At 67.3% G+C, this 52,734-nt stretch carries 45 protein-coding genes, 1 tRNA gene and 2 riboswitches; of the genes, 26 read left to right on the top strand and 20 right to left on the bottom strand.

Annotated elements, in window-relative coordinates:
• Nucleotides 1–201: 201 nt before the first annotated feature.
• Nucleotides 202–1,245: a 3-isopropylmalate dehydrogenase gene (gene leuB, locus SM191_RS12405; RefSeq protein ID WP_341506460.1), complete on the top strand. Its 1,044-nt coding sequence runs from the start codon at nucleotides 202–204 to the stop codon at nucleotides 1,243–1,245.
• Between the two features lie 5 nt (nucleotides 1,246–1,250).
• Nucleotides 1,251–2,351, top strand: coding sequence for a glycosyltransferase family 2 protein (locus tag SM191_RS12400; protein WP_341506459.1), 1,101 nt, complete (start codon nucleotides 1,251–1,253; stop codon nucleotides 2,349–2,351).
• A 95-nt stretch (nucleotides 2,352–2,446) separates the two neighbouring features.
• On the opposite strand, the gene SM191_RS12395 is transcribed toward SM191_RS12400, so the two are convergent.
• Nucleotides 2,447–3,691 carry a phospholipid carrier-dependent glycosyltransferase gene (locus SM191_RS12395; RefSeq protein WP_341506458.1) on the bottom strand — a complete coding sequence of 415 codons (1,245 nt, stop codon included), beginning with the start codon at nucleotides 3,689–3,691 and terminating at the stop codon, nucleotides 2,447–2,449.
• A 189-nt stretch (nucleotides 3,692–3,880) separates the two neighbouring features.
• Between SM191_RS12395 and SM191_RS12390 the strand changes: the two genes are divergently transcribed.
• The 4 genes from SM191_RS12390 to SM191_RS12375 all read left to right on the top strand — a co-directional run bounded on the left by SM191_RS12390 (nucleotide 3,881) and on the right by SM191_RS12375 (nucleotide 8,369).
• Nucleotides 3,881–5,743, top strand: coding sequence for a glycoside hydrolase family 35 protein (locus SM191_RS12390; protein WP_341506457.1), 1,863 nt, complete (start codon nucleotides 3,881–3,883; stop codon nucleotides 5,741–5,743).
• A gap of 246 nt (nucleotides 5,744–5,989) precedes the next feature.
• Nucleotides 5,990–7,198, top strand: coding sequence for a trans-sulfuration enzyme family protein (locus tag SM191_RS12385; protein WP_341506456.1), 1,209 nt, complete (start codon nucleotides 5,990–5,992; stop codon nucleotides 7,196–7,198).
• The gene (apaG, locus tag SM191_RS12380; protein ID WP_341506455.1) at nucleotides 7,195–7,593 is read left to right on the top strand and encodes a Co2+/Mg2+ efflux protein ApaG; all 399 of its coding nucleotides are present in this window, start codon (nucleotides 7,195–7,197) and stop codon (nucleotides 7,591–7,593) included. Before SM191_RS12385 ends, apaG begins: the two co-directional genes overlap by 4 nt.
• Nucleotides 7,590–8,369 carry a LysR family transcriptional regulator gene (locus SM191_RS12375; RefSeq protein ID WP_307002357.1) on the top strand — a complete coding sequence of 260 codons (780 nt, stop codon included), beginning with the start codon at nucleotides 7,590–7,592 and terminating at the stop codon, nucleotides 8,367–8,369. The genes apaG and SM191_RS12375 overlap by 4 nt, the downstream gene beginning before the upstream one ends.
• Before the next feature lie 307 nt (nucleotides 8,370–8,676).
• Here the strand turns inward: SM191_RS12375 and hslO are convergent, their stop codons facing one another.
• From hslO to parE, 4 genes are all read right to left on the bottom strand, one after another.
• Nucleotides 8,677–9,591 (bottom strand): Hsp33 family molecular chaperone HslO, encoded by a 915-nt coding sequence (gene hslO, locus SM191_RS12370; protein ID WP_341506454.1) that lies wholly within the window; start codon nucleotides 9,589–9,591, stop codon nucleotides 8,677–8,679.
• A 117-nt stretch (nucleotides 9,592–9,708) separates the two neighbouring features.
• Nucleotides 9,709–10,632, bottom strand: a complete 924-nt coding sequence (argF, locus tag SM191_RS12365; RefSeq protein WP_341506453.1) for an ornithine carbamoyltransferase — start codon at nucleotides 10,630–10,632, stop codon at nucleotides 9,709–9,711.
• Between the two features lie 52 nt (nucleotides 10,633–10,684).
• Entirely contained in the window at nucleotides 10,685–11,875 is a 1,191-nt protein-coding gene (locus tag SM191_RS12360) for an aspartate aminotransferase family protein (RefSeq protein ID WP_307002348.1), read from the bottom strand.
• Nucleotides 11,876–11,966: 91 nt separating this feature from the next.
• Nucleotides 11,967–13,946 (bottom strand): DNA topoisomerase IV subunit B, encoded by a 1,980-nt coding sequence (parE, locus tag SM191_RS12355; RefSeq protein ID WP_341506452.1) that lies wholly within the window; start codon nucleotides 13,944–13,946, stop codon nucleotides 11,967–11,969.
• A gap of 151 nt (nucleotides 13,947–14,097) precedes the next feature.
• On the opposite strand from parE, the gene SM191_RS12350 reads away from it, so the two are divergent.
• On the top strand, nucleotides 14,098–14,955 hold the full coding sequence (locus SM191_RS12350) for an outer membrane protein (protein WP_341506451.1): 858 nt from the start codon (nucleotides 14,098–14,100) through the stop codon (nucleotides 14,953–14,955).
• Nucleotides 14,956–15,134: 179 nt separating this feature from the next.
• On the opposite strand, the gene SM191_RS12345 is transcribed toward SM191_RS12350, so the two are convergent.
• Nucleotides 15,135–15,779 (bottom strand): GcrA family cell cycle regulator, encoded by a 645-nt coding sequence (locus SM191_RS12345; RefSeq protein ID WP_341506450.1) that lies wholly within the window; start codon nucleotides 15,777–15,779, stop codon nucleotides 15,135–15,137.
• A gap of 87 nt (nucleotides 15,780–15,866) precedes the next feature.
• Here SM191_RS12345 and SM191_RS12340 point away from each other — a divergent pair, with 87 nt between their 5' ends.
• The 3 genes from SM191_RS12340 (at nucleotide 15,867) to queE (ending at nucleotide 18,280) form a co-directional block, all read left to right on the top strand.
• Nucleotides 15,867–16,718: an ABC transporter permease gene (locus SM191_RS12340; protein ID WP_341506449.1), complete on the top strand. Its 852-nt coding sequence runs from the start codon at nucleotides 15,867–15,869 to the stop codon at nucleotides 16,716–16,718.
• 229 nt (nucleotides 16,719–16,947) lie between these two features.
• Entirely contained in the window at nucleotides 16,948–17,643 is a 696-nt protein-coding gene (gene queC, locus SM191_RS12335; protein ID WP_341506448.1) for a 7-cyano-7-deazaguanine synthase QueC, read from the top strand.
• A gap of 4 nt (nucleotides 17,644–17,647) precedes the next feature.
• Nucleotides 17,648–18,280 (top strand): 7-carboxy-7-deazaguanine synthase, encoded by a 633-nt coding sequence (gene queE, locus SM191_RS12330; protein ID WP_341506447.1) that lies wholly within the window; start codon nucleotides 17,648–17,650, stop codon nucleotides 18,278–18,280.
• Nucleotides 18,281–18,529: 249 nt separating this feature from the next.
• Here queE and SM191_RS12325 read toward each other — a convergent pair whose 3' ends face one another.
• From SM191_RS12325 to SM191_RS12295, 7 genes are all read right to left on the bottom strand, one after another.
• A complete protein-coding gene (locus tag SM191_RS12325) occupies nucleotides 18,530–19,327 on the bottom strand; it encodes a LytR/AlgR family response regulator transcription factor (RefSeq protein ID WP_341506446.1) in 798 nt (265 codons plus the stop codon).
• The gene (locus tag SM191_RS12320; protein WP_267435250.1) at nucleotides 19,324–20,463 is read right to left on the bottom strand and encodes a sensor histidine kinase; all 1,140 of its coding nucleotides are present in this window, start codon (nucleotides 20,461–20,463) and stop codon (nucleotides 19,324–19,326) included. Before SM191_RS12320 ends, SM191_RS12325 begins: the two co-directional genes overlap by 4 nt.
• 100 nt (nucleotides 20,464–20,563) lie before the next feature.
• Nucleotides 20,564–23,116 (bottom strand): TonB-dependent receptor, encoded by a 2,553-nt coding sequence (locus SM191_RS12315; RefSeq protein WP_307002337.1) that lies wholly within the window; start codon nucleotides 23,114–23,116, stop codon nucleotides 20,564–20,566.
• A 274-nt stretch (nucleotides 23,117–23,390) separates the two neighbouring features.
• On the bottom strand, nucleotides 23,391–25,529 hold the full coding sequence (gene ligA / locus SM191_RS12310) for an NAD-dependent DNA ligase LigA (protein ID WP_341506445.1): 2,139 nt from the start codon (nucleotides 25,527–25,529) through the stop codon (nucleotides 23,391–23,393).
• A gap of 90 nt (nucleotides 25,530–25,619) precedes the next feature.
• On the bottom strand, nucleotides 25,620–25,841 hold the full coding sequence (locus tag SM191_RS12305) for a hypothetical protein (protein ID WP_307002335.1): 222 nt from the start codon (nucleotides 25,839–25,841) through the stop codon (nucleotides 25,620–25,622).
• Nucleotides 25,842–25,931: 90 nt separating this feature from the next.
• A complete protein-coding gene (gene recN, locus SM191_RS12300) occupies nucleotides 25,932–27,596 on the bottom strand; it encodes a DNA repair protein RecN (RefSeq protein ID WP_341506444.1) in 1,665 nt (554 codons plus the stop codon).
• A gap of 133 nt (nucleotides 27,597–27,729) precedes the next feature.
• Nucleotides 27,730–28,662, bottom strand: coding sequence for an outer membrane protein assembly factor BamD (locus SM191_RS12295; RefSeq protein WP_341506443.1), 933 nt, complete (start codon nucleotides 28,660–28,662; stop codon nucleotides 27,730–27,732).
• A 210-nt stretch (nucleotides 28,663–28,872) separates the two neighbouring features.
• On the opposite strand from SM191_RS12295, the gene SM191_RS12290 reads away from it, so the two are divergent.
• Nucleotides 28,873–29,697, top strand: a complete 825-nt coding sequence (locus SM191_RS12290; RefSeq protein ID WP_341506463.1) for a phosphoheptose isomerase — start codon at nucleotides 28,873–28,875, stop codon at nucleotides 29,695–29,697.
• A 139-nt stretch (nucleotides 29,698–29,836) separates the two neighbouring features.
• Here SM191_RS12290 and SM191_RS12285 read toward each other — a convergent pair whose 3' ends face one another.
• Complete coding sequence (locus SM191_RS12285; RefSeq protein WP_445949852.1) at nucleotides 29,837–31,279, bottom strand: S41 family peptidase; 1,443 nt, start codon at nucleotides 31,277–31,279, stop codon at nucleotides 29,837–29,839.
• Nucleotides 31,280–31,500: 221 nt separating this feature from the next.
• On the opposite strand from SM191_RS12285, the gene SM191_RS12280 reads away from it, so the two are divergent.
• Entirely contained in the window at nucleotides 31,501–32,688 is a 1,188-nt protein-coding gene (locus tag SM191_RS12280) for a glycosyltransferase (RefSeq protein WP_341506442.1), read from the top strand.
• A 195-nt stretch (nucleotides 32,689–32,883) separates the two neighbouring features.
• On the opposite strand, the gene SM191_RS12275 is transcribed toward SM191_RS12280, so the two are convergent.
• Genes SM191_RS12275 through yajC form a run of 4 tightly spaced genes read right to left on the bottom strand, consistent with a single transcriptional unit; the run spans nucleotide 32,884 to nucleotide 36,208 of the window.
• Complete coding sequence (locus SM191_RS12275) at nucleotides 32,884–33,267, bottom strand: Mth938-like domain-containing protein (RefSeq protein WP_307002330.1); 384 nt, start codon at nucleotides 33,265–33,267, stop codon at nucleotides 32,884–32,886.
• Nucleotides 33,264–34,244 carry a protein translocase subunit SecF gene (gene secF / locus SM191_RS12270; protein WP_341506441.1) on the bottom strand — a complete coding sequence of 327 codons (981 nt, stop codon included), beginning with the start codon at nucleotides 34,242–34,244 and terminating at the stop codon, nucleotides 33,264–33,266. Before secF ends, SM191_RS12275 begins: the two co-directional genes overlap by 4 nt.
• A 16-nt stretch (nucleotides 34,245–34,260) precedes the next feature.
• A complete protein-coding gene (secD, locus tag SM191_RS12265; RefSeq protein WP_307002328.1) occupies nucleotides 34,261–35,865 on the bottom strand; it encodes a protein translocase subunit SecD in 1,605 nt (534 codons plus the stop codon).
• Between the two features lie 7 nt (nucleotides 35,866–35,872).
• Nucleotides 35,873–36,208, bottom strand: coding sequence for a preprotein translocase subunit YajC (gene yajC / locus SM191_RS12260; RefSeq protein ID WP_307002327.1), 336 nt, complete (start codon nucleotides 36,206–36,208; stop codon nucleotides 35,873–35,875).
• A gap of 192 nt (nucleotides 36,209–36,400) precedes the next feature.
• Here yajC and SM191_RS12255 point away from each other — a divergent pair.
• Nucleotides 36,401–36,477: transfer RNA gene (locus tag SM191_RS12255), tRNA-Pro, on the top strand.
• Nucleotides 36,478–36,674: 197 nt separating this feature from the next.
• Here the strand turns inward: SM191_RS12255 and SM191_RS12250 are convergent.
• On the bottom strand, nucleotides 36,675–37,232 hold the full coding sequence (locus tag SM191_RS12250; RefSeq protein WP_341506440.1) for a septal ring lytic transglycosylase RlpA family protein: 558 nt from the start codon (nucleotides 37,230–37,232) through the stop codon (nucleotides 36,675–36,677).
• Between the two features lie 112 nt (nucleotides 37,233–37,344).
• A riboswitch (cobalamin riboswitch) is annotated at nucleotides 37,345–37,547 on the top strand.
• 165 nt (nucleotides 37,548–37,712) lie between these two features.
• Between SM191_RS12250 and SM191_RS12245 the strand changes: the two genes are divergently transcribed.
• From SM191_RS12245 to cobJ, 7 genes are all read left to right on the top strand, one after another.
• Nucleotides 37,713–38,783 carry a HoxN/HupN/NixA family nickel/cobalt transporter gene (locus SM191_RS12245; RefSeq protein WP_341506439.1) on the top strand — a complete coding sequence of 357 codons (1,071 nt, stop codon included), beginning with the start codon at nucleotides 37,713–37,715 and terminating at the stop codon, nucleotides 38,781–38,783.
• Between the two features lie 22 nt (nucleotides 38,784–38,805).
• Nucleotides 38,806–39,003: riboswitch (cobalamin riboswitch) on the top strand.
• A gap of 178 nt (nucleotides 39,004–39,181) precedes the next feature.
• A complete protein-coding gene (gene cobW, locus SM191_RS12240; protein WP_341506438.1) occupies nucleotides 39,182–40,219 on the top strand; it encodes a cobalamin biosynthesis protein CobW in 1,038 nt (345 codons plus the stop codon).
• Nucleotides 40,220–40,224: 5 nt separating this feature from the next.
• Complete coding sequence (cobN, locus tag SM191_RS12235) at nucleotides 40,225–43,608, top strand: cobaltochelatase subunit CobN (protein WP_341506437.1); 3,384 nt, start codon at nucleotides 40,225–40,227, stop codon at nucleotides 43,606–43,608.
• A complete protein-coding gene (locus SM191_RS12230) occupies nucleotides 43,605–44,717 on the top strand; it encodes a cobalamin biosynthesis protein CobG (RefSeq protein WP_341506436.1) in 1,113 nt (370 codons plus the stop codon). Before cobN ends, SM191_RS12230 begins: the two co-directional genes overlap by 4 nt.
• Nucleotides 44,717–45,346, top strand: coding sequence for a precorrin-8X methylmutase (locus SM191_RS12225; RefSeq protein WP_341506435.1), 630 nt, complete (start codon nucleotides 44,717–44,719; stop codon nucleotides 45,344–45,346). The genes SM191_RS12230 and SM191_RS12225 overlap by 1 nt, the downstream gene beginning before the upstream one ends.
• Nucleotides 45,343–46,068 (top strand): precorrin-2 C(20)-methyltransferase, encoded by a 726-nt coding sequence (gene cobI / locus SM191_RS12220; protein ID WP_341506434.1) that lies wholly within the window; start codon nucleotides 45,343–45,345, stop codon nucleotides 46,066–46,068. Before SM191_RS12225 ends, cobI begins: the two co-directional genes overlap by 4 nt.
• Entirely contained in the window at nucleotides 46,065–46,814 is a 750-nt protein-coding gene (gene cobJ, locus SM191_RS12215) for a precorrin-3B C(17)-methyltransferase (RefSeq protein WP_341506433.1), read from the top strand. The genes cobI and cobJ overlap by 4 nt, the downstream gene beginning before the upstream one ends.
• Here the strand turns inward: cobJ and SM191_RS12210 are convergent.
• Complete coding sequence (locus SM191_RS12210) at nucleotides 46,790–47,533, bottom strand: cobalt-precorrin-6A reductase (protein ID WP_341506432.1); 744 nt, start codon at nucleotides 47,531–47,533, stop codon at nucleotides 46,790–46,792. The genes cobJ and SM191_RS12210 overlap by 25 nt on opposite strands.
• Between SM191_RS12210 and cbiE the strand changes: the two genes are divergently transcribed.
• From cbiE to cobF, 6 genes are read left to right on the top strand one after another with little or no spacing between them, the layout of a single operon-like run.
• Nucleotides 47,532–48,731 (top strand): precorrin-6y C5,15-methyltransferase (decarboxylating) subunit CbiE, encoded by a 1,200-nt coding sequence (cbiE, locus tag SM191_RS12205; protein WP_341506431.1) that lies wholly within the window; start codon nucleotides 47,532–47,534, stop codon nucleotides 48,729–48,731. The two genes, SM191_RS12210 and cbiE, sit on opposite strands and share 2 nt — an antisense overlap.
• Nucleotides 48,725–49,081, top strand: coding sequence for a cobalamin biosynthesis protein (locus SM191_RS12200; protein WP_341506461.1), 357 nt, complete (start codon nucleotides 48,725–48,727; stop codon nucleotides 49,079–49,081). The genes cbiE and SM191_RS12200 overlap by 7 nt, the downstream gene beginning before the upstream one ends.
• Complete coding sequence (gene cobM, locus SM191_RS12195) at nucleotides 49,078–49,842, top strand: precorrin-4 C(11)-methyltransferase (RefSeq protein WP_341506430.1); 765 nt, start codon at nucleotides 49,078–49,080, stop codon at nucleotides 49,840–49,842. The genes SM191_RS12200 and cobM overlap by 4 nt, the downstream gene beginning before the upstream one ends.
• Nucleotides 49,839–51,146, top strand: coding sequence for a cobyrinate a,c-diamide synthase (locus tag SM191_RS12190; RefSeq protein ID WP_341506429.1), 1,308 nt, complete (start codon nucleotides 49,839–49,841; stop codon nucleotides 51,144–51,146). Before cobM ends, SM191_RS12190 begins: the two co-directional genes overlap by 4 nt.
• Nucleotides 51,143–51,865, top strand: a complete 723-nt coding sequence (gene cobA / locus SM191_RS12185; RefSeq protein ID WP_341506428.1) for a uroporphyrinogen-III C-methyltransferase — start codon at nucleotides 51,143–51,145, stop codon at nucleotides 51,863–51,865. The genes SM191_RS12190 and cobA overlap by 4 nt, the downstream gene beginning before the upstream one ends.
• Nucleotides 51,862–52,626 carry a precorrin-6A synthase (deacetylating) gene (gene cobF, locus SM191_RS12180; protein ID WP_341506427.1) on the top strand — a complete coding sequence of 255 codons (765 nt, stop codon included), beginning with the start codon at nucleotides 51,862–51,864 and terminating at the stop codon, nucleotides 52,624–52,626. Before cobA ends, cobF begins: the two co-directional genes overlap by 4 nt.
• Nucleotides 52,627–52,734: the final 108 nt, after the last annotated feature.

The following is a 52,734-nucleotide window of genomic DNA, read 5'->3' as shown; positions in this document are numbered from 1 at the left end:
GGGCGGGGTGGGGGACTGGCCCGATATCTTCGCCGCCGGGCGGATCACCGCGCATTTCCTGGCGCGCGATATCCTGGTCGGGCTGCGCCACGATCCCATGCCCGCCCGTGCGCGACTGTTCGACCGGTTCAAAAGGGCGGTTGCGTGATCTGACCCCTCAAGGCAAAGGGCGCTCCGAACATAGGCAAGAAGGGGCCACCCATGGCATTGATCGCGATCCTCGCCGGTGACGGCATCGGCCCGGAAGTCACGGCGGAAGCGCGGCGCGTGCTGGAGGCGCTGGATCTGGGCCTGACCTTCGAGGAGGCCAGGGTCGGCGGCGCGGCCTATGAGGCGGCGGGCCATCCGTTGCCGCCCGAGACGCTCGAGGTGGCGGGGCGCGCCGATGCGCTGCTGTTCGGCGCTGTCGGCGATCCGCGCTTCGACAATCTGGAGCGCGCGCATCGGCCCGAACAGGCGATCCTGGGGCTGCGCAAGGCGTTCGGGCTGTTCGCGAACCTGCGGCCTGCGCGCCTGTTCGAGGGACTGGAGGATGCCAGTTCGCTCCGTCCCGAGATCGCGCGGCGTATCGACATGGTGATCGTGCGCGAACTGACCGGCGACGTCTATTTCGGGGCCAAGGGGCGTGGCACCACCGATGCGGGCCTGCGCGAAGGCCATGACCTGATGCGTTATGACGAGGAAGAAGTCGCCCGCATTGCGCGCGTCGGCTTCGAGACCGCGATGCGTCGCCGTCGCCGCCTGCTGTCGGTGGACAAGGCCAATGTGCTGGAGACGTCGCAGCTTTGGCGCGACGTGGTGATCGAGGTTGCCAAGGATTATCCCGAGGTGGCGCTCGACCATATGTATGTCGACAATTGCGCGATGCAGTTGGTGCGCGATCCGGGCCAGTTCGACGTGATCCTGACCGGCAATCTGTTCGGCGATATCCTGTCGGATCAGGCGTCGATGTGCGCGGGGTCGATCGGAATGCTGCCCTCCGCCGCTTTGGGCGCGACCGGCAAGGGGCTGTACGAGCCGATCCATGGTTCGGCCCCCGATATCGCGGGGCAGGGCAAGGCCAATCCGTGCGCCGCGATCCTGTCGGCGGCGATGATGTTGCGCCACTCGCTGGGCATGAGCGAGGCTGCCGACCGGATCGATGCGGCGGTCGCGGGTGCGATCCGCGATGGTGCGCGGACCGGTGACCTGGGCGGCAGCCTGTCGACCCGCGCCATGGCCGACGCGATCCTCGAACGGCTCTGACGCCCGTGAGCGCGCTCCTCGAACTCGCGGTCGTCATCCCGACCTTCAACGAGCGCGCCAATGTGCCCGTGCTCATCGCCAAGCTCGACCAGGCACTGGCCGGGCGGCGGTGGGAAGCGATCTTCGTCGACGACAACAGCCCGGACGGCACGGCGGATGCTGCGCGCGAACTGGGGAAGGTCGATCACCGCGTCCGGGTGATCCAGCGGATCGGGCGGCGCGGCCTGTCCTCCGCCTGTATCGAGGGGATGTGTGCCACCGCCGCAGCCGTCGTCGCGGTGATCGATGGCGATTTGCAGCATGACGAGACGCTGCTGCCGAAAATGCTCGACCGGTTGCAGGCGGAGCCCGATCTCGACCTGGTGGTGGGCTCCCGCTTCGTCGAGGGCGGCGGGACCGGGGACTGGGACCGCGACCGGGTGGCCAAGTCGGCCTTCGCCACGAAGCTGTCGCAACGGGTGCTGAACGTCGATCTGTCCGATCCGATGAGCGGCTTCTTCATGGTCCGCACGCAAGTGGCGCGCGAGACGGTGCCGCATCTGTCGGGAATCGGCTTCAAGATCCTGCTCGACATCATGAGCGCCTCGCCACGTCCGCTTCGCGCCGCCGAGATGCCTTATGTATTCCGCCTGCGGACCGAGGGCGAGTCGAAGCTCGATCATGTCGTGGCGATGGAATATCTCATTGCGCTCTATGACCGCCGCTTCGGCAAGGTGGTGCCGGTGCGCTTCGCCATGTTCTCGGCGATCGGGGTGCTGGGCGTGGGCGTGCATATGGCGGTGCTCAGCCTGTTCTTCGTCGCTCTGGGCGCGAGTTTCCTCGCCAGCCAGATCGTCGCGGTGGCGGCGGCGATGACGTTCAACTTCTTCCTCAACAACGCGCTGACCTATCGCGACCGGCGGTTGCGCGGGTTCAAGCCGTTGCTCGACGGATGGGTGTCCTTCTGCCTGGTCTGCTCGGTGGGGGCGATCGCCAATGTCGGCGTCGCGGCCTTCCTGCACGATGCGCGCGCGAACGAGTGGGCGGTGTCGGCGCTGATCGGGGTGCTGATCGGGGCGGTGTGGAATTACGCGCTGTCGTCGCGGTTCGTCTGGGGGCGGTATTGAGTTTGGGGTGTGCACTTCGACTTCGTTCAGTGCGAACGGACGTTTGTCCCTGAACCTCGTTCAGCCCGAGCGAAATCGAAGGCCAAGGAAAAACCTCACCGCCAATCCGCAAACCACGTCCAGCGCGAAAACGAGGCTGGTCCCGCCAGCGCGCCCGCCGTCAGGATCGGATGGAAATAGACGAACAGGCACACCGCCCCGACCAGATAGGCCTCGTCCCAATCCCGCATCCACGCTCGCCAACGGTCGATCGCCACCGCCAGCGCGACCGACAGCCAGATTGCGGGCAGGAAGTAATAATAATAGAATCCCAGTGACTTGGGGATGATCGCCCAGACCGCGAACCCGCCGATCCACAAGCCCGCCGCGACGCCCAGCCGGACCTCCCGCGTCCGCAACCAGCCCAGCGCGCACATCGCCACCGCGATCAGCCCACCCCACATCACCGCCGGATTGCCGAGCAGGAAGATGCCGCGCTGGGCACCGTCCGCGACCTGATAGAAATACCAGATCGGCCGCCCGATGACGGGCCAGCTCCACCAGGTCGATTGATAGGCATGGGGCGGCAGCACCTGGGTCTGGCGCGCATACATCTCCAGTTGGAAGGGCAAGAGGTTCGCCCATGTCATCGGCTCGCGCGCATAGAAGAAAGCGGGCGCGAAGGTTGCGGCATAGGCGATGGCCGCTCCCAGCCCGAGCAGCCCCCAGGCCGACCACCAGCGCAATCCCGGCCAGCGGCTGGCATCGCCCCGCTTCATCACCACGAACCCGATCGCCGCATAGCCGAGATAGGGCACCGCCGCCCACTTCACACCGACCGCCAGCCCCAGCAACACTGCGCCCAGCCCCCAGCGCCATCGGCTCTGTGTGGGGGTTCCCCGCATTGCCCAGCCCATCGCGGCGACCGCCAGCACGACGAAGGCCGCCATGAACCCGTCGAGCATCGCGATCCGCGCCTGGACCAGCACCATGAAGTCGACCAGCGTCAGCACCGCACCGATCGCGGCGGCCCGCGTCCGCCCGGTCATCAGCCAGACGATCGCGAACACGCCCCCGACGATCGCCGTCCCCGCCAGCGTCGACAATGCCCGCCACCCGAGCGGATTGTCGCCGAAGATCATCATGCCGAGCGCGATCAGGGCCTTACCCAGCAACGGATGCTCGACATTTACCGGCCCCTCCAGCGCCAGCAAGGTGCGCGCGGCGGGGACATAATGGATTTCGTCGAACACCAGCATGTGCGGTGTCGTCAGCCGCCAGCAGAACAGCGCCTGCGCGGCGACCAGAATCGCGAGCAGCGCCGGGACCGGACGACGAAAGGGGACGAGCAGACGGCGCATGCCATGGTCATGGCGGGCGAGCGGGGGCGGGGCAATGGGGTTCCATCGCGGTGGGGGAACGCCGCTGTCCAATGGTCTGACAATTTGACGAAGCCGCTCGCCCATGGCACCCATGGGGAAAGCGGCGGGGCAGGCGGGGAAATGACGCCGACCCCATCCGCCACGATCAAGGCGTTTCGGGAGAGTGATGTGAGGCAGGCGGTTCGATCCACGGTCATTGGCGGGATTCTGGCGGCGACGGCCCTATCCCCGCTCCGCGCACAGACGCCCACCGCCAATGACGGCCCCGCCCGCAGCTTTTCGGTGCATGGCAAGGGCTTCCTGCGCAACGGCCAGCCGCATCAGGTGATCTCGGGCGAGATGCACTATGTCCGCATTCCGCGCGCTTACTGGCGCGACCGGTTGCGCAAGGCGAAGGCGATGGGGCTGAACACCATCACCACCTATGCTTTCTGGAACGCGCATGAGCCGCGTCCCGGTGTTTATGATTTCAGTGGCCAGAACGACATCGTCGCCTTCATCCGCGATGCCCAGGCCGAGGGGCTGGACGTGATCCTGCGCCCCGGTCCCTATGTCTGCGCGGAATGGGAGTTGGGCGGCTATCCGGCCTGGTTGCTCAAGGACCGCAACCTCGTGCTGCGCTCGATCGATCCGAAATATACCGCCGCGGTCGATCGCTGGCTGATGCGGCTGGGGCAGGAGGTGAAGCCGCTGCTGCTCAAGAATGGCGGGCCGATCGTCGCGGTGCAGCTCGAAAACGAATATGGCGCGTTCGGCGACGATCAGGCCTATCTGCGCGGGCTGGAGGCGACCTATAAGCGCGCCGGGTTCGCGGACGGCGTGCTGTTCACCTCGAACCAGGGCGGCGATCTGGCCAAGGGCTCGCTGCCGGGCCTGCCCTCGGTCGTCAATTTCGGCTCGGGCGGGGCGCAAAGCTCGGTCGCCAAGCTGGAGGCCTATCGCCCCGATGGCCTGCGCATGGTCGGCGAATATTGGGCGGGCTGGTTCGACAAATGGGGCGAAGAGCACCATGAAACCGACGGCAGGAAAGAGGCCGAGGAAATGGCCTATATGCTCAAGCGCGGCTATTCGATCTCGCTCTACATGGTGCATGGCGGCACCACCTTCGGCTGGATGAACGGGGCGGATTCGCACACCGGCAAGGACTATCACCCCGATACGACCAGCTATGACTATGACGCGCCGATCGATGAAGCGGGTAATCCGCGCTACAAGTACGGCCTGATCGCCGCCGCCATCGCCGAGGTGACCGGCAAGCCCGCTGCGCCCACGCCCGCGCCGACCGCGGCGACGACCTTCCCGGTGTCGGCGGTACGCCGCAGCGCGTCGCTGTGGGACAATCTCCCGACCCCGGTGCGCTCGGCCCAGCCGATGACGTTCGAGGAACTCGACCAGAATTACGGCTATGTCCTCTACCGTGTGACCGTGCCTGCGGGCGGGGCGGGGCCGCTGACGCTGAAGGGCATGCACAGCTATGCCCAGGTGTACCTCGACAAGACGCTGGTCGGGACGCTCGACCGGCGGCTGGACCAGGAGACGGTCGAACTGCCCGCGCGGACCCGGCCGACCGTGCTGAACATCCTGGTCGAGAATACCGGCCGGGTGAATTACTCCCACGCGATCCGCACCGAGCAGACCGGGCTGACCGGCGCGGTCATGCTGGCGGGCTCACCCTTGCGTGACTGGCAGATGTTCCGCCTGCCGATGGACGATCTGGCCAGGCTGAAGCTGTCGGCCAAGCCCTGTGCCGGACCCTGTTTCTATGAGGCGGAGATGACGGTGGCGAAGCCGGGCGACACCTATCTCGACATGCGGGGGGCGCATAAGGGGCAGCTATGGTTGAACGACCATAATCTGGGCCGCTTCTGGAGGATCGGGCCGGTCCACACGCTCTACACGCCCGCGCCGTGGATGAAGGCGGGCGCGAACCGCATCCTGTTCTTCGACCTGACCGGGGATGCCAGCGATCGAGTGACGACGGTGGACAAGCCGATCTGGGGTAAGGTCACCAATCACCGCGAGGCGCAGTAAGGGCGAGGGGATTGCCCCTCCACCACCCGGCTGACGCCGGGCGGTCCCCCTCCCCATCGGAGATGGGGAGGATTGAGGTGGCCCTATTCCTCCCCAAGCTGTGCTTGGGGAGGGGGACCGCCGGGCGAAGCCCGGTGGTGGAGGGGCAAATCCCCGCATTCCCTCCGCCCGGGTAACGGCGACACAACCGGTCACGCCGACCGAATATCCTTGAACCCCGCTTCCCGGACCGGCAAATGGGCGGATATGAAGCGCAAGACTGGCCAGGACCGTTCGATCACCACCAAGTGGCGCCCCGCGACGCAGGCCGTGCGCGGCGGCACCGCGCGGTCGGAATATGGCGAGACGTCCGAGGCGCTCTTCCTGACCTCGGGCTATTGCTATGATCGGGCAGGGGACGCGGCGGCACGGTTCGCGGGCGAGCAGGAGGGGATGACCTATTCCCGCCTCCAGAACCCAACCGTCGAGATGCTGGAACAGCGCATCGCCCTGCTCGAGGGCGCCGAGGCGTGCCGGACCATGGCGTCGGGCATGGCGGCGATGACCGCGGTGCTGCTCTGCCAGTTGCAGGCGGGCGACCATCTGGTTGGCGGGCGCGCGGCCTTCGGATCGTGCCGCTGGCTGACCGACACGCTGCTGCCCAAGTTCGGCATCGCGACCACCGTGGTCGATGCGCGCGATCCGCAGGCGTTCCTGGATGCGGTGCGGCCGGAGACGAAGGTCTTCTTCTTCGAGACGCCCGCCAACCCGACCATGGACGTGGCGGATCTGGAGGCGATCTGCGCCATCGCGCGCGAGCGCGGCATCACCACGGTCGTCGACAATGCCTTCGCGACGCCCGCGCTCCAGCGGCCGATGGAGTTTGGCGCGGACGTCACCGCCTATTCCGCCACCAAGATGATGGATGGGCAGGGCCGCGTGCTGGCGGGCGCGGTGTGCGGTACGGAAGATTTCATCACCAACACGCTGCTGCCCTTCACCCGCAACACCGGGCCGACGCTGTCGGCGTTCAACGCCTGGGTGGTGCTGAAGGGGTTGGAAACGCTGGACCTGCGCATCCATCGCCAGTCGGAATCGGCGATCAAGGTCGCGAAGTTCCTGGAAACCCGCGTACCGCGCGTCCTGTGTCCCGGCCTGCCCAGCCATCCGCAGCATGACCTCGCCATGCGCCAGATGAAGGCGGCGGGCAGCATCTTCGCGATCGAACTCGATGGTGGCCGGACTCAGGCGCATGGCCTGCTCGACGCGCTGGAGCTGATCGACATCTCGAACAATATCGGCGACTCGCGTTCGCTGATGACTCATCCCGCCTCGACCACCCATGCCGGTGTCACAGAGGAAAAGCGGCTCGAGATGGGCATCGGCGAGGGGATGCTGCGCCTCAACGTCGGGCTGGAGGATGCGGACGACCTGATCGACGATCTCGACCAGGCTCTCCGCGTCGTGGGTCTGTGAAAGCGCTCTTCCCCCATGCGCTGACCACCGGGCCGGTGACGGTCCGGGTGTCGGTCAGCTATCTGCCTGAACAGTCCGAGCCGCAGCGCGGGCGCTGGTTCTGGGCCTATCATGTCCGCATCGAGAATGATGGCGCACAGCCGGTGCAGTTGCTCACCCGCCGCTGGATCATCACCGACGGGCGCGGCGCGCGCCATTCGGTCGAGGGCGAGGGCGTGGTCGGCGAGCAGCCGGTGATCCAGCCGGGCGCGTCCTATGACTATGTGTCGGGCTGTCCGCTGGCGACGACCAGCGGCGCGATGCAGGGGAGTTACCGTATGGTCGGCGCGGACGGCGTGACCTTCGACGCGGCCATCCCCCAGTTCGCGCTGGTCGCCCCGGCGGTAGAATCATGAAGCGGACGCATCTTCCACTCAATGGCCTGCGCGTGCTGGACGCCGCCGCCCGTCACCTGAGCTTCACCCGCGCCGCCGACGAACTGGCGGTGACCCCGGCGGCGGTCGGCCAGCAGATTCGCGCGCTGGAGGATACGCTGGGCGTCGTCCTGTTCCGGAGGACCACGCGCGGGTTGGAACTGACCCCGGAGGCCGAGGCGGGCCTGGCGCCGCTTCGCGCCGGTTTCCTGCAATTCGAGGATGCGGTCCGCGCGATGCAGGCGGGCCAGTCGTCCAAGTCGCTGACCATCGCCGCCCCGCGCGACGTGACCGAGAAGTGGCTGATGCCGCGCCTCGCCGCGATCGCCGCGAGCGATCCCGATTTGCGCTTCTCGCTGATCGCATCGGACGAAGGGCTGGACTTCACCGAGGCCAATCTGGACCTCGCCATCCGCTGGGGCGACGGACCCGGCGGGCTGGAGGGCGAGGCGATCGAGTCCGACGGGATGATCCCCATCGGCCCCGCCGATGCGCCGCTGATCGCCTGGCCAGGCGCCCCGGAAGAGGGCACGCCGTTGGTCCGCGTCACCGATGCGGGTCTGGCGATCGATGCGGTCGCGGCGGGGCTGGGCCGCGCGGTTGTGCCGCAACTGCTCGCCGAGCGCGATCTGGCCGAGGGGCGGGTGGTCGCGACCGGCGAGGCCGTACCGTCCCGTATGGGCTATTGGCTGGTCGCACCGCTGCCGCAATGGCGGCAGCAGAAGGTCAAGGCGCTGGTCGAGGCCTTGGGGGGCTAACCTCAATCCACCCCGGCGAAGGCCGGGGCCCAGTCGCCACGTCGTCCATGGTGCGCAGTGACGTTGCATGGGAGGCAAAGGCGAGAGCGTCGTCGGGCCTCCCCCGCGTCGTAGCAGATCATCCCGTAGACACCGCAACTGGGCCCCGGCCTTCGCCGGGGTCGAGCATGTGGTTGTCGATACTACTCCCATTCCTCCCCAAGCTCGCTTGGGGAGGGGGACCGCCAGCCGCAGACTGGTGGTGGAGGGGCCGCCCCCTACGTCGGCCCTCGGGCGCCACCTCCCCTTCCGGGGGAGGAAAGGTCGATCAGGCCGTCGTTTCGGCGTCGTAGCGAACCGGGAACTTCTTGGCGCAGAATGCGCAATCCACCTGGATCAGGCCATCGGCGTCCGCCATGTCGCGGCGTTCCTCGACCGAGAATTTGGTGATGACGCTCGCGATATAGTCCGCCGAACAGCGGCAGCCGCGCACGATCGCCGGAGCCTGGGTCACGCGGACATCCTGTTCCTCGTTGAACAGCCGCCATACCAACGTCTCCAGCGGCAGTGCGGCGTCGGCCAGCTCCTCGACCTCCATCGTCTGGCCAAGCGCCTGGACATGCTCCCATTCGGGATGGTCGAGCTTGACGTGCAGCCGCTCGCGCCCTTCCTCGCCCTCGGGGAGATGCTGGAGGAACAGGCCGCCCGCGACGGTGCGCCCGTCGGGCCCCTTGCTGATCCCGACGCGCAACAGGCTGGGGATCTGCTCCGACTGGGTAAAGTAACTTTCCGCCGCCGCCGACAGCGTCTCGCCGTCGATCGGCACGATGCCCTGATAACGCTCGCCGGTCACCGCAAGGTCGAAGGTGATCGCCAGATACCCCTGGCCGAACAACGCAAAGAGCGTAGGGTCGGCGGGAAGCTCGGCCAGCTTGTCGGCATCGAACTGGACATAACCGCGAAGCTCGCCGCCGCGATAGTCGCACACCAGCAACTGGATCACGCCCGTATCGCTGCGCGTCTGGATGGTAAGTTGGCCGTCCGCGTCCTTCAGCGTCGTGCCGATCAGCGCGGTCAGGGTCAGCGCCTCCGCCAGCAACCGCTCGATTGCCGGGGGATAGGCGTGCGCCGTCAGAATCTCGTCCAGCACCGGGCCCAGCCGCACCAGACGCCCGCGCGCATTCTGCTGGGGAATGGTGAAACCGATCGCACGGTCGAGTTCGGGCAGGGTGATGTCGGTCATGCTCGTGCCTTTACGCTCCGGTTGGCGGCCGGGCGATATGGTGCCGGTCTGGCGGGGAAAGAGAAAAGGCCGACGAACCCGCCGGCCTTTCCCTAGATAGGAAATGTCCGATCGGGATCAACCGATCTGGCCGAAGCACCAACGCAGGACGGACTTCTGTGCATGCAGCCGGTTTTCCGCCTCCGGCCAGATCAAAGACTGAGGGCCGTCGATCACCTCCGACGTCACTTCCTCCTCGCGGTGGGCAGGCAGGCAGTGGAGGAACTTCGCATCGGGCCTGGCCAGCGCCATCAACTCGGCATTGACCTGGAACGGCATCATCGCGGCCAGCTTTTCCTCGGCATGGGCCTGGCCCATCGAGATCCAGGTGTCGGTGACGACGATGTCCGCGCCCTCGACCGCCGCACGCGGATCGGTGGTGCAGGTCGCACGCCCCCGGCCCAGCTCCAGCGTACCCGGTGCCGGGTGATAGCCGTTGGGGCAGGCGGCGACCACGTCGAAACCGAGCAGCCCGCCCGCCTCGACGATCGAGTGCAGCACGTTGTTGCCGTCGCCCAGCCAGGCGACCTTCAGGCCCGACAGGGTCTTGCCCGCCTCGATCACGGTCAGCAGGTCGGCCATGATCTGGCACGGATGCGACAGGTCGGTCAGGCCGTTGATGACCGGCACGGATGCATAATGCGCCATTTCCTCGACCTTGGCATGGTCGTCGGTGCGGATCATGATCGCGTCGGTATAGCCCGACAGGATGCGCGCGGTGTCGGCGATCGTTTCACCGCGCCCCAACTGCATCGTGCCCGCATCGAGCACGATCGAGGTGCCCCCAAGCTGGCGGATCGCCATGTCGAAGCTGACACGGGTGCGGGTCGAGTTCTTCTCGAACACCATGGCCAGCGTGTGACCGGCGAGCGGGGCGTCGGCATCGGCGCGGCCCTTGGTGAAACCGGCGCGGGCGGCCTTGCGGGCCTGGGCATCGGCAAGAATGGCGGTCACACCCTCGGGACCGGCGTCGGCGAGGTTCAGGAAGTGGCGGATCGTCATGGGGCAATACTCCGTCCCCCGGCGATTGGCGTCGCCGGGGTGGCAGGGATCATCAATCGTCGGCGGCGGGGACATAGACGCGCGCGGCGTCCGACAGCTTCGTCGCGAACTCGGTGATGTGGCTTTCTTCGATGGTCAGCGGCGGCAGGATGCGGATCACATTCTCGCCCGCCGCGACCAGCAGCAGCCCGTGATTGTCGCGGCAATGCGCGACGAAACGGCGGCTGTCGCTCTTCATCTTCAGGCCCTGCATCAGCCCGTGGCCGCGCACTTCCTCGAACAGATGGTCGAAGTTCGGGATCATCTGCTCCAGCGTCGAGCGCAGGCGCTGGCCCATCGCCTCGACATGCTCGAGGAAGCCCGGCTCCTGCATCACGTCGAGCACCGCCTCACCGGCGGCCATGGCAAGCGGGTTGCCGCCATAGGTCGAACCGTGGGTGCCGATCACCATGCCCTTGGCCGCTTCCTCGGTGGCCAGGCACGCGCCCAGCGGGAAACCGCCGCCGATCCCCTTGGCGACCGCCATGATGTCGGGCGTCACGCCGTACAGTTCATGCGCGAAGAACTTGCCCGTCCGGCCATAGCCGCACTGCACCTCGTCCAGAACCAGCAACAGGCCATGCTCGTCGCACGCTTTCCGCAGCCCTTGCAGGAATTCCATGCTGGCGGGACGCAGGCCGCCTTCGCCCTGGATCGGCTCGACCAGGAAACCGGCGGTGTTCTCGTCGATCAGCGCGAGCGCCGCCTCCAGATCGTCGAACGGCGCATAGGCGAAGCCCGGCAGCAGCGGCTCGAACCCGTCACGCATCTTAGGCTGGTTGGTCGCCGAGATCGCACCCAGCGTCCGCCCGTGAAAGGCGTTGTTGAACGTGATCAGCGTATGCTTCTGCGGATTGCCATTGGCGAAGTGATAGCGGCGCGCGGTCTTGATCGCGCACTCGACCGCTTCCGCGCCCGAATTGGTGAAGAACACCGTGTCGGCAAAGGTCGAATCGACCAGCCTTTGCGCGAAATGCTCACCCTGCGGGCTGCCGTACAGGTTCGACACGTGCATCAGGGTGGCGGCCTGTTTGGCGATCGCCTCGACCAGCTTCGGGTGGCCATGGCCCAGCGCGTTCACCGCGATCCCGGCGGCAAAATCCAGATATTGCTCGCCATTTTCGCCATAGAGGTAGACGCCCTCGCCTCGGACCGGACGCACCCCGCACCGTGGGTAAACGGGCATCAGGGCGGTGATGGTCACGGAACGTCTCCTTCAAACAGCAAAGGGCGGCTCAAAGGGCCGCCCGATGGCACGTTAGCCGATCGCAAAAAGCGAAACAACACCCGCCCGGTCAGGCGTCGATCACCTCTTCGTCCAGGCGCGCCGCATTTTCCTGGATGAAGGCGAAGCGGTGGGCCGGGTTGTTGCCCATCAGCCGATCGACCAGATCCTTCACGCCCGCGCGTTCCTCATATTCCTGGGGCAGGGTGATGCGGATCAGGCTGCGGGTCGCGGGGTCCATGGTGGTTTCGCGCAACTGGCCGGGATTCATCTCGCCCAGCCCCTTGAAGCGCGCGACATCGACCTTCTTGCCCTTGAAGGCGGTGCGCTCCAGTTCGGCGCGGTGGGCGTCGTCGCGGGCGTAGAGCGACTTGGCCCCGACCGTCAGCCGATAGAGCGGCGGCTGGGCGAGATAGAGATGTCCGCGCCGCACGAGGTCGGGCATTTCCTGGAAGAAGAAGGTCATCAGCAGCGTGGCGATATGCGCGCCGTCCACGTCCGCGTCGGTCATGATGACGATCTTTTCGTAGCGCAACTGGGTCGGGTCGCAATCCTTGCGGGTGCCGCAACCCATCGCCAGCGTCAGATCGGCGATCTCCTGATTTTGCAGGATCTTGGCCGAGGTGGCGCTGGCGACGTTCAGGATCTTGCCGCGGATCGGCAGAATCGCCTGCGTCTTGCGGTCACGCGCCTGCTTCGCCGAGCCGCCCGCCGAGTCGCCCTCGACTATGAACAACTCGGTCCCCTCGGGACTGTCGGCCGAACAGTCGGTCAGCTTGCCGGGCAGGCGCAGCTTGCGTGCGGAAGTCGCGGTCTTGCGCTTGACCTCGCGCTCGGCCTTGCGGCGCAGGCGCTCGTCCATCCGGTCGAGGACATAGCCGAGCAGCGCCTTGCCGCGATCCATATTGGCCGAGAGATAATGGTCGAAATGGTCGCGCACCGCCTTTTCCACGAGGCTGGCGGCTTCGGGGCTGGTGAGGCGGTCCTTGGTCTGGCTCTGGAATTGCGGTTCGCGGATAAAGACCGAGAGCATCAGTTCGGACCCGACCATCACGTCGTCGGCGGTGATGTCCTTGGCCTTTTTCTGGTTCATCAACTCGCCGAACGCGCGCAAGCCCCGGACCAAAGCCTGGCGCAGGCCCTGCTCGTGCGTGCCGCCATCGGGGGTCGGGATGGTGTTGCAATACCAGCTATAGCTGCCGTCGCTCCATAGCGGCCAGGCGACCGCCCATTCGACGCGGCCCTGCTCGGCGGGAAAGTCCTGATTGCCCGAGAAGAAATCGGCCGTGGCGCATTCGCGGCCGGCAATCTGTTCCTTCAGATGATCGGCGAGACCGCCGGGGAACTGGAACACCGCCTCGGCGGGCGTGTCGTCCGAGATCAATTCGGGCGCGCAGTGCCAGCGGATCTCGACGCCCGCGAACAGATAGGCCTTGGAGCGGACCAGCTTGTGCAACCGCGCGGGCTTGAAGATCAGTTCGGGCCCGAAAATCTCGGTATCGGGGGTGAAGGCGACACTGGTACCGCGCCGGTTGGGGGCGGCGCCCACCGTCTCCAGCGCGCCCAGCGTTTGCCCGCGCGCGAAACGCTGGCGATAGAGCACCCGCTCGCGCGCCACTTCGACCACCGTGTCCGACGACAGCGCATTGACCACCGAGATGCCGACGCCGTGCAGACCGCCCGAGGTGGCATAGGCCTTGCCCGTGAACTTGCCGCCAGAGTGCAACGTCGAGAGGATCACCTCCAGCGCCGACTTGTCGGGGAATTTGGGGTGCGGATCGACCGGGATGCCGCGGCCATTGTCGACGATGGTCAGGCGGTTGCCCGGCTCCAGCCTGACCTCGATCCGGTTGGCATGGCCCGCCACCGCCTCGTCCATCGCATTGTCCAGGACTTCGGCGGCCAGATGGTGCAGCGCGCGCTCGTCGGTGCCGCCGATATACATGCCCGGACGACGGCGGACCGGCTCCAGCCCCTCCAGCACCTCGATCGAGGAGGCGTCATAGGCGGGCTGGGGGCGGGCACCGCCCGCGAACAGATCATTGGACATAACGGGAACTATAGGCGTTGTGAGGCCCGCGCGCCAGCGTTGTGGCGCCCCCGCCAATTGCGACAAAACTTTGCCCATGTTGGTTTTCGGGATATTTCTTTCCCGCCCGCCCGTTGCGCCGAAACCTAAAGCCAAGGGTACGGGAGTTTTTATGGTCAAGTTTTGGATGGCGGGGGTCGCCGCCTCGGCGCTGTTCGCCGCGCCCGCGATGGCGCAGGACAGCTATGCCGATACGGACGAAGCGCCCTTTTCGGGCGTCTATGTCGGCGGAAGCTTCGGTTATGACGTGCAGGGCAATGATATCGGCTCGCGCATGCTGTTCGACCGCAATCTGGACGGTAGTTTCGGCGATGTCGTGACGACCCCGACGGGGGCCAATGCCTTCTCACCGGGCTTCTGCAACGGCCGTGCGCGCAGCGTCCTGTCGCCCCAGAACGCCGCGACCGGTTGCGACAACGACAAGGACGGAATCGCCTATTATGGCCGGGTCGGCATCGACCATCAGGTCGGCAACATCGTCTATGGCGCGGTCGGCGAGTTCGGCAAGTCCGAGATCAACGACAGCGTGTCGGGCTTTTCGACCACGCCCGCCTGGTACACCTTCACTCGCAGCATCGACTGGGAAGCCTCGGTGCGTGGGCGCCTGGGCTATGCGGCGAACAAGACGCTGTTCTACGGCACGTTCGGCGGCGGCTATGCGCGGATCAACCGCAGCTTCACCACGTCGAACGCGGCCAATGCCTTCGCCCTTAGCGGCGACCGCAACCAGTTCGGCTTTCTCGGCGGTGGTGGCATCGAGCAGAAGATCGGGCGCAACTTCTCGATCGGCATGGAATATATGTACCACCAGTATCGCGACGACGACACGCGGGTGCGCGTGACCCAGGGTTCCGCGCCCGCGACCAATCCGTTCGTGCTGGCGCCGAATACGGCGGGGACGGACATTCGCCGGTCGGACGACAAGTTCCGCTGGCATTCGCTGCGCGCAACGGCGGCGTTCCGGTTCTGACGTTGGGGGCGGTTCCTGTCGGGGCCGCCCTTTTTTGGGGCGAGCGTGGGGCGTGGGCGTGATACCCACCTCCGTTCAGGCTGAGCGAAGTCGAAGCCCAAGGGAAAGCCATCGCCCCCCCCCACGAAAAAGCCCACCGGTCGCGAAACCGGTGGGCCTTTCCCGTCATCGAACCCCGATCAGCGGACGCGCGGGCCGCCAAAGGGCAGGGGCGGCGGCGGGCGGCGGTCGCGACGCGGCATCTGCGCCTGATAGGCATGGCCGCAATGCACGACGCAATAGGGGAAGCCGGGGTTCACCTTCTCGCCGCAGAAGTGGAAGTCCGGCTCGCCCGGATGGCCAATCGGCCATTTGCAGATGCGGTCGTTCAGGTCGAGCAGCGAGGTCTTGCCCGCGATCTCGGCACTCGGCTTGGCGGGGACCAGGCGGCGCGGCGGCGCGGGCGAGGGGGGGGGCTGCTGTTCGCCGGGCGACTGGCGCACGAATCCGCCGGGGCCGACCGAGCGCAGGATCGGCTGCGGTTCGCGCACAGGCACGGCATCCGGCTCGTCCTCGACGACTGGCGCGGCACGTACGGGCTCGGGCTGCGGTTCCGGCGCGGGAGGTGGCGGTGGCGGGGCGGCCACGATCGGCTCGGCGGCGGGAGCGGCGGCGGGCTCGTTGGCCTTCACCGGCGACGGACGCGCCTGAAGCCCCAGGCGATGTGCCTTGCCGATCACCGCGTTGCGGCTGACTTCGCCCAGTGCTTCGGCGATCTGGCTGGCGGTCTGTCCCGCCTCCCACATCGTCCTGAGCGTATCGATCCGCTCATCGGTCCACGACATTCGAAACCTTTCCTCACTTCATCATCGCACCGGCCAGTGATTGTACCGGCTTGCGGGCGGCCACGGCAACGGTTACGCGCTATGCCGATGAGCAGCCAGCCCCCAATCGGAGAAATTCCCCCGGCGGTGCGCGCCGCCCCCGGTGAGCCCGTAATCCGGAACATCAACTGGGGCGGCCTTCGAACCCTCTATATCAAGGAGGTGCGCCGGTTCTTCAAGGTGCAGCTCCAGACGATCTGGGCACCATCGGTCACGACGCTTCTCTATCTGATCATCTTTACCACCGCTTTGGGCGGACGTCACGCGGTGCCGGTGGCGGGGATGCAGGTGCCCTTTGCCGATTTCATCGCGCCGGGCCTGATCGTCATGGGCATGATGAACAACGCCTTCGCCAATGCCAGCTTCTCGCTGCTGGTCGGCAAGATCCAGGGTACGATCGTCGATTATCTGATGCCGCCGCTCTCGACCGCCGAACTGCTCGCCGCGCTGGTCGGTGGGGCGGTGACGCGCGCGGTGCTGGTCGGCCTGACCGTCTGGGTCGCGATGGCGATCTGGCCCGGCGTGCATGTCACGCCGCACGTCTTTTTCGCGGTCGTCTGGTTCGGCCTGTTGGGATCGGTGTTCCTGGCGTTGCTGGGCGTGCTGACCTCGATCTGGGCAGAGAAGTTCGACCATGCCGCCGCCGTCACCAATTTCGTGGTCGTGCCGCTGTCGCTGCTGTCGGGCACCTTCTATTCGGTCGATGGCCTCGCGCCCGCCTTTCGCGCGATCAGCCATGCCAACCCCTTCTTCTATGTCATTTCGGGTTTCCGCTACGGGTTTCTGGGACTGGCCGACTCGCCGGTGACGCTGGGCGGGGCGATCGTGCTGGGCATCGACGTCGTGATGGCGGTGCTCTGCTACGTCCTGCTTCGCAAGGGTTGGAAGCTGAAGAACTGAGACAGGTCGATTTAACCCGATCTTCACCTGCCCAAGTCTATGAACGGGTCTCTGCAGTAGCGGAGACTCCCTCGTGCCGGGTTTCAGCATGCCCGGTCAGGTCCTTTTCGGGACCGCGATCCAGCGCCGCCTGTCGGCAGGCCGGTCGCGGTCCCGACCTTTACCCGACGCCGTCGCCTGAGCGTCGGGTTGCAACACCGCGACAATCGGCGTAGCGGTCCCACCCATCATGACATCTTCTGCTCCCATGGCGGTCGTGCTCGTTTCGGGCGGGCTGGACTCGATGATTTCCGCCGCCTCGGCCAAGGCCGCAGGCTATCGCATCCTCGCGCTGTCGGTGGATTATAACCAGCGCCACCAGATCGAACTCGCCGCCGCCCGGCGAGTCGCCGAGTCGCTGGGGGCTGAGCGGCATATCGTCCTGCCGCTCGATCTGTCTGCGTTCGGCGGATCGGCGCTGACCGCCGATATCGACGTGCCCAAGGACGGGGTGCAGCCGGGTATTCCGGTCACCTATGTCCCCGCCCGCAACACCATCTTCCTCAGCCTTGCGCTGGGCTGGGCCGAAGCGGCGGGCGCGCGCGACCTGTTCATCGGGGTCAATGCGCTCGACTATTCGGGCTATCCCGATTGCCGCCCCGAATTCATCGCGGCGTTCGAGGGGCTGGCCGAGATCGCGACCAAGGCGGGCGTCGAGGGCCAGCCTTTCAAGATCCACGCCCCGCTCCAGCACATGACCAAGGCCGACATCGTGCGCGAGGGCACGCGGCTGGGCGTCGATATGGGGCTGAGCTGGTCCTGCTACGACCCGACGCCCGAGGGGCTGCACTGCGGCGAATGCGACAGCTGCCGCCTGCGCTCCAAGGGGTTCGAGGAAGCGGGCATTCCCGATCCCACCGCCTATGCGGTCAAGCCGCAGGGCTGAGCCGATGAGCTACGCCGTCAAGGAAATGTTCCTGACGCTCCAGGGTGAGGGCGTGCAGGCCGGGCGGCGCGCGGTGTTCGTACGCTTCGCCGGGTGCAACCTGTGGTCGGGCCGCGAGCAGGACCGGGCGAGCGCCATCTGCCGCTTCTGCGACACCGATTTCGTCGGGGTCGACGGTCTGGGCGGTGGGCGTTTTGCCGATGCCGCCTTGCTGGTCGCGGCGGTCGAGGGCTTCTGGGGCGAGTCGCGGGATGAGCGCTTCGTCGTGCTGACCGGGGGCGAGCCGATGCTCCAGGTCGACGATGCGCTGGTCGATGCGCTTCATGCCGCCGGTTTCTTCATCGCGATCGAGAGCAACGGCACGATCGCGGCGCATCCGGGCATCGACTGGGTGTGCATCAGCCCCAAGGCGGGGTCGGAGGTCATCCAGCGTTCGGGGCAGGAGTTGAAGCTGGTCTGGCCTCAGGCGGGGATCGATCCGGCGGAAGTCGAGGGCTGGGCGTTCGCGAACCATCTGCTCCAGCCGCTGGACGATCCTCGCGCGGAGGCGAATCGCGAGGCGTGTATCGCGATGGTGATGGAGCGCCCGCGCTGGCGGTTGACGCTCCAGACGCACAAGATGCTGGGATTGCGGTAGGGCGTTCGTCATCCCAGCAAAGGCGGGGATCTCTGGTGGCCCTGTCCGATCGGTCGCGAAAGGCCCCAGCCTGCGCTGGGGCGACGGATGTGCGGCGGGACGTGCGCTCAGCGTAAACGGGGTTCGGAATGAGTCCTGCCCTCCGTTCAGCCTGAGCAAAGTCGAAGGCCACGGGCGTCCCTTGCCACTCTGCCCTATTTCCCCGCCCCCCTTTCGCTCAGCCTGAACGGAGGGCGGGATAGCCCTTCCTCAGTGAACGAACCGCGCCACCACGTCGCGATAGCTGCGCGAAACCTTCACCTGCGCGCCCGATTCGAGCAGCAGGAAGCATTCGCCATTGGTATGCGGCTTGACCTGCTTGACCAGGTCCAGATTGACGATGGTCGAGCGATGCACTCGCTGGAACCGGCGGGGATCGAGCCGCTTTTCCAGGTCCTTCATCGTCTCGCGCAACACCAGCGAGTTGTCGCCGGTGTTGATGACCATGTAATCGCCCGCCGCCTCGATCATCTCGATCGTATCGACATCGACGCGGAAAATCTGGCCTCGATCCTTGATGTTGATGAGCTTCTCGAAGCGGCTGGAGGCCACTTCGCCGGCCTCGTTCAGATCGGCCACCGCCTCGGGCGCATGTTCGGCGAGCACTTCCTTCAGCTTCTCGACCTCGCCCGCGCCACGCTTCTCGCTGAGGCGCTGGCGCACCCGGTCGAGCGTGTCGGCGAGTCGCGCCTCCTCGACCGGCTTCATCAGATAATCCACCGCCTGCGCCTCGAACGCGCGCAGGGCGTGGTCGGAATAGGCGGTGACGAAGACGAACAGCGGCGGCTCGACCTCCATCAGCCCCTGGATCACCGAGAAACCGTCGAAACCGGGCATCTGGATGTCGAGGAAGACGAGATCGGGCTTGTGCGTCTTGATCGCGCGGATCGCCTCGCGCCCGTTCGAGCAGCGCTCGATGATCTCGACGTCTTCGTGCGCCTGGAGACGGATCTCCAGTCCCTGGATCGCCAGGGGCTCGTCGTCGACGAGGATGGTGCGGATGGTCATGCGGCCTCTCTGTTCACATTCTCAAGCTGAAAGGGGATCTCGATCTCGACCGAAAACCCTCCAGCCGGCGCGGAGCGGGATTCGAAACGATGGTCCGGGCCGTAAGCCTGGGCCAGCCTTTCGCGGATATTGGACAGTCCAACGCCGGTCGAAACGCTTGAGGAATGACGGATTTCGTGCAAGCCGGGGCCGGTGTCGGATACGGCGATCCGCACCCGTTGCCCGACCAGTCGCACATCGACGCGGATTTCCGCGCCTTCCTCCTGCGGCGTGACGGCGTATTTGATGGCATTCTCGACCAGCGGCTGGAGCAGCAGCGAGGGCAGGCGCGCGCGTTCGGCCCGGGGGTCGATCTCGAAACTCGGGCGCAGGCGATCCTCAAAGCGCATCTTCTCAATTTCGAGATAGAGTTTCAGCGTTTCAACCTCTTGCGCCACGGTGACATGCGCCGTGGGCTCATTCGCCAGGGTATAGCGGAGGAAGGCTGACAGCCGGCTTAACATCGCGTTCGCCCGCTCGGTCTGTTTGAGCAGCACCAGGGTCGAGATGGAATTGAGCGTGTTGAACAGGAAATGCGGGTTCAACTGATAGCGCAACATCGCGAGTTGCGCGGTCGAGGCCTGCAACTCCAGCGCGCGCATCTCGTCGATCTGGCTTTCGACGATCAGATAATAGTTGATCGCGAAATACAGCGCCGACCATCCCGCCAACACGTTGAAGGTAATGAACAAATTGCCGATCAGCAGGCTGACCGTCACCCCCGGCTGGGTCGTGGTGATGAACGAGAAGGAGAAGGCGTTGAGCGCGGCATAGAGAAACGTCGCCGCCGCCAGCGTCGCCAGCGTCAGGAACACGCCCATGATCCGTGGCAGGCGGCGATAATAGCCATAGAGCGTCGAGAGCAGCAGGGTGATGCAATAGCCCAGGATCGCCTCGATGATCACCGGGATGATCTTCTCCAGCGAAAAGCCGTTCGAGATGCCGACGACGGAGCGCTGGACCAGATAGCCGGACCAGCCGACCGCCTGGAGGATCCAGAAGGCGCGCGCCTTGTTCTCGAAAAACGGCCGCACCGAAAGCTGATCGGATGCGGAAGGTGAAGCGACGAACGACGCGACGGGCGAATGGGTGGCCATGGCCGGGCGACATCTACACGGCTGGGCCCGGAAGGGCAAAAAAAGGGGCCGCCCTTCCCGAAGGAGGGGCGGCCCCGACTATGCGTTTGCTTGGCTTCGATCAGAAGCCGAAGTGTATCGACCCGATGATGGTGCGCGGCGCACCAAAGGTATAGCGCGTCGTGCTGGTGTTGGTGGTGCCGGTGCTGAGGTTGCCGAAATAACGCTCCTTGAGCAGATTCGACACGTTCAACTGGAAAAAGCTGTCCTTCAGGCCCAGCGATGCCATGCTGAACCGCGCGTCCAGATCGACCAAGGTGTAGCCCTTGCTGATCAGGTCATTGACGTCCGTTACGAAACGGTCGCCGGTGTGCTTAGCCTGAACGCCGACTGAGAGCGGTTCGAAGTTGAACTGCGCACGGCCACCATATTGCCACTTCGGCGTCTCGACCACGAACTTGCCCTTGGTCGCGGCGAGGACTTGTCCATTGGACGGATTGACCGCGTCCGAAAGCAGTTCGGAATCGAGATAGGACACGAAGCCATAGATCGAGAAGTGGCGGCTCGGGTTGATGCCCAGGCTGGCGTCGATGCCCTTGGTCTTGGTCGCGCCCACGTTGCGGTCGATGTTCAGCGTGCCGCCGCCATCGAGCTGCACCAGCGAAGAGATGATCCGGTTGTCATATTTGATGTACCAACCGGCCACCTGTGCCTGGATCAAACGCGAGGTGTAGCGCAGCCCGAGATCGAACGAGTCGGTCTTTTCCGGCTTCACCGCCGCGACCGGCGAGACTTCGACGTCATCGAAGCCATAAAGGTTGTCGGTGCGCGGCACCGAGTAACCCTTGGAATAGCTGCCGAACATGCTGACCTTATCGGTGAAGTTATAAGTATAGCCGACATTGGGCAGTACTGCGCTATAGGTCTCGATGCGGTTGTTGTACGGCGCGGCCAGTTGCACGCTGGCAAGAGAGGTGTCCAGCGCGCGAACCTGTGCCACCGTTTGCGACGTGCAATAGGCGTCGTTCGAGCTGCCGGCAATCGTCCAGCAATAGTTGCTGAGATTGCGGCGGAAGAAGGGCGCGCGCAGACCCAGCGCAATCTTGAAGCGGTCTTCGAAGAAGGAACCGCGATACTCACCGGAAATCTGGTGCAGGATTGCGTAGGACAGGCGGTTGCGCTTGTTCAGCACATTGCCTGCGGCGTCCTTGACGGCATAGGGGCCTTCGCCGTCAAGCGCGCTGAACGGCTCGCGTGGATCGCCCCATGGGGTTAGGAGGCTGGCTTCGCCGGTCTGACGATGACGCGCGCGGTCCCAGGTATAGGCGATGCGGATCAGGTTATTGTCGTCGATCTGGTAACGCAGGCCCGCGATCGCGGTAAAGCGCTGGGTGCGGGTGTTCGACGGAAAGTAGACGCGGACATAGTCCAGCGTATCGCCGTCGCCGTTCAGGTCGGCACCTGCCGCGACGCCCGCGCCGACACGGGTATATTGGTTGGTATAGACGTTCGACAGGAACGCATCGCGTTCCGAGAACACGGCCGTGCCGCCGCCGTTCGCCCGGGTGAAAGAATAGGCGCCATCGAAGGTGAACAGCAGCTTGTCGCTGAGCGTCCAGCGCGAGTTCAGGCGGACATTGCCGGTGTTCGACGGATTGGCGTTATAGCCATAATAGTTGCCGCAAGCGTTGCGATCGTCCTGCGAGCTGTTGTTGCCCGCTGCCGCATTGCCCGAGGGCAAGGTGCAGTTGGCGTCGTACCGATAGAGCGACGAGGTGTTGTTGAACACCGTGTCATACTGATCGCGGTTCAGATCCAGCGTATAGGGGGTAGCGGGCGAAATGCCGGTGGACGGCACCACGCCTGTTCCCAGCACCGTGCGAATGTTGCCGAGGCTGGGGTTGCTGTAGAAATTATTGCGATTCTGGTTGTAGTGGGCCGCCAGCGAGATGAAGTCGCCATTGCTGCCGATCGGCTGATAGATCTTGCCGTTGAACTGGGTCTTGTGGATCTCGCCGGGACCGCGGAACTGATTGTAACGCTGGTTGCTGGCCGACACCCAGGCCTTGGTGCCGAACGAGGTCAGCTCACCGAGGTTCACCAAGCCAAATACGCGATTCATGTTGTTGGTGCCGTGCGAATAGACGGCGGCGGCATGGCGATCGTCGGTCGGGGTCAGCGAGCGGTAGTTGACCGTGCCGCCCGAAGCCGCGGCCGTCGGCGAGTCGACGTCGGTCGCGCCGAAATTGACGTTTACCTGCTCGATCAGCTCGGGATCGAGCTGCTGGTTCGAGTAGATGGCGTAATTCCCCGAGTCGTTCAGGGGAATGCCGTCAAAGGTCAACGCGATGCGATTGCCGTCGAAGCCGCGGATACGAATCTGGCCACCTGAGGAACCGTAAGCGTCGGAGTTGGTGAAGCTCACGCCCGGAATCTGGTTGAGCGTGTCCAGGATGGTCTGACCGGGCGCCCTGCGTTCGATAAGCTCCTGGGTGATGACGGCCTTCGCCTTGGGCGAATCGGGAATCTGGATCCCGTTGACGCTTGAGGGCCCGCGCTCGCCCGTGACGACGACTTCTTCTTCGACGTCGACCGTGCCAGTAGACTGAGCAAAGGCAGCGGTCGGAAACACGAGCGCAGCAACAGCCGTGCTCAAGAACAGAGTAGTACGCATCAATGGTCCCCTTTTCGCACCGGGCGGCGCGTTCCGACCGCTCGTGCGGCTCGGTTAGGCGTGCCCCTGCGCTCCGAACATTGCCGTTATGTTACAAAGGGCGGGGCGCCGACAGGGGGTGTTTCACTCGGTTGGCGGGCGTTGCAGTTTGGCAACGCTTTCAAACACGGTAACGGCTCTATCGCATTCAATAGGCGTCGGAAATTCTGGGGTCTAGTGACGTCCGGGCCTGCGGGCGGGATGGAGAAGACGTTCAGGATGCATCCGCCATGGCTCAGCCGCCCGCGACCAGCGCGTTCCAGTCGGTTTCGTCAATCACGGGAATCCCCAGATCCTGGGCCTTTTTCAGCTTCGACCCCGCGCCCGGCCCGGCGATGACCAGGTCGGTCTTGGCCGACACCGAACCCGAGACGCGCGCGCCCAGCGCCTCCGCCTGGGCTTTGGCCTCGTCGCGCGACAGGGTTTCGAGCGTGCCGGTGAAGACCAGGGTCTTGCCGCTCACCTCCGATTCGCGCGTCCGGTGCACCACGTCCTGCGGCGTGACTTCGCGCAGAAGGTCGTCGACCACCTCGCGGTTATGCTCCTCGGCGAAGAAGTCGAGCAGCGCGTCGGCGACCTCGGGGCCGATCTGGGGCGTGTCGATCGCGGCGACGATGGCGCGCTGGCGCCGCAGCTCGAACTTGCGGTCCGGCTCGCCCAGGGCGGGGACGGTTTCGGCTCGCACGGTCAACGCGGCGTCGATCATCGCGCGAAAGCCCGCCATCGAGACGAAGCGGCGGGCCAGATCGCGCGCGGTGATCTCGCCGACATGGCGGATGCCGAGCGCGAAGAGGAAGCGGTCGAGCGAAATCTCCCGCCGTGCGTCGATCGCCGCCAGCAGCTTGTCGACCACCAGCTCCGACATGCGCTCCCGCTGGATCAGCGCGTCGCGGTGGTGGTGCAGCCGGAAGATATCGGCGGGCGAGGCGATCAGGCCATCGCGGAAGAACTCCTCGATCCGCACCAGCCCCAGCCCGGTGATGTCGAAGGCATGGCGCGAGACGAAATGGATCAGCCGCTCGACCCGCTGGGCCGGGCAGATCAGGCCGCCGGTGCAGCGGATGACGACCTCGCCCTCCTCGCGGGTGGCGAGGCTGCCACATTCGGGACAGTGATCGGGGAAGACGAAGGGTTCGCGGGGCGTCTCGCGGGTCAGGTTCTCGACGATCTGCGGGATGACGTCGCCCGCGCGTTGCAGCACGACCCGGTCGCCGGGGCGGACGCCCAGCCGCTCGATCTCGTCGGCATTGTGGAGCGTCGCATTGGTCACGACGACACCGCCGACCGTCACCGGCTCCAGCCGCGCGACGGGGGTCAGCGCACCGGTGCGACCGACCTGGATGTCGATCTTCTCCAGCGTGGTCTGCGCCCGCTCGGCGGGGAATTTGTGCGCGATCGCCCAGCGCGGGGTCCGCCCGACGATCCCCAGCCGCGCCTGCCAGTCGAGCCGATCGACCTTGTAGACGACGCCGTCGATATCGAAGGGCAGGTCGGCGCGTTGCGCCTCGATCGTGCGATAGATGTCCAAAGCGGCGGCAGCATCGGGCACGCGGGCGAAGGCGTCGGCGATGGGAAAGCCCCAGCGGCGCCATGTCTCGACCATGTTGAACTGGGTTTCGGCAGGTACCTCGCTCGCTTCGCCCCAGCCATGCGCCAGGAAGCGCAAGGGACGGCCCGCCGTGATCGCGGGGTTCTTCTGGCGGAGCGAACCGGCGGCGGCGTTGCGCGGATTGGCGAACTGGCGCGCCTCCTTGTTCGTCTCCGCCGCTTCCTGCGCCAGCCGGGCGTTGAGCGCGGCGAAGTCGACCTTGCTCATATAAACCTCGCCGCGCACCTCGAAGACGGCGGGGGCGGGATGGGGCAGGGTCTTGGGCACGTCGGCGATGGTGCGGACATTCTCCGTCACATCCTCGCCGATCGTGCCGTCCCCCCGGGTCAGCGCCTGGACCAGATGGCCATCGACATAGCGGAGCGAGCAGGACAGGCCGTCGATCTTGGGCTCGGCGGTCAGGGTGACCGGCTCGTCCTCCGGCAGCTTCAGGTAACGGCGGACGCGACCGACGAACTCCTCGACCTCTTCGTCCGAAAAGGCATTGTCCAGGCTGGTCATCGGCCGGGCATGGGCGACCTTGGCCAGATGCGCGGCGGGGGCGGCACCGACCTGGGTGCTGGGCGAGTCGGTGCGGATCAGATGCGGAAAGGCGGCCTCGATCGCCCGGTTACGACGGACCAGCGCGTCATAATCGGCGTCCGAAATCTCGGGCGCATCCTCGCTGTGATAGAGGCGGTTGTGATGGGCGATCTCGCGGGCGAGCGTGTTGAGCTCGGCGGCGGCTTCGAGATCGGTTTGCGGCAAGGGGGTCTGGGGCGTCACGCCGACCGTGCTAGTCCACCCTCCGCTCGGGGATCAAGATGGTGGACCGATAACTGGATCAAGCCGCAGGGCGGCATGTATGCCGATCGCTCAGGGCACGGGGTCGGCATGAGGATCGGAAAACGGCTCAGGCCCAACCGGGCCGTCAAGACCGTGCTCGATGAGCCATGATCGGGCCTGTTCGATATGGATGGCGACCATCGCCAGATCGAGCTTGTCCGTCAGGGCAAGACAGGACTGAAGTCCGGCGACGAGTTGCGTCATATCGTTTGTATTGTCTTGCAACACGGTCGAGGTGAATTTTGCAAGCATGCGGCGCATCCGAAGTTCAGGCTATGGGATACATAATGTCCTGAAAGGGTATCAGGTCCGTATTGGATATAAAATTGATTTCTATCAATGTCACTGGGACTCCAACAGACGGTCCGCCTGGGCGCGCGCCTCGTCGGTGATGGTCGCGCCGGACAGCATCCGGGCGATCTCTTCGCGCCGCTCCGCATCGCATAGCGCGCGAACCCCGGTGCGCGTGACGGTGCCGTCATGGCTCTTGGCGATCAGCAGATGCGCCGCACCCCGTGCCGCCACCTGGGGACTGTGGGTGACGACCAGCAATTGCGTCCGCCCCGCCAGCCGGTGCAGCCGGTCGCCGATCGCCGAGGCCACCGCGCCGCCGACGCCGCGATCGATCTCGTCGAAGATCATGGTGGTCGCGCCGCCCTCCTCGGCCAGCGCGACCTTCAGCGCCAGGATGAAGCGCGACAATTCGCCGCCGCTGGCGATCTTCATCAGGGGGGCGAAGGGCGCGCCGGGGTTGGTCGAGATTTCGAACTCCACCCGGTCCTTGCCCGCCGCCGACCAACCCGAAGGTTCGACCGGCGCGACGGTGGTGCGGAAACGCGCGGCGTCGAGCTTGAGCGGGGCGAGTTCGCTCTTCACCGACTGGTCGAGGCGTTCGGCGGCGGCGGCGCGCGCCTTCGACACCTGCGCGGCGGCCTTGTCATAGGCCGCGCGTGTGGTCGCGACCGCCGCCTCCAGCCGCCCGATGCCTTCCTCGCCCGCGTCCAGCCGTTCCAGACGCCCGCGAAGCTGTTCGGTCAGTTCGGCCAGGTCGTCGGGCTGCACCCGATGCTTGCGCGCCATGCCGCGCAATTCAAACAGCCGTGCCTCATCCTCTTCCAGCGCGCGCGGATCATAGGCGAGTTCGCGCTGCGCCTCGACCAGCCGTTCCTCGGCCAGCGACGCCTCGATCACCGCGCGATCGATCGCCGCCAGCGCGTCGGCCAGCGCGGGATGGTCCTCACCGATCCGCTCCAGCACCCGAGCGGCCTGGCGCAGGCCCGCCAGTGCGCCGTCCGATCCTTGAAGATGCTCCTCGATCGCGCCGAGTTCGCCCGCGATCTTCTCCGACCGTTGCATGGTGCGGCGGCGATCGGCCAGCGCCTCTTCCTCGCCTGGCTCGGGCGCCAGCTTGGTCAGTTCGGCCACCGCATGTTCCAGCCATTCGCGATCACGCGCCGCCGTCTCGATCTCCTCGCGTGCGCTGGTCAGCGCCGCCTCCGCCTCGCGAAGGCGCGTCCAGGCGGCGGCGACCGCCTGGGTGTCGATCCGCCCGAAACTGTCGAGCATCGTCCGATGCCCGCGCGGGTTCAGCAGGCCGCGATCGTCATGCTGGCCATGGATCTCGACCAGAAAGGGCGCGATCTCGCGCAGCAAGGCGGCGGAGGCGGGCTGGTTGTTGACGAAGCCCCGGCTGCCGCCATCGGCCTTGACCTGTCGCCGGACGATCAGGGGTTCGCCGGGTTCGATCTCGATACCCGCTTCGTCCAGGATGGCGGACAGGCGGCTGTCGGGGGCAGGCGGCTCGAAGCTGGCGGTAACGATCGCTTGCCCTGCGCCATGCCGCACCAGTCCGCTGTCGCCGCGTCCGCCCAGCGCCAGACCCAGCGCATCGAGCAGGATCGATTTTCCCGCGCCGGTCTCCCCGGTCAGAACGCCCAGGCCTTGGCCGAAATCGAGGTCGAGCGCCTCGATCAGCACGACATCACGAATGGACAGCGCGGTCAGCATGGCGGGCGATATAGAGCGAAACGCCGCGCGATGTTATCCCCCACGCGCGAAAATGATCCCGATTTGTTCGGGTGGCTATCCTTTCCCTTTCCCCTCAAAGAGGGGCGAGGGAAAGGATAGCGTCGTGCTGGGCTCAGCCGGTCGGCGAACTGTTGTTGCCGGTCGGGGTGGGACGGCCCGGTGCCGCCGCGCTGGGGGTGGCGGTGCCGGTGCCCGGCAGGCCGATATTGACCGATCCCGGCGTGCCGGTCGGCACCACGGGCTGGCCCGGCTGGATCGCGGGGATCGGCTGGACCGGATATTCGCGCATCAACTTGTAGGCGCGGTTATACCAGTCGCTGCCCGGATAATTGGCGCCCAGCACGGCGGCGGCGCGCTCGGCCTCGGGGCGGACGCCCAGCGCCAGATAGGCTTCGGTCAGCCGCAACAGCGCCTCGGGCGTGTGGCTGGTCGTCTGGTATTTGTCGATGACGGTGCGGAAGCGCATCGACGCGGCCAGCCACTGGTGCCGATCCTCGTAGAAGCGGCCGATCTCCATTTCCTTGCCCGCCAGGTGGTCGTTGACCAGATCGACCTTCAACCGCGCGTCGGCGGCATAGCGCGTGTTGGGATAGCGACGCATCAATTCGCCCAGCGCGTCCAGCGCCTGGCGGGTGATCTTCTGGTCGCGGGTCACGTCCTGGATCTGCTCGTAATAGCCGAGCGCGATCAGATAATAGGCATAGGGCGCGTCGCGATTGCCGGGGTGGACCGAGATGAAACGCTGCGCCGACTGGATCGACTGGGTATAGTCGCGACCCAGATAATAGCTGAAAGCGCTCATCAACTGCGCGCGGCGGGCCCAGATCGAATAGGGGTGCTGACGCTCCACCTCGTCGAACAGCAGCGCCGCCTCCTTGTAGCGGTGCTGGTCCAGCCGGTTCTTGGCGGCCGTGTACAGCGTGCCGACGTCGCGGGCGACATAAGGCAGGTCGGTGCGGGTACGGTTGCGGGCGCAACCCGCGATCGGAAGGGCCATGACGGCGATGAGCGCCAGCGACAGCGCACGGGAACGGGGGTTACGCATCGCGCATGTCCTTAGCGCAGCATGAGGGCGGGGAACAGTCCCTCCGCGCACCCGCTTTGCGACAGACGGCTTGCCATCGCCGAGATGCGCGCGGCCTATTGCGTTCGCCGCGATGTGCGCGGCATGGGGGTGGGCGAAGGTACGGGCGGCGGAACGGCCCGCCCGTCCAAGCGGTTGAACCGCCGCCCGATCGGAAGGAATCACGCCACCATGCCCGCCACGATGCTCCACACCCACCGCGTCGAAAAGCCCTGGGGTCGCCACACGCTGTATCCGGGGTTCGAGGATGCCGCCCCCGATAGTGCGCCGATCGGTGAGGTCTGGTTCCAGGAACCCGGCGACACCTCGCCCGACCTGCTCATCAAATATCTGTTCACCAGCGAGAAGCTGTCGGTGCAGGTCCATCCCGACGACGAACAGGCCCATGCCCGTGGCCTGCCGCGCGGCAAGGACGAATGCTGGACGATCCTGACCGCCGAGCCCGATTCGACCATCGCGCTGGGACCCAAGGCGCTGATGACCAAGGAGCAGCTCCGCGCCGATGCGTTGGACGGCTCGGTCGAGGCGGATCTGGACTGGGTGCCGGTCAAGGAGGGCGATTTCTATTACGCCCCCTCGGGCACCATCCATGCGATCGGCGCCGGGCTGACCGTGATCGAGGTGCAGCAGAACAGCGAGACGACCTATCGCCTCTATGATTATGGCAGCGACCGCGAGCTGCATCTGGAGGACGGCGTCGATGTCGCGCATCTGACCCCGTATCAGCCGATCGTCTCGCCGGGACCGGCGGGCGAGGGGCGCAATATCCTGGTCGAAGGGCCCAAATTCGTGCTGGAGCGCTGGGCGGCGGGCGATCACGCGGTCGCCCTTCCCGAGGGGCGGACGGCGTGGCTGATTCCGATCACCGGCTCTGGCGAGGTCGCGGGTGTCGCGTTCCGGGCGGGCCAGTGCCTGACGGTGACGGGGACCGAAACCGTCACCCTGTCGGCGGACGGCGATGCGCTGTTCGCCTATGCGGGGACCCAGCGGCTGTAAGAGCATATTCCTCCCCTGGAAGGGGAGGTGGCAGTCCGAAGGACTGACGGAGGGGGGTCACCATCAACGGGAACACCCCTCCACCACCGCTTCGCGGCGGTCCCCCCTCCCCTTGCAGGGGAGGAATCACACGGGCGCTTTAGAACAGCCCCGGCACATCCCGTTGCGCCGCCGAGGGGCGTTGGGGCTGGACCAGCTTGCGCGGGCCGCCATCCGCCGACTGGGCCGAGGCGCTGGCGCTGATCGGGGTACAGCTCTTGCCCTGCAGGAAGTCGAGCGCGGCGCGGGTCGAGGCTTCCTGTGGGTCGCCCATCCGGCGGGTCAGGTCGTCGCTGGCGCGGCAACTGGCGGGGACGATCCCGGCCAGGCCATTATAATAATCGCCCTGCCGGTTGGCGTTCTTAAGCGAGAGTGCGATGACGCGCAGGCGGTCGTCGCACTGGGCATTGTCGCGCGCGATCTGGCCCACCGGCTTGCCATAGGTGTTGGCGCCGATCAGTCCCGAGGCAGACCCCAGATAGGGCAGCGTCCGGTTGAGAACCAGTTCGCTGGCCGATGCCGTGCCGCCGGTGCCGATAAAGGCGATACGGGTCGGTGCGATCGATTGGGGCTGGGGCGCGAAATAGGTGGTCCGGTTGTTCGACGCCTTGCTCGGGCGGAAGGCGGTATAGCCCATCACGTCCGAAGTTTGGCGCGCCCCGCCGAGCAGGTTGTTGAACAGGTCGGCGATGTCGATGCTGCCCCCGCCATTGTAGCGCAGGTCGACGACGACCTGGGTGATGCCCTGCTGCTTGAAGGTCGCGAAGGCGGCGCGAAGCTGCGGGTCGGCGGTGCTGATGAAGGTGCGCAGGTTGATATAGCCGTAACGCTGGCCATTATCGGTGATGATCTGCGTCCCGTAATTGGGCGATACGGGTTGCAGCGTATAGGCCGCCTTGGTGAGCGCGACGGTGCGCACCGCGCCCGATGTATCAGCAACCGTGAAATAACGCGTGGTACCCGCCGTATCGGGGCCGAGCGCGTCGGAGATGCCGTTATTGGGATCGGCGCTGACGATGGCCTGGATCGACCGGATATCGGAGGCGGTGGTGCCGATCCCCCGGATCTCGGTGCCGCGATCGATCCCCGCCGCCAGGGCCGCGCCGCTTTCGAACGACTCGGCGATCAACAGCTTGCTCTGCGTCGCATCGGTGGTCAGGCGAAAGCCGAAGCCCGCATCCGCGCCCGAGTTGTAATAGGCATCCTCCTCCTTGATGGAGGTGATGTAGGTGAAATACCGGTCCTTGCGCTGCGCCCGTGCGGTTGCGGTCAGCGCGTCGATATAGTCGCTGACCGTCGCATAGGGCGACGGGTCGAGCGAGGCGGGCAGCGTTTCGGGAAAGAGATACCATTCGTTCATCTGGGCCGAGACCCAGTTCTGGCGATTGCGTAGCGAGCAGGCCGATTCCGTGGTGCCGTTGGGCGAATTCCCGCCGCCGGTCGCCATCGATCCCGTGGCACTGCCGCCCCCGTCACCGCATCCCGCCAGCGTCGCCGCCAGCGCCAGCGCAGCACCCCAACGTCCGAATCGCCCCATCGCCATCCTCGCCCCTGAAGCCGTCCATCGGATAGCCCAACGGCCCAAATCTGTCAGGACGCATCTGTCGAGGGCATGAATGAATCCCGTCTTTGTCGTTAATTTCGCGAAGCTTATGGTGAAACGCCCTCGATCCGGACAAATGTTGCAGACATCCGGACACGATGCTTCCAGAAACACTGTCGATCGACATGCATTTTGCCGGTCGGTAGAGGCTAAGAGCATCCATGCTGAATGTGCTGACCCTGTCGAGCCTGTTTCCCGACTCGACTCGGCCCAATTTCGGCATCTTCGTCCAGCGGCAGACCGCAGCGCTGGCGATGCGACCGGGCGTCGGGGTGCGCGTGGTGGCGCCGATCGGCCTGCCTGTCTGGCCGCTGGCGCGATCGGATCGTTTCCTGGCCCAGGCGGCCTTGCCGTTGCGGGAGGTATGGCGCGGGCTGGATGTCAGCCGTCCGCGCTTCACCACCCTGCCGGGGACGGGGGGGCGGTTTCATGTCCCCGCTTTGATCCGTGCGCTGGTCCCGGTGCTGGACCGGCTGCGCGACGAACGGGCCTTTGACGTGATCGACGCGTCCTTCTTCTTCCCCGACGGCCCGGCGGCGGTGGCGCTGGGGCGGCGTTACGGCGTGCCGGTGTCGATCAAGGCACGGGGAGCGGACATCCACCATTGGGGCCATATGCCCGCGACCCGTCACCAGGTCGCGCGGGCGGCGGCGGCGGCGGACGGCCTGCTGGCGGTCAGTGACGCGATGGCGGACGACATCGCCGCGCTGGGCGTCCCGCGCGGGCGTATCCGGGTTCATCATACCGGCGTGGATCAGGCGCGCTTCCAGCCGATCGACCGGGGCGAGGCCAAGGCTGGGCTGGGTGTTTCCGGGCCGCTTATTCTGTCCTTGGGGGCGCTGATCCCGCGTAAAGGACATGGCGTGGTGATCGACGCGGTGGCGCGTTTGCCCGGCGTCACGGTGATGATCGTCGGGGAGGGGGCCGATCGCACCGCCTTGCAGGCGCGGGCCGAGCGGTTGGGAGTGGCGGATCGGGTTCGCCTGATCGGCGCGATCCCGCATGACGAATTGCCCGGACTATTGGGCGCGGCGGACGTGATGGCGCTGGCATCGGCATCCGAAGGGCTGGCCAATGCCTGGGTCGAATCGCTCGCCTGCGGGACGCCGATCGTCATCACGCCAGCGGGCGGGGCGGGGGACGTGGTGACCAGCCGCACCGCCGGACGGATCACCCAGGCCGAGCCGGAAGCCTTCGCAGTGGCGATCCGCGACGTGCTGGACCAGGCCCCCGATCCCTGGGCGGTCCGGGCAGCGGTGCGGGACTTCACCTGGCCGACCAATGCGGCGGCGCTGCATTCGCATCTGGCGGAACTGGTGTCGCGCACGGGTTCCGGCAAACGGTCTTAAGGGGTTTGTTCGCGCGGAGGACGCAGAGATGTCTCGCACAGGGCAATGCCCCACCTCCCCAACAGCCGCTAATCGCAGGTTGAAGGCGCAGCACGCGAATCTTCTCCGCGTCCTCCGCGCCTCCGCGCGAACAAAAATCTTCCGGTCTTCGCGATCCCGCTTCGTCAGACGCGGAGCCCCATCCGCGCCGAAGCGTCATGCGTCGAGCGGGTAGAGCGCCGCGCAGATCTTGCGGCCTTCGCTGCGCAGCACGCCCCAGGCGCGGGCGGCGGCGCGGCTGTCCATCACTTCGACACCCAGGCCGCGCGCTTCCAGGGCGGCGGCGAAGGCGGCGGGGGCGCGGCGCAGGGTCGCGCCGGTGCCGAGCAACAGGAATTCCGGCGCTTCATCGACCAGTTCGGCGACGACATCCGCCGTCAGCGATTCGAACGGTGGTGGGCTCCACGGCTCATGCCAGTCGGGCGAGAGCAGCAGCGCGGGATAGGCGATGTCGCCGACCCGAAAGCCCGTGGCGGCGAAGCCACGGACGATCGGGCCGGGCGCGGTCGGATCGCGCGTGATGCGGATCGAATCGCTCATGGTTCGCGCGGGGTGATCCGCTCGGCGTCCGAGATGGAGCGCTTGTCGGTGGTGCCCGGCTTCTCGCGATTGGGCTCGGCGCGCAGGCCCAGCGTGATGAGCAGCGAGGACGAGACGTAGATCGACGAATAGGTGCCGACCACGATGCCCAGGATCATCGCCGCGGTGAAGCCGCGCAGCACATGGCCGCCCAGCAGCAGCAGCGCGATCAGCGCCAGCAGGATGGTGACCGAGGTCATCACCGTGCGCGGCAGCGTCTCGTTCACCGACAGGTTGATGATCTCGCGCATCTCCATCTTGCGATAGCGGCGCATATTCTCGCGGATGCGGTCGTCGATGACGATCTTGTCGTTGATCGAATAGCCGATGATGGTCAGGAACGCCGCGATGATCGTCAGGTCGAGTTCGAACTGGGTCACCGCGAAGAATCCGAGCGTCACCAGCAGATCGTGGACGATCGCGACGATGGTCGACACGCCGAACTGCCACTCGAAGCGGAAGATGGCGAACAGGCCGATGCCCAGGATCGCCAGCACCACCGCCAGCACGCCGTGCTTGATCAACTCGTCGGATACCTTGCCCGACACCGTGTCGTAACGGCTGAAGGTCGCGCCGGGGAATTGCTGGCCCAGCGCGGTCTCGACCTTGCGCACGACGGCGTTGGTCGCGCCTTCGTCCTTGGAGGCGGGCACCGGCAGGCGGATGCTGATCGTCCGGCCGTCGCCGACCGTCTGGATATTGGCTTCACCCACGCCCAGCCCATCGACGACCGAGCGAACCCGGTCGGCGGAGGGCGGGGTGGGGAATTTCTCTTCGATCATCAGGCCGCCGACAAAGTCGACGCCCAGATTGAGGCCCTTGGCGAAGGTGACGCCGACCGCCAGCAGGGTGAGCGCGAGCGTCAGCCCGAACGCCCAGCCGCGCAGGCGGACGAAGTCGATGTTCGTGTTGTCGGGGACGAGTTTCAGGAGGCGCATGATCTGTTCTCCTGCCTCAAATGTTGATGGTCTTGGGCTTTTCGCGGCGCAACCAGAGCGCCACGAGCATCCGCGTGAAGGTAACGGCGGTGAACACGCTGGTCACGATGCCGATCAGCAGCACGACCGCGAAGCCCTTCACCGGGCCCGAGCCGAGCACGAGCATGATGACGCCCGAGATGGCGTGGGTCACGTTCGCCTCGAAAATGGTGCGGCTGGCTTCCTTGTAACCCAGTTCGACCGCCTGGACGACGTTGCGCCCGCGCCGTCGCTCTTCGCGAATCCGCTCGTTGATCAGTACATTGGCGTCGACCGCGGTGCCGATGGTCAGGATGAAGCCCGCGATACCCGGCAGGGTCAGCGTCGCGTTAAGCATCGCCATGACGGCCAGGATGACCAGCACGTTGATGACGACCGCGATGTTCGCATAGATGCCGAACCGGCCATAGGTGAGGGTCATGAACACGATCACCGCGACCGCCGCGATCGCCGAGGCGAGAATGCCCGCGCGGATCGAGTCGGCGCCCAGGTCAGGACCGACGGTGCGTTCCTCGACGACCTTCAGGTCGATCGGCAGCTTGCCCGAACGCAGCGAGATGGCAAGCTGGTTGGCGGTATCGACGGTGAAGTTGCCGCTGATCTGGGCGCGACCACCGAGGATCGGCTCGTTGATGTTGGGGGCCGACAGCACCTGGCCGTCGAGGATGATCGCGAAGGGCTTGCCGGTATTTTCCTGCGTGATCCGCGCGAACTTGCGGCCGCCCTGCGCGTCGAAGGTGATCGCCACCTGCGGCGCGTTGGTCTGCTGGTCGAAGGTCTGTTGCGCGTCGATCAACTGGTCGCCCGAGATGATGACGGGGCGTTTCACCGCGATCACCGGTGCGCCCAGCGGGTTGCCGGGATAGGGCAGGACCTGGCTGCCGGCGGGAGCATTGCCCTTGACCACTTCGACCGGGTTGGCGGTGGTGTCGACCAGCTTGAATTCCAGCTTGGCGGTCTTGCCGATCAGGTCTTTCAGCGCCTGCGGATTTTGCAGGCCGGGCACCTGCACCACGATGCGGTTGGAGCCTTGCTGGAGGATGGTGGGCTCCTTGGTGCCCAGCGCGTCGATGCGGCGACGCACGACCTCGGTCGCGGTCTTCATCGCGGTATCGACCGCCTGGGTCAGCCCCGCCTGGGTCGGCTTCAGGACGAAGCGCGAGGTGTCGACGACCTGGATGTCCCATTCGCGCTGGCCGGTCATGCCCGCCCCGCCGCCGGTGATCGTCAGCAGCCGCTCGCGCGCCGCATCGACCTGGGACGGGTCGCGCAGCATGAAGCTGAGCTGGCCGCCACGGACCGAGATGTCACCGATGTCGATACGCGGATTGCCGCGCCGCATCTCGGCCGCGACCTGGTCGCGCATCGTCTCCAGCCGGGTATTGGCGAGGTCGGCGGTGTCCGCCTCCAGCAGCAGATAGCTGCCGCCCGCCAGGTCGAGGCCCTTGTTGACGCGCGGATGGGGGATCGCCCCCCATTTGTCGGTCATGCTCTCGGGCAGGAAGCTCGGGATCGCCAGCAGGCACAGGGCCGCCAGCAGCGCGACGATGGAAGCGACCTTCCAGCGGGGGAAATCCAGCATCGGTGGATCAGTCGTTCGCGGGCTTGGCGGTGGGATCGACCACGTCGGTCAGCGTCGCCTTGACCACGCGGACGCGGACATTGGGGGCGATCTCGACCTCGACCAGCGTGTCCTCGACGCGGGTCACCTTGCCGACGATGCCGCCCGCCGTGGTGACCTGATCGCCCTTCTTGACCCCCTCGACCGCCGCTTGCAGCGTCTTCATGCGACGCTGTTGCGGGCGGATCATCAGGAAGTAGAAGACCACGAAGACGAGGAGCAGCGGCGCGAGGCTGAGGAACGAGGCGGCGCCGCTGGACGCGGCGGCCCCGGTGGTTGCCTGGGCGGTGAAGGGAATGAACATTCGGACCCGTCTATGCTGAATGGGCACGGGCACCGGCCGACCGATGACGATCGACAAGCCCCCATGTCGGATAGCCTGCCCGCTACCATCGCAGGCGGACAGGCGCAATGGAGAGCCGGATGTGGTGTCGGCACCGTCGCAACATCAAGGCTTGCATCCCACGGAAAACCCGCCTAGAGGCCGCCGCTCGGTCGGGGCGTAGCGCAGCCTGGTAGCGCATCACACTGGGGGTGTGGGGGTCGCAGGTTCGAATCCTGTCGCCCCGACCAATCTTCTTCCTACATGGGCGGATGACGGCGGAGCGGGCGGAAGCCCGTTCTTTCGCCATGCCCATTCCTCCCTGCGCAAAGCGCGGGGAGGGGGACCGCCGCGCAGCGGTGGTGGAGGGGCGAGGGGCGTTTGCCCCTCCACCACTCGCTGACGCGAGCGGTCCCCCTCCCCAAGCAAGCTTGGGGAGGATTGGGCGTTACCGCACCGTCATCCCCGCCGCCGTGATCTGCGACAGCAAATTCGCCCGCACCGCATCCGTTACCGGAGGCAATGGCCGCGCCGCCTTGCCGTGGCGCAGGCGTTCGCGGTCCTTTTCGTCCGGCTCGACCCGCCGGACCCGCACCGCCGCCCTGCCCACCGCGCGCAGGCCCAGTTGCTCCGCCGCGCCGCGTGACAGGTCGATGATCCGCGACGATCCGGCGAACGGCCCGCGATCGTTGACCCGCACGATGATCCGCCGCCCGGTGTCCAGCGCCGTCACCTCGACATAGCTGGGCAGCGGCAAAGTCGTATGCGCCGCCGTCGCCCAGCCTGGGCGGAAGCGTTCGCCATTCGCGGTGCGCTTGCCCGATTCGCCGCCATACCAACTGGCATAGCCCAACATGTCGTAGGTCGCGTCCTCGGCGGGGACATAGGTGACGCCGCGCACCGAATAGGGCTTGCCGATCCGCACCGGATAATCGCTGACCGGCCGGTAGTTCCCGCCGGAGCAGGCCGCGACCAGACAGGCCGCCGCCGGTGTCCATCGGCGCATCGCTTTCCTTATCATGGATGTCGATTAAGCCGCGCACGCCGCCGGATAAAGCCGTTTGCGCCTCCATCCGCCGCAGACTATCCCCATGACGACCGGAACGGGCTTTCAGCCCAGACCGGTCTTTCGCGCCGGTGCCCTTCGGGGCTTGAAACGGGAATATGGTGCAAATCCATAGCTGTCCCTGCAACTGTAAGCGGTGAGCGAGCGATGCCGGTTCCTGCCAACGGGGAACAGCCACTGGAGCCATCCGGGAAGGCCGCATCGCCGACGCTTCGACCCGCAAGCCAGGAGACCTGCCGGTGCGAGTCGCTCTTGCCGCGATCCAGGGGATGGTCATGGCCAGGATATATTGTATCATGCGAGCGACGCCCATCGGCCGATACGAATCGGCCATCTTGCCCGGCGTGCGTCCGTGGGGCGGGATGGTGACCGCGATCGCGGAGTTCGGCCTTTGTCGCAATGACGCCAGGGGTATCACCCATGTCCAACCATCCTGCCGGAGCCCCCCGCGCCCGGTTGCCGCTGAAAAAGCGGGTCGCGCTGTTGATGGGCGCGCTGATTATCGTCAATATCGCCGTCTGGGGCTGGGCGCTGAGCGTGTTCGCGGGCAACAGCCTGATGCTGGGCACCGCCCTGCTCGCCTATAGCCTGGGGCTGCGCCACGCGGTCGATGCCGATCACATCGCCGCCATCGACAATGTCACCCGCAAGCTGATGCAGGATGGCCAGCGACCCATCGCGGTCGGCCTGTGGTTCGCGATCGGCCATTCCGCCATCGTACTGATCGCGGCGACCACCGTGGCGCTCGCCGCCAGCACGCTCGCCGATTTCGAGGCGTTCGGGCAGAGCGGCGGAACCATCGCCACCATCGTCTCGGCCAGTTTCCTGTTCGCCATCGCGATCATGAACCTCATCATCCTGCGCGACGTCTGGACCCGGTTCCGCCGGGTGGCGCGCGGCGAGCCGATGGCGGAGGCCGACGCCGACATGCTGTTTTCCGGGCAGGGGCCGCTGTCGCGGCTGTTCCGCCCGCTGTTCCGCCTGATCCGGCGAAGCTGGCATATGGCCCCGCTCGGCTTTCTGTTCGGGCTGGGCTTCGACACCGCGACCGAGGTGGCCATTCTGGGGCTTTCCGGGGCACATGCCGCCGATGGCGTGTCGCTGGCGACGATCCTGGTCTTCCCCGTGCTGTTCGCGGTCGGCATGGCGTTGATCGACACCGCCGACGGGCTGGTGATGCTGGGGGCCTATGAGTGGGCGTTCGTTCATCCGCTGCGCAAGCTCTACTATAATATGACGATCACGCTGGTTTCTGCCTTGGTGGCGCTGGTGATCGGGGGGATTCAGGCGACCGCCCTGCTGGCCGAGCGGTTCGGCTGGACGGCGGGGCCGTTCCGTTATGCGGGCGCGCTGTCCGAGCATTTCAACGTGCTGGGCTTTGCGATCGTCGGGCTGTTCGTCCTTTGCTGGGGGGCGAGTTTCCTCCTCTATCGCTGGCGCGGGTTCGCGGCGATGGAGGCGCGAATTGCCAAGCCCGGCGCGGCGGGATAAATGCCGCACATCGGGGGCGAAAGTCTCCGAAGATCGCGCCGGTGCCCGCAAGGGCTTCAAACGGGAATGGGGTGCAAATCCCCGGCTGTCCCTGCAACTGTAAGCGGTGAGCGAGCGATGCTGGTGCCCATTGAGGCACGGCCACTGGAGTGATCCGGGAAGGCGCATCCCCTTGCTTCGACCCGCGAGCCAGGAGACCTGCCGGCGTCATGGTCGCTCTTGCCTGGACCCAGGGGATGGTCGGGGCACGGTTCTCCGTCGGAGAGCGACGAAGCCATGCGGCCGGGGCCGCATCGGTCGCCGGTCAGCGGGATGGATGCAATGTCGCGCCCGTCCGTCACCGCTCCGGCGATCCGCCCCATGCCGTGCTCGCTCGTCCGGCGCGTCGGAGAATTGTTTTGCGCGATCTTTCAAAGGTCCCCGTCACCATCGTCACCGGCTTTCTGGGCGCGGGCAAGACCACGCTCATCAGCCATCTGATCCGCAACGCGGGCGGTCGTCGCCTGGCGGTGGTGGTCAACGAGTTCGGCACGCTGGGCGTCGATGGCGACATCCTCCAGTCCTGCGCCATCCCCGACTGTCCGGCGGAGAATATCGTCGAACTGGCCAATGGCTGCATCTGCTGCACCGTCGCCGACGACTTCATTCCCACGGTGGAGAAGCTGCTGGCGATGGAGCCGCGCCCCGATCACATCCTGATCGAGACCTCGGGGCTGGCGCTGCCCAAGCCGCTCTTGAAGGCGTTCGACTGGCCCGCCATCCGCTCGCGGATCACGGTGGACGGTGTGGTGGCGCTCGCCGATGCGGAAGCCGTCGCGGCGGGCCGCTTCGCCCCCGATCTGGATGCGGTGGAGGCCCAGCGCGCCGCCGACCCCAGCCTCGACCATGAAACGCCGCTGTCGGAAGTGTTCGAGGACCAGTTGGCCTGCGCCGACCTCGTGCTGCTCACCAAGGCCGATCTCGCCGGGCCGGAAGGCGTCGCCAGGGCGCGCGAAATCATCGCCGCCGAAGCCCCCCGCCCGCTGCCGATGGTCGAGGCGGTGGACGGTATCGTCTCCGCCGAGATCGTGCTGGGGCTGGAAGCCGCCGCCGAGGACGACATCGCCGCGCGCCCTTCGCACCATGACGGCGCGGACGATCACGAGCATGACGATTTCGACAGCATCTCGGTGATGCTGGGCGAGGTGGATAGCCCCGAAGTGATCGCCGCGCGCATCGTCACGCTGGCCGAACAGCAGGATATCCTGCGCGTGAAGGGCTATGCGGCGGTCGCGGGTAAGCCGATGCGCTTGCTGGTGCAGGCGGTTGGTCGCCGGGTGCGGACGAATTACGACCGCCCCTGGGCCGCAGGCGAGCCGCGCGGCACCCGTCTGGTCGTCATCGCCGAGCATGACCGGATCGACCGGCCTGCGATCGAGGCCGTGCTGAAGGGCTGAACGCGGTGCATCTCGTCTTTCGCGAGAGCCATGGGCTGGAGGAACAGGCGGTTCCACAGGATCTGGGGCAGCGCCCCGGTGACGTGGTCGTGCTGTCCTTCTCCGACAGCGATCTCAGCGCCTTTGCGGCGGGCTGGCGGGCGGGGGGATTTCCCTGGTCGCTGCGGCTCGCCAATCTGGCGGCTTTGGTCCATCCGCTGTCGGTCGACACCTATGTCGAGCGGACTTTGGTTCATGCGAAGGCGATCCTGATCCGGCTGATCGGCGGGGCGGCGTACTGGGATTACGGCCTGCGCGAAGTCGAACGGCTGGCGCGCGAGCGGGGTATCGCGCTCGCCGTGCTGGCGGCGGATGGGCGCGAGGACCGGCGGTTGATGGCGGCATCCACTGTCGATGAGGCGGTGGTGCGGCGGTTGACGGTGCTGTGCGATGCGGGTGGGGCGGATGCGGCGGCGGTGGCTTTGGCGGCGTTGGCGGCAGTGTCGCCCGTGGCTCTTGCCCCTCCCCAACCCCTCCCCCTGCCGGGAGAGGGGCTTTTCGCTGGTACGTTCGCCACAAGCACGCCCCTCCCGCAGGCGGGAGGGAATGGGGGAGGGCCCTCGCCCCAAGCGATGTCGCCTGCGGCCTTGCCCCTCCCCAACCCCTCCCCCTGCCGGGAGAGGGGCTTTGAATTGGCGCCGGTTGGTGGTTGGACCCCAGACGTTTTGCACTGTCCCGCCGCAACCCTGCTGACCGCAACCCGCCCCCGAGTTCTGATCGTCTTCTACCGCGCCTATCTCGCCGCCGCAGATCTGGAACCCATCGCCGCGCTCCACACAGCGTTGGGCGAACGCGGCTTCGACACCATCGCCCTTTTTGTTCCCTCGCTGAAAGCCGAGGGCGCGGGCCCCTGGATCACGCGCTGGGCCAAGGCCCTCACCCCCGCCGCGATCGTCAACGCCACCGCCTTTTCCGCACGCGGCGAGGACGACACCACCCCGCTCGACGGCGCAGGCGTGCCGGTGTTTCAGGTGGCACTCGCCACCAGCGATCGCGAGGGCTGGCATGGCTCGCCACGCGGCCTGTCGCCCGCCGACCTTGCCATGCATGTCGTCCTGCCGGAGATCGACGGACGGCTGTTCGCGGGCGTGGTCAGCTTCAAGCAGCCGGGGACGCGCGACCCCGATTTCGACGTGGCGCTACGCCTCCACCGCGCCGAGCCGGAACGCATCGCGGCGGTGGTGGACAAGGTGGCGGGCTGGGCGAAGCTGTCCGCGACCCCGGCGGCGGAGCGGCGGCTGGCGATCCTCCTGTCAACCTATCCGGGCAAGGACTGGCAGGCGGCCCATGCGGTGGGGCTGGACGGCTTTGCCTCGACGGAGGCGATCCTGAGCGATCTGCGCGAGGCCGGATATGATGTGGAGCCGCAGGCGGATCTTCCCGCCGCCCTGCTCGCCAACCGGATCGCCTGGCCGGTCGCTGCCTATTGCGAAGCGCTAGCTGCCTTGCCCGAACCCTTGCGCGCCGACCTGCTGGAAAGCTGGGGCGCGGTCGAGGATGATCCCTTGGTTCAGGGTGACGCCTTCCATTTCCCCGCGCTCGTGCTGGGTAAGGCCATCGTCGCGCTTCAGCCCGAGCGCGGGCGGCAAGAAGCGCGGGCCGACGATTATCACGATCTCTCCCGCTGCCCGCGCCATTCCTATGTCGCCTTCTATCTCTGGCTGCGGGCGCAAGGGATCGACGCGCTGGTCCATGTCGGCGCGCATGGTACGCTGGAGTGGTTGCCCGGCAAGGCGGTGGCGCTGTCCGATGCCTGCTGGCCCGAGGCGCTGACGCGCGACTGGCCGGTCCTCTATCCCTTCATCGTCAACGATCCGGGCGAGGCGGCGCAGGCGAAGCGGCGACTGGGCGCGGTGACGATCGGGCACGTCCCCCCGACGCTGGGCCAAGCGGAGACAGGCGCGGGGCTGGGGCGATTGGAGGCGTTGCTCGACGAATATGCCAATGCCGACGGTCTCGATCCCGCGCGCCGCGACCGGCTGCGCGCCAGCATCGCCGAGGAGGCGGAGAGCGTCGGGCTGGGCGAGACTTTGGGGCTGGCCGGGGCGGAGGATCCGCTGGCCCGGATCGACGCCTTCGTCTGCGACGTCAAGGACAGCCAGTTCGGCGAGGGACTCCATATCTTCGGACGCGGCGAACAGGGCGCGGCCGAACGCGCCGGGCTGCTCGCCGGATTGAACGGAAAGCGTGTCGCGGCGGGGCCTTCGGGGTCGCCTTATCGTGGCCGCGCCGATGTGCTGCCGACCGGGCGTAACCTCTACGCCATCGACCCGCGCGCGGTGCCGAGCCGGGCGGCGCATCTTCAGGGAATCAAGCTCGCCGAAGAACTGATCCGCCGCCATATGCAGGACGAGGGCGATCACCTCCGTATGTTGATCGTCGATCTCTGGGGCTCGGCGACGATGCGGACCGCGGGCGAGGAGTTCGCCATGGCGCTGCACCTGATCGGGGTCGAGCCGGTTTGGGACCCCCGCTCCGAACGGGTGACGGGGTTCGAGGTGATGCCGCTGATGCGCTTCGACCGGCCGCGTGTGGACGTGACGCTGCGCGTGTCGGGGCTGTTCCGCGATGCCTTTCCCCATCTGGCGGCGCTGTTCGGACAGGCGGTGCGGGCGCTGGGGAAGCGGAACGAGGAGCCGGACTGGAATCCTTTCGTCGGGCAGGCGACCCCACGCGTCTATGGCCCCGCGCCGGGGCGTTACGGCATCGGGTTGGACCCCAATGCGGGCTATGACGAGGCGGCGCGGATCGACGCGGGACAGAGCTGGCTCGCCGCCTCGGCCACCGCGCTCGACGATGGCGACCGGCGCGATGCCGAGGGGGTCGCCGCGCGGGTGGCCGGGGCGCAGGCGTTCGTCCACCTCCACGACCTGCCCGAAAGCGACCTGCTGCTCGCCGCCGATTATGCCGCACATCAGGCGGGCTTCGCGGCGGCGCGCGCGGCGCTGGGGGAGGGGGCGGCCTCGCTATATCATCTCGACACGCGCGACCCCGCCAACCCCAAGGCGCGGACGCTGGCCGAGGAGATCTCCCGCACCGTCCATGCCCGCGCCGCCAACCCGCGCTGGGTAGCGGGCATGATGGCGCATGGCTTTCGCGGCGCGGCGGAGATCGCCGCGACGCTCGACCATCTCGGCAGTTTCGCGCATCTGGCGGACGCGGTGCCCGCCGCGCTGATCGACCTCTATTGGGACGCGACGCTGGCGCAGGATTCGGTGCGCGACTTCATGGCGCAGGCGAACCCGGCGGCGCTGGCGGCGATGGAGGCGCGGTTCGCAGCGCTTCACAAAGCGGGACTGTGGCGGACGCGGCGCAATTCGGTGCTGGCGATGCTGGACGGCGTGGCATGAGCGGGTTCGTCGTCAAGGGCTGGTGTCCCGATGCGTGGCGGCCGATGATGGCGGGGGACGGGCTGCTCGTGCGTGTCCGGCCGCCGCTGGGGCGGCTGACAGCCCCCCAAGTCGAGGGGCTGGGTCGGGCGGCGATCCGTCATGGCAATGGCCAGATCGACCTGACGTCACGCGCGAACCTGCAAATCCGGGGTGTCAGCGAGGAAGGCTGGCCCGCGCTGCTCACCGAATTACAGGCGCTGGGGCTGGTCGATCCCGATCCGATGCGGGAAGGGCGCGGGGTGATCCTCATCAACCCCGACTGGCGCGAAGGGGACGACACCCACGCCATCGCGACCGAACTGCGCGCGCGGCTGAGCGAATTGCCCGATCTGCCGGGCAAGGTCGGCTTCGTGGTCGATGCGGGACAGGCCCCGATGCTGTTCGATGCGCCGGGTGATTTTCGGATCGAGCGGGCCGCGACCGGCACGTTGCTGGTGCGCGCCGATGGGCGGAGTGCCGGTGTCGCCGTCTCGCGCGCAACCGCGGTCGATGCGCTGATCCGGCTGGCGCAGTGGTTCGTCGATAGCGATGGGCGCGACGCCCGGCGGATGGCGCGGCACAAGGCCGATCTGCCCGATTGGGCGAGCGGCGATGCCATGCCCGCCATGCCCGCGCCGCCGATGCGCCCCGGCGCGCATCCTATGGGGGCGGTCTATGGTCTGCCCTTTGGTCGCCTCGACGCTCAGGCGTTGGTGGACCGACGCGCCCCTATCCGCCTGACCCCGTGGCGGATGCTGCTGGCCGAGGGTGTCGCTCCGATACCGGCCGCCGGGATGGTGCTCGAAGACACCCCCATCCTCCATGTCGACGCCTGTGTCGGCGCTCCCGCCTGTCCGCAGGCCAGCGTCGAAACGCGCGAACTGGCCGCCCGGCTCGCGCCCCTGATCGACGGCCAACTGCACATATCGGGTTGCGCGAAGGGCTGCGCGCGGGCACGGGCGGCGGACTGGGTGCTGACCGGGCGGGAGGGGGCTTTCGATCTGGCCAGACACGCCCGTGCCGGGGCCGCGCCCCTTCACACCGGATTGACGCCCGAGCGGGCGGTCGCGCTTCTCGGAGCCTGTTGATGCCGTACACTTACGAAACCGATGGCGCGGCAATCTATCGCCAGTCCTTCGCCATCATCCGCGCCGAGGCGGACCTGACCCGCTTCGATGCGGAGGAAGAGCCGGTCGCGGTGCGCATGATCCATGCCGCCGGGCTGGTCGAACTGGCCCCGTCGATCCATTTCTCGCCCGGTTTCGCGGCGGCGGGGCGCCAGGCGCTGGCGGACGGAGCGGCGATCCTGTGCGATGCGCATATGGTCAGCGAGGGCGTGACCCGCGCCCGCCTGCCCGCCGACAATCCGGTGATCTGTACGCTGCGCGATCCCTCGGTTCCAGAACTGGCCAAGCGGATGGGCACGACCCGCTCCGCCGCCGCGCTGGAACTGTGGCGGCCGCATCTGGCGGGGGCCTTGGTGGCGATCGGCAATGCGCCGACCGCGCTCTTCCATCTGCTGACCATGCTGGAAGACCCCGACTGCCCGCGCCCGGCGGCGATCATCGGCTGTCCGGTCGGCTTTGTCGGCGCGATGGAGTCGAAGGATGCGCTGTGGGAAGCCCAGCCCGTCCCCTGCGCCATCGTGAAGGGGCGTCCCGGTGGCAGCGCGATCACGGTGGCCGCGATCAACGCGCTGGCGAGCCGCGCCGAATGACGGGGACCGTTCACGGCGTCGGCCTGGGGCCGGGCGCGGCGGACCTGATGAGCGTCCGCGCCGACCGACTGGTTCGGGGCGCTCGCCACGTCGCCTATTTCCGTAAAAGCGGGCGGCGGGGCCATGCGCGCACCATCGTCGAGGGCATGTTGCGCCCCGATGTGGTCGAATATCCGATGGACTATCCGGTCACGACCGAGATCGCCTTCACCGACCCGCGCTACAATGAATGCCTGTCGGCCTTTTATGCGACCTGCACCGCGCATATCCTGTCGCTGGTGCGGGGCGGGGAGGATGTGGTCGTGCTGTGCGAGGGCGACCCGTTCTTCTACGGCTCGTTCATGCACCTGCACAGCCGGTTGAAGGATCATGCCCCCGTCGCGGTGGTGCCGGGCATCACCGGCATGTCGGGGGCGTGGACGGCCAGCGGCGCGCCGATCACCTGGGGCGACGATGTGCTGACCGTCGCGATGGCGACGCTGCCTGAGGAAGAACTGACGCGGCGTATCGCCGAGACCGATGCGCTGGTGGTGATGAAGATCGGCCGCCACCTCCCCAAGCTGCGCCGCGCCATCGCGGCGGCGGGGCGGACCGATCAAGCGTGGCTGGTCGAACATGCCGCCCAGGCTGGCGAGCGGGTGCGCCGTCTGGTTGGGGTGGAGGATGCCCCCGCCCCCTATTTCTCGATCGCGCTGATCCATGGCCAGGGGCGGCGGCCATGAGCGGCTGGCTGATCGTCGCGGGGCTGGGGCCGGGGGCGGAGGCGATGGTGACGCCCGAGGTGTCGGCGGCGCTGGCCGAGGCCACGGACGTGGTCGGCTATATCCCCTATGTCGCGCGGGTGCCCGAGCGGCCGGGCCTGACCCGCCATGCCAGCGACAACCGGGTCGAGCGCGACCGGGCGCTCCACGCGCTGGAGATGGCGGAGGCGGGGGGCCGTGTGGTCGTCGTTTCCTCGGGCGATCCGGGGGTGTTCGCGATGGCGGCGGCGATCTTCGAGCGGGTGGAGGAGGACCCTGCGCGCTGGCATGATCTCGACATCCGGGTCCTGCCGGGCATCACCGCGATGCTGGCGGCGAGCGCGCGGGCGGGCGCGCCGCTGGGGCATGACTTCTGCGCGATCAACCTGTCGGACAACCTGAAGCCACAGGCGCTGATCGAGCGGCGGTTGAAGCTGGCGGCGGAGGCGGACTTCGCCATCGCGCTCTACAACCCCCGGTCCAAGGCGCGGCCCGATGCGCTGGATGCGGCCTTTGCCCTGTTGCGGGAGGTTTGTGGCGACGACCGCCCGGTGCTTTTCGCCCGCGCCGTCTCCACACCCGAGGAGCATCTGCGTATCGTGCCGTTGCCGGAAGCGCGCGGAGAGATGGCCGATATGCGCACCGTCGTCATCATCGGGTCTAGCCGTACGCGGATCGTGCCTCATGCTGGCCAGCCGATCCTCTACACCCCCCGGACGACGCCGTGATCCAGCCAGTCGAGTACAGCCGCGACGCTGTCCGCGTGCGGACGGGGCGGAATGAAGGGCCGGTCGATCATCACCACCGGCAGCCCGAGTTCGCGCGCCGCATCCAGCTTGGCCCGCGCGCCCGAGCCGCCCGCATTCTTGGCGACGATCGTCTGAATCCGGTGTTCCCGCAGCAGTGCCAGTTCGCCCGCCAGCGTGAAGGGACCGCGATCCACCACCAGATGATGGTTCGGCAAGGTCGGCTCGGCGGCATCGACGAAGCGCAACAGATAGAAATGCTGCGCCGCATGAACGAAATCGCCGATGGTCTGGCGACCGAGCGCCAGGAAGATGCGCGCGGGGTCGGTGCCGAGCGCGGCCACCGCTTCCGCCGTATCCGCCACACGGGTCCAGCGATCGCCGGGCCCATCCACCCATTCGGGACGGGTCAGGGCGAGCAGCTTCACGCTCGCCCGCTCCGCCGCCGCGATGGCATTGGCGCTGATCCGCGCGGCGAAGGGATGGGTCGCGTCGACCAGATGGGTCACGCCTTCGCGGGTCAGGTACTCCGCCAGCCCCTCGACGCCGCCGAACCCGCCGACACGCGTCGGGATCGCCTGCGCGCGGGGAGCCTCCGTGCGGCCCGCATAGCTCAGCACCGCCCGCTCGCCGCGCGCGGCCAGCGCGGTGGCCAGGGCGCTCGCCTCGGTCGTGCCGCCGAGCAGAAGGATATGGCGCATGGCTGACTCCGAACCCTGGCTGACGATTATCGGCATCGGCGAGGATGGCTGGGACGGCCTGATTGCCCCGGCGCGTGCCGCGATCCAGGCCGCCGATAGCGTGATGGGCGCCCCCCGTCACCTGTCGCTGCTGCCCCGGCAAGGCCGCGCCGAGCGGATCGTCTGGCCGGTGCCCTTTGCCGATGGCGTACCGATGCTTCTCGAACGGCGGGGGGAGCGGGTGGTGATGCTCGCTTCGGGCGATCCCTTCTGGTTCGGGGCGGGGTCGGTCGTGACCCGTCATCTGGAGCCGGGCGAGTGGGTCGCATACCCGGCACCCTCGACCCTGTCGCTGGCGGCGGCAAGGCTGGGCTGGCCGGTAGAGACGATCCGGAGCGTCGGGCTGCACGCCCGGCCGGTCGAGACGCTGCGTCCGCATCTGGCACCGGGGCGGCGGGTGCTGGCGCTGATGCGCGACGGGGCGTCGGTGACCGGGCTGGCGGCGTGGCTGGTCGAGCAGGGTTTCGGTGACAGCACGCTGACCGTATTGGAGGCGCTGGGCGGGCCGCGCGAGCGGGTCCGGCGGGCGGTGGCGAGCGCGCTCGACTGGACCGACATCGTGCATCCCGTGGCGGTCGCCATCGAGCCTGCGGGAGAGGGCTGCGTCCTCCCCCGTGCGAGCGGTCTGGAGGACAACTGGTTCGATCATGACGGACAGATCACCAAGCGCCCGGTCCGCGCGCTGGCGCTGTCGGCGCTGGCCCCGCGACCGGGCGAGTTGCTGTGGGACATTGGCACCGGATCGGGATCGGTCGCCATCGAATGGCTGCTGAGCGACCCCACCACCCGCGCGGTCGGCTTCGAGCGTGATCCCGCCCGGCTTGCCCGCGCCGCCGCCAATGCCGCGCGGCTGGGCGTGGAGCGGCTGGAACTGGTCGAGGGCGATGCGGTCACGAGCCTCGCCGACCGTCCGCATCCGGATGCGGTGTTCGTCGGTGGTGGCCTGTCGCCGCAGCTCGTGGACGCGCTGCGCACCCTGCCGCATTGCCGTCTGGTCGCGCACGGTGTGACGCTGGAGACCGAGGCGCTGCTGGCCCAGTGCCATTCGCGTTTCGGCGGCGAGTTGCTGCGCATCGAACTGGCGCGGGCTCGGCCGCTGGGCACCAAGCGCGGGTGGAAGGCGAGCTATCCCATCGTGCAATGGCGGGTCGCATGGTGATCGCCGGGTTCGGATGCCGCGCGGATGCAACGGTGGCGTCGTTCCGCAGCGCGCTGGCGGCGACGGGCGTTCGGCCCGATGGCCTTGCCGTGCCGGAGGACCGCGCCGCGCTGATCGCCGGTTTCGCCGAAGGGGAGGGGTTGTCCGTCACCGCCATAACCGCTGACCAGTTGAGCGGTATCGACACACCCACCCAATCCGACCTTAGCCTGACCCATCGCGGCGTCGGCAGCGTCGCCGAAGCCGTCGCGCTCGCCGCCGCCGGGCCGGGCGCGCGGATCATCGTGGCTCGCGTAATTTCCTCCGACTGCATGGCGACCTGCGCCATTGCTCAGGGACTTAGAGTATGACCGTCCATTTCATCGGCGCCGGACCCGGTGCCCCCGACCTGCTGACCCTGCGGGGGCGCGACCTGATCGCGGCCTGCCCGGTTTGCCTCTATGCCGGATCGCTGGTGCCGGAAGCGGTGCTCGCCCATTGCCCGCCGGGTGCCAGGATCGTGAACACCGCGCCGATGACGCTCGACGAGATCATGGCGGAAATTTCGGACGCCCATGCCAAGGGGCAGGATGTTGCCCGGCTCCATTCTGGCGATCTGTCGGTCTGGTCGGCGATGGGCGAGCAGGTGCGGCGCCTGCGTGAACTGGGCATCCCCGTCTCGGTGACGCCGGGCGTGCCGTCCTTCGCGGCGGCGGCGGCGGTGCTGGAAAGCGAGCTGACCCTGCCCGGCATCGCCCAGTCGGTGGTCCTGACCCGTACCCCCGGTCGCGCCAGCGCCATGCCGGAGGGGGAGTCGCTCAGCGCCTTCGCCGCGACGGGGGCGACGCTGGCCATCCATTTGTCGATCCACAATCTGGCCAGGGTGGTCGCCGACCTGACCCCGCATTATGGCGCGGACTGCCCGGTCGCGATCGTCTGGCGCGCGAGTTGGCCCGAGCAGCGGATCGTCCGGGCGACGCTTGCCACCATCGAGCAGGCCGCCGCCGACGGGCCGGAGCGGACCGCGCTGATCCTGGTCGGGCGCGTCCTCGACCAGAGCGATTTCGCCGAAAGCCGCTTGTACGCCGAGGGCTATGACCGTCGCTATCGTCCGGGGAACAGCGTCGAATGACCCCAGGGTTGATGATCGCCGCGCCCGCTTCGGGCACGGGCAAGACGACGGTGATGCTGGGCCTGCTCCGCGCGTTCCGCGATGCGGGCGTGGCGGTGCAGCCGTTCAAGAGCGGCCCCGACTATATCGACCCCGCCTTCCACCGCGCGGCCTGCGAGCGGTCGTCGTTCAACCTCGACGGCTGGGCGATGCCTGCCGCATTGCTCGACACGCTGGGGCAGCGCGGGGCGGATGCGGAACTGGTGCTGGCCGAAGGCTCGATGGGGCTGTTCGACGGCGTGGCGAAGCCGGGCGCGACCGGCATGGGGAGCAGCGCGGAAACCGCCAAACGCATGGGCTGGCCCGTGGTGCTGGTGATCGACGTATCGGGTCAGGCGCAATCGGCGGCGGCGACCGCGCTCGGTTTCGCGCGCTACGACCCCGAATTGCGGGTGGCGGGGGTGATCCTGAACCGCGTCGCGAGCCCGCGTCACGAGCGGCTGGCGAAACTGGGGTTCGAGGAGATCGGCCTGCCGGTCTTTGGCGCGCTGCCCCGGCGTGGCGATCTGGTGCTGCCCGAACGGCATCTGGGGCTGGTGCAGGCGGTCGAGCATCCCGAACTCGACCGGCTGATCGGCGACTATGCCGCTTTCCTGGCGGCGCATGTCGATCTGGAGGCGGTGCGTGCGGCGGCCTATGCCAAGCCCGCCGTCAGCACGCCCGGCACGCTCCCGCCGCCGCCCGCGCAGCGAATCGCGCTGGCGCAGGATGCGGCCTTTTCTTTCGTCTATCCGCATATGCTCGAGGGCTGGCGGAGCGCGGGAGCGGAAATCCTGCCCTTCTCGCCACTCGCGGACGAAGCGCCGGATGCCTCGGCCGATCTGGTCTGGCTGCCCGGTGGTTATCCCGAACTCCATGCCGGTCGACTGGCGGCGGCGGAGACGTTTCGCGCGGGGCTCGCCGCCCATGCCGCGACGAAACCGATCCATGGCGAGTGCGGCGGGTACATGGCGCTGGGCGAGGCGCTGGTCGATGCGGAGGGCGTCAGCCACCGCATGGCGGGGCTGCTCGGTCTCGTCACCAGCTATGCCAGGCGGAAAATGCACCTCGGCTATCGCCGCGCGACGTTGCTGGGCGAGGTGGCGGGGATGCCCGAGGGTGCGGTGCTGGGCGGACATGAGTTTCACTACTCGACCGTCCTCGAACAGCCCGATGCGCCGCTGGCCCATGTCGTCGATGCGCAGGGCGACGCCGTGGCCGAGACGGGGTCGCGGCGCGGGCGGGTGACGGGCACCTTCTTCCATCTGGTGGCGCGCTGGTGGTGAGGGGGTTCGTATCCCTTGTCGGCGCGGGGCCGGGCGATCCCGAACTGCTGACGCTGAAGGCCGTGCGCTGTCTGGGCGAGGCCGATGTCGTCCTATTCGACGACCTCGCCGCCGGACCGATGCTCGCCCATGCCCGCGCCGATGCCGAACTGATCGCGGTCGGCAAGCGGGCGGGCCGCGCCTCGCCCAAACAGGGAGAGATCGACCGGCTGCTGGTCGATCATGCGCTGGCGGGCAAGCGGGTGGTGCGGTTGAAGTCGGGCGATCCCGGCATTTTCGGGCGGCTGGAGGAGGAGATCGCGGCGCTGAAGGCGGCGGGCATTGCCTATGAGATCGTCCCCGGCGTCAGCGCGGCGAGTGCGGCGGCGGCGGCGGCGGGCATCCCGCTGACCCGGCGTAACGCGGCGCGGCGGGTGCAGTTCGTGACCGGCCACGACGTCACCGGCGCGCTGCCCGTCGACCGCAACATGGCGGCGCTGGCGGATGCGGGCGCGACGACCGTGGTGTTCATGCCCAAGCGGACCTTCCCCGCGCTGGCGGAGGCGTTGGTCGCCCACGGCCTGCCGCCGGAGACGCCCGCCCTCATGGCGGAGCATGTCGGTTGTCCCGACCAGCGGCTGACCCGTTCGACCGTCGGCGACCTCGCGGCGCAACTGTCGGAGGGTGTGTCGGACAAGGCGGCGCTGATCCTCTATGGCCCGTTGATGGAGGACCTGTGATCCATCTCGACCTGATCGGCATAGGCACGGGCAATCCCGATCACCTGACCCGCGCCGCCGAAGCCGCGATGCGCGCCGCCGACCTGATCCTGTTGCCGCGTAAAGAGGACAAGGCCGAACTGATCGACCTGCGCCGCGACATTTGTGCACAGGTGCTGACGGGCGCGACGACGCAAGTCGTGGAGTTCGACCTGCCGGTGCGAGCGGGGGAGGGCGACTATCTCGACAATGTCGAGCGCTGGCATGACGCGATCGCCGAATGCTGGGCGGCGGAGATCGCGCGGGCGTTGCCGCAAGGCGGGCGGGTGGCGTTGCTCGTCTGGGGCGATCCGTCGCTCTACGACAGCACGATCCGTATCGCCCGGCGGCTGATCGCGGTGGAGCGGGTGACGGTGGTGCCGGGGATCACCAGCCTGCAATTGCTGTGCGCGGCCCATGCCATCCCGTTCAACGCGGTGGGCGCGCCGGTGATGGTGACGACCGGGCGGCGGCTCCGCGAGGGCGGTTGGCCCGAGGGGGCGGACAGCGTGGCGGTGATGCTCGACGGCGGATGCGCGTTCACGACGCTGGATCGGCCGGATGCGTTCATCTGGTGGGGGGCGTATCTGGGCATGGCGCAGCAGGCGGTCGAGGCCGGTCGGCTGGCGGACGTGGCGGAGCGGATCGTCGCGCGGCGGGCCGAGTTACGCCGCGAACACGGGTGGATCATGGACGTGTACCTGCTCCGGCGTGGTGGGGATTTGGTGGGAGAGTGGGGGTGATGGAGCCGCTCGCTTCGCTTCTAGCCGCTCCCCTCCCGCAGGCGGGAGGGGGTGGGGGAGGGCCCTGCGCCAAGCCGTCTCGCCCGTGGCCTAGCCCCCACCCCAAAC

The organism is Sphingomonas sp. 2378 (genome assembly GCF_038084995.1).
Lineage (GTDB): Bacteria > Pseudomonadota > Alphaproteobacteria > Sphingomonadales > Sphingomonadaceae > Sphingomonas.
This window is presented reverse-complemented; position numbering and strand designations above follow the sequence as displayed.

Bases quoted from the DNA above. Each gene is read 5' to 3' on its own strand.
- SM191_RS12250 (WP_341506440.1), bottom strand. From the start codon at position 37,232: ATGCGCCGATGGACACCGGCGGCGGCCTGTCTGGTCGCGGCCTGCTCC.
- SM191_RS12325 (WP_341506446.1), bottom strand. From the start codon at position 19,327: ATGACCATCCGCACCATCCTCGTCGACGACGAGCCCCTGGCGATCCAG.
- SM191_RS12275 (WP_307002330.1), bottom strand. From the start codon at position 33,267: ATGAGCGATTCGATCCGCATCACGCGCGATCCGACCGCGCCCGGCCCG.
- SM191_RS12340 (WP_341506449.1), top strand. From the start codon at position 15,867: ATGAGCAGCCAGCCCCCAATCGGAGAAATTCCCCCGGCGGTGCGCGCC.
- parE (WP_341506452.1), bottom strand. From the start codon at position 13,946: ATGTCCAATGATCTGTTCGCGGGCGGTGCCCGCCCCCAGCCCGCCTAT.
- recN (WP_341506444.1), bottom strand. From the start codon at position 27,596: ATGCTGACCGCGCTGTCCATTCGTGATGTCGTGCTGATCGAGGCGCTC.
- SM191_RS12245 (WP_341506439.1), top strand. From the start codon at position 37,713: ATGTCCAACCATCCTGCCGGAGCCCCCCGCGCCCGGTTGCCGCTGAAA.
- SM191_RS12395 (WP_341506458.1), bottom strand. From the start codon at position 3,691: ATGCGCCGTCTGCTCGTCCCCTTTCGTCGTCCGGTCCCGGCGCTGCTC.
- SM191_RS12305 (WP_307002335.1), bottom strand. From the start codon at position 25,841: ATGCTTGCAAAATTCACCTCGACCGTGTTGCAAGACAATACAAACGAT.
- SM191_RS12200 (WP_341506461.1), top strand. From the start codon at position 48,725: ATGGTGATCGCCGGGTTCGGATGCCGCGCGGATGCAACGGTGGCGTCG.
- hslO (WP_341506454.1), bottom strand. From the start codon at position 9,591: ATGACCGACATCACCCTGCCCGAACTCGACCGTGCGATCGGTTTCACC.
- SM191_RS12320 (WP_267435250.1), bottom strand. From the start codon at position 20,463: ATGGCCACCCATTCGCCCGTCGCGTCGTTCGTCGCTTCACCTTCCGCA.
- SM191_RS12350 (WP_341506451.1), top strand. From the start codon at position 14,098: ATGGTCAAGTTTTGGATGGCGGGGGTCGCCGCCTCGGCGCTGTTCGCC.
- queE (WP_341506447.1), top strand. From the start codon at position 17,648: ATGAGCTACGCCGTCAAGGAAATGTTCCTGACGCTCCAGGGTGAGGGC.
- SM191_RS12375 (WP_307002357.1), top strand. From the start codon at position 7,590: ATGAAGCGGACGCATCTTCCACTCAATGGCCTGCGCGTGCTGGACGCC.
- cbiE (WP_341506431.1), top strand. From the start codon at position 47,532: ATGGCTGACTCCGAACCCTGGCTGACGATTATCGGCATCGGCGAGGAT.
- SM191_RS12295 (WP_341506443.1), bottom strand. From the start codon at position 28,662: ATGCGTAACCCCCGTTCCCGTGCGCTGTCGCTGGCGCTCATCGCCGTC.
- SM191_RS12345 (WP_341506450.1), bottom strand. From the start codon at position 15,779: ATGTCGTGGACCGATGAGCGGATCGATACGCTCAGGACGATGTGGGAG.
- SM191_RS12285 (WP_445949852.1), bottom strand. From the start codon at position 31,279: ATGGCGATGGGGCGATTCGGACGTTGGGGTGCTGCGCTGGCGCTGGCG.
- SM191_RS12290 (WP_341506463.1), top strand. From the start codon at position 28,873: ATGCCCGCCACGATGCTCCACACCCACCGCGTCGAAAAGCCCTGGGGT.
- SM191_RS12225 (WP_341506435.1), top strand. From the start codon at position 44,717: ATGCCGTACACTTACGAAACCGATGGCGCGGCAATCTATCGCCAGTCC.
- secD (WP_307002328.1), bottom strand. From the start codon at position 35,865: ATGCTGGATTTCCCCCGCTGGAAGGTCGCTTCCATCGTCGCGCTGCTG.
- queC (WP_341506448.1), top strand. From the start codon at position 16,948: ATGACATCTTCTGCTCCCATGGCGGTCGTGCTCGTTTCGGGCGGGCTG.
- SM191_RS12230 (WP_341506436.1), top strand. From the start codon at position 43,605: ATGAGCGGGTTCGTCGTCAAGGGCTGGTGTCCCGATGCGTGGCGGCCG.
- yajC (WP_307002327.1), bottom strand. From the start codon at position 36,208: ATGTTCATTCCCTTCACCGCCCAGGCAACCACCGGGGCCGCCGCGTCC.
- leuB (WP_341506460.1), top strand. From the start codon at position 202: ATGGCATTGATCGCGATCCTCGCCGGTGACGGCATCGGCCCGGAAGTC.
- cobJ (WP_341506433.1), top strand. From the start codon at position 46,065: ATGAGCGGCTGGCTGATCGTCGCGGGGCTGGGGCCGGGGGCGGAGGCG.
- SM191_RS12280 (WP_341506442.1), top strand. From the start codon at position 31,501: ATGCTGAATGTGCTGACCCTGTCGAGCCTGTTTCCCGACTCGACTCGG.
- cobI (WP_341506434.1), top strand. From the start codon at position 45,343: ATGACGGGGACCGTTCACGGCGTCGGCCTGGGGCCGGGCGCGGCGGAC.
- cobM (WP_341506430.1), top strand. From the start codon at position 49,078: ATGACCGTCCATTTCATCGGCGCCGGACCCGGTGCCCCCGACCTGCTG.
- SM191_RS12190 (WP_341506429.1), top strand. From the start codon at position 49,839: ATGACCCCAGGGTTGATGATCGCCGCGCCCGCTTCGGGCACGGGCAAG.
- SM191_RS12385 (WP_341506456.1), top strand. From the start codon at position 5,990: ATGAAGCGCAAGACTGGCCAGGACCGTTCGATCACCACCAAGTGGCGC.
- secF (WP_341506441.1), bottom strand. From the start codon at position 34,244: ATGCGCCTCCTGAAACTCGTCCCCGACAACACGAACATCGACTTCGTC.
- argF (WP_341506453.1), bottom strand. From the start codon at position 10,632: ATGACGATCCGCCACTTCCTGAACCTCGCCGACGCCGGTCCCGAGGGT.
- SM191_RS12210 (WP_341506432.1), bottom strand. From the start codon at position 47,533: ATGCGCCATATCCTTCTGCTCGGCGGCACGACCGAGGCGAGCGCCCTG.
- SM191_RS12315 (WP_307002337.1), bottom strand. From the start codon at position 23,116: ATGCGTACTACTCTGTTCTTGAGCACGGCTGTTGCTGCGCTCGTGTTT.